At 36.4% G+C, this 48,064-nt stretch carries 38 protein-coding genes and 1 other RNA gene (1 of these 39 running past the window's edge); 26 read left to right on the plus strand and 13 right to left on the minus strand.

The features are described 5' to 3' along the window. The 4 genes from thrC to LOK78_RS10585 form a co-directional block, all read left to right on the plus strand. A protein-coding gene (gene thrC, locus LOK78_RS10570; protein WP_232634876.1) for a threonine synthase crosses the window boundary here: on the plus strand, positions 1-1,004 show its 3' portion. The gene continues 289 nt to the left of window position 1, outside the view; only the last 1,004 of its 1,293 coding nucleotides appear in the window; the start codon falls outside the window, past its left edge; its stop codon occupies positions 1,002-1,004. A 244-nt stretch (positions 1,005-1,248) separates the two neighbouring features. Then, positions 1,249-1,503 (plus strand): autorepressor SdpR family transcription factor, encoded by a 255-nt coding sequence (locus LOK78_RS10575; protein ID WP_166958245.1) that lies wholly within the window; start codon positions 1,249-1,251, stop codon positions 1,501-1,503. Positions 1,504-1,507: 4 nt separating this feature from the next. Beyond that, a complete protein-coding gene (locus tag LOK78_RS10580; protein ID WP_232634877.1) occupies positions 1,508-2,158 on the plus strand; it encodes an SdpI family protein in 651 nt (216 codons plus the stop codon). Between the two features lie 5 nt (positions 2,159-2,163). Beyond that, on the plus strand, positions 2,164-2,559 hold the full coding sequence (locus LOK78_RS10585; protein ID WP_053969725.1) for a DUF2721 domain-containing protein: 396 nt from the start codon (positions 2,164-2,166) through the stop codon (positions 2,557-2,559). On the opposite strand, the gene LOK78_RS10590 is transcribed toward LOK78_RS10585, so the two are convergent. The 3 genes from LOK78_RS10590 to LOK78_RS10600 form a co-directional block, all read right to left on the minus strand. Continuing rightward, positions 2,556-4,349 (minus strand): cytochrome-c peroxidase, encoded by a 1,794-nt coding sequence (locus LOK78_RS10590; protein WP_232634878.1) that lies wholly within the window; start codon positions 4,347-4,349, stop codon positions 2,556-2,558. The genes LOK78_RS10585 and LOK78_RS10590 overlap by 4 nt on opposite strands. Beyond that, complete coding sequence (locus tag LOK78_RS10595) at positions 4,349-5,821, minus strand: alkaline phosphatase PhoX (RefSeq protein ID WP_232634879.1); 1,473 nt, start codon at positions 5,819-5,821, stop codon at positions 4,349-4,351. The genes LOK78_RS10590 and LOK78_RS10595 overlap by 1 nt, the downstream gene beginning before the upstream one ends. A 128-nt stretch (positions 5,822-5,949) precedes the next feature. Further along, positions 5,950-7,581, minus strand: coding sequence for an aminopeptidase P N-terminal domain-containing protein (locus LOK78_RS10600; RefSeq protein WP_232634880.1), 1,632 nt, complete (start codon positions 7,579-7,581; stop codon positions 5,950-5,952). Positions 7,582-7,735: 154 nt separating this feature from the next. Between LOK78_RS10600 and gcvT the strand changes: the two genes are divergently transcribed. From gcvT to LOK78_RS10635, 7 genes are all read left to right on the plus strand, one after another. Further along, positions 7,736-8,818, plus strand: coding sequence for a glycine cleavage system aminomethyltransferase GcvT (gene gcvT, locus LOK78_RS10605; protein WP_232634881.1), 1,083 nt, complete (start codon positions 7,736-7,738; stop codon positions 8,816-8,818). A 103-nt stretch (positions 8,819-8,921) separates the two neighbouring features. Beyond that, entirely contained in the window at positions 8,922-9,749 is an 828-nt protein-coding gene (locus tag LOK78_RS10610) for a sugar nucleotide-binding protein (protein WP_232634882.1), read from the plus strand. 41 nt (positions 9,750-9,790) lie between these two features. Next, positions 9,791-10,081, plus strand: coding sequence for a 4a-hydroxytetrahydrobiopterin dehydratase (locus LOK78_RS10615; RefSeq protein WP_053969719.1), 291 nt, complete (start codon positions 9,791-9,793; stop codon positions 10,079-10,081). A gap of 64 nt (positions 10,082-10,145) precedes the next feature. Then, complete coding sequence (locus tag LOK78_RS10620) at positions 10,146-12,197, plus strand: carboxy terminal-processing peptidase (RefSeq protein ID WP_232634883.1); 2,052 nt, start codon at positions 10,146-10,148, stop codon at positions 12,195-12,197. A gap of 1 nt (position 12,198) precedes the next feature. Further along, positions 12,199-13,233, plus strand: coding sequence for an LIC11966 family surface protein (locus tag LOK78_RS10625; RefSeq protein ID WP_232634884.1), 1,035 nt, complete (start codon positions 12,199-12,201; stop codon positions 13,231-13,233). Positions 13,234-13,281: 48 nt separating this feature from the next. Then, the gene (locus LOK78_RS10630; RefSeq protein WP_053969716.1) at positions 13,282-14,004 is read left to right on the plus strand and encodes a YebC/PmpR family DNA-binding transcriptional regulator; all 723 of its coding nucleotides are present in this window, start codon (positions 13,282-13,284) and stop codon (positions 14,002-14,004) included. Between the two features lie 107 nt (positions 14,005-14,111). After that, the gene (locus LOK78_RS10635) at positions 14,112-15,608 is read left to right on the plus strand and encodes a carboxypeptidase-like regulatory domain-containing protein (protein WP_232634885.1); all 1,497 of its coding nucleotides are present in this window, start codon (positions 14,112-14,114) and stop codon (positions 15,606-15,608) included. Between the two features lie 108 nt (positions 15,609-15,716). Here LOK78_RS10635 and LOK78_RS10640 read toward each other — a convergent pair whose 3' ends face one another. The 6 genes from LOK78_RS10640 to LOK78_RS10665 are packed head-to-tail and all read right to left on the minus strand — an operon-like array spanning position 15,717 to position 20,833. Then, positions 15,717-16,265 (minus strand): 1-acyl-sn-glycerol-3-phosphate acyltransferase, encoded by a 549-nt coding sequence (locus LOK78_RS10640; protein WP_232634886.1) that lies wholly within the window; start codon positions 16,263-16,265, stop codon positions 15,717-15,719. Position 16,266: 1 nt separating this feature from the next. Next, positions 16,267-17,349, minus strand: coding sequence for an iron-containing alcohol dehydrogenase family protein (locus tag LOK78_RS10645; protein WP_053969713.1), 1,083 nt, complete (start codon positions 17,347-17,349; stop codon positions 16,267-16,269). A gap of 11 nt (positions 17,350-17,360) precedes the next feature. Next, complete coding sequence (locus LOK78_RS10650; RefSeq protein WP_166958219.1) at positions 17,361-18,077, minus strand: HAD family hydrolase; 717 nt, start codon at positions 18,075-18,077, stop codon at positions 17,361-17,363. Further along, entirely contained in the window at positions 18,068-18,796 is a 729-nt protein-coding gene (gene kdsB / locus LOK78_RS10655) for a 3-deoxy-manno-octulosonate cytidylyltransferase (protein WP_232634887.1), read from the minus strand. The genes LOK78_RS10650 and kdsB overlap by 10 nt, the downstream gene beginning before the upstream one ends. A gap of 52 nt (positions 18,797-18,848) precedes the next feature. After that, positions 18,849-19,409: a DUF4126 domain-containing protein gene (locus tag LOK78_RS10660; RefSeq protein WP_232634905.1), complete on the minus strand. Its 561-nt coding sequence runs from the start codon at positions 19,407-19,409 to the stop codon at positions 18,849-18,851. Further along, positions 19,409-20,833, minus strand: coding sequence for an ATP-dependent DNA helicase (locus LOK78_RS10665; RefSeq protein ID WP_166958215.1), 1,425 nt, complete (start codon positions 20,831-20,833; stop codon positions 19,409-19,411). Before LOK78_RS10665 ends, LOK78_RS10660 begins: the two co-directional genes overlap by 1 nt. A gap of 122 nt (positions 20,834-20,955) precedes the next feature. Between LOK78_RS10665 and LOK78_RS10670 the strand changes: the two genes are divergently transcribed. The 4 genes from LOK78_RS10670 (at position 20,956) to LOK78_RS10685 (ending at position 23,672) form a co-directional block, all read left to right on the plus strand. Further along, positions 20,956-21,690, plus strand: a complete 735-nt coding sequence (locus LOK78_RS10670) for a hypothetical protein (protein ID WP_166958213.1) — start codon at positions 20,956-20,958, stop codon at positions 21,688-21,690. Beyond that, a complete protein-coding gene (locus LOK78_RS10675) occupies positions 21,674-22,498 on the plus strand; it encodes a DUF3822 family protein (RefSeq protein ID WP_232634888.1) in 825 nt (274 codons plus the stop codon). Before LOK78_RS10670 ends, LOK78_RS10675 begins: the two co-directional genes overlap by 17 nt. Then, positions 22,498-23,046, plus strand: a complete 549-nt coding sequence (locus LOK78_RS10680) for an RsmD family RNA methyltransferase (protein ID WP_232634889.1) — start codon at positions 22,498-22,500, stop codon at positions 23,044-23,046. Before LOK78_RS10675 ends, LOK78_RS10680 begins: the two co-directional genes overlap by 1 nt. Before the next feature lie 92 nt (positions 23,047-23,138). After that, positions 23,139-23,672 carry a lipid-binding SYLF domain-containing protein gene (locus LOK78_RS10685; RefSeq protein ID WP_166958207.1) on the plus strand — a complete coding sequence of 178 codons (534 nt, stop codon included), beginning with the start codon at positions 23,139-23,141 and terminating at the stop codon, positions 23,670-23,672. A gap of 51 nt (positions 23,673-23,723) precedes the next feature. On the opposite strand, the gene rnpB is transcribed toward LOK78_RS10685, so the two are convergent. After that, an RNA gene (gene rnpB / locus LOK78_RS10690) (RNase P RNA component class A) lies at positions 23,724-24,041 on the minus strand. Positions 24,042-24,142: 101 nt separating this feature from the next. Here rnpB and LOK78_RS10695 point away from each other — a divergent pair. From LOK78_RS10695 to LOK78_RS10710, 4 genes are read left to right on the plus strand one after another with little or no spacing between them, the layout of a single operon-like run. Beyond that, complete coding sequence (locus tag LOK78_RS10695) at positions 24,143-25,900, plus strand: DNA polymerase III subunit gamma/tau (protein ID WP_232634890.1); 1,758 nt, start codon at positions 24,143-24,145, stop codon at positions 25,898-25,900. A 3-nt stretch (positions 25,901-25,903) separates the two neighbouring features. Continuing rightward, a complete protein-coding gene (locus LOK78_RS10700) occupies positions 25,904-26,476 on the plus strand; it encodes a hypothetical protein (RefSeq protein WP_232634891.1) in 573 nt (190 codons plus the stop codon). A 1-nt stretch (position 26,477) separates the two neighbouring features. Continuing rightward, positions 26,478-27,059 (plus strand): MiaE family protein, encoded by a 582-nt coding sequence (locus LOK78_RS10705; RefSeq protein ID WP_232634892.1) that lies wholly within the window; start codon positions 26,478-26,480, stop codon positions 27,057-27,059. 44 nt (positions 27,060-27,103) lie between these two features. Continuing rightward, a complete protein-coding gene (locus tag LOK78_RS10710) occupies positions 27,104-28,258 on the plus strand; it encodes a T9SS type A sorting domain-containing protein (protein WP_232634893.1) in 1,155 nt (384 codons plus the stop codon). Positions 28,259-28,317: 59 nt separating this feature from the next. Here the strand turns inward: LOK78_RS10710 and LOK78_RS10715 are convergent, their stop codons facing one another. The 3 genes from LOK78_RS10715 to ppk1 all read right to left on the minus strand — a co-directional run bounded on the left by LOK78_RS10715 (position 28,318) and on the right by ppk1 (position 31,907). Beyond that, on the minus strand, positions 28,318-28,845 hold the full coding sequence (locus LOK78_RS10715; RefSeq protein ID WP_053969701.1) for a porin family protein: 528 nt from the start codon (positions 28,843-28,845) through the stop codon (positions 28,318-28,320). A gap of 88 nt (positions 28,846-28,933) precedes the next feature. Then, positions 28,934-29,845 carry a Ppx/GppA phosphatase family protein gene (locus tag LOK78_RS10720; protein WP_053969700.1) on the minus strand — a complete coding sequence of 304 codons (912 nt, stop codon included), beginning with the start codon at positions 29,843-29,845 and terminating at the stop codon, positions 28,934-28,936. 1 nt (position 29,846) lies between these two features. Beyond that, positions 29,847-31,907: a polyphosphate kinase 1 gene (gene ppk1 / locus LOK78_RS10725; RefSeq protein ID WP_232634894.1), complete on the minus strand. Its 2,061-nt coding sequence runs from the start codon at positions 31,905-31,907 to the stop codon at positions 29,847-29,849. A gap of 181 nt (positions 31,908-32,088) precedes the next feature. On the opposite strand from ppk1, the gene LOK78_RS10730 reads away from it, so the two are divergent. The 7 genes from LOK78_RS10730 to LOK78_RS10760 all read left to right on the plus strand — a co-directional run. Beyond that, a complete protein-coding gene (locus LOK78_RS10730) occupies positions 32,089-32,892 on the plus strand; it encodes an FkbM family methyltransferase (RefSeq protein WP_232634895.1) in 804 nt (267 codons plus the stop codon). A 119-nt stretch (positions 32,893-33,011) separates the two neighbouring features. Next, positions 33,012-33,461: a hypothetical protein gene (locus LOK78_RS10735; protein WP_166958193.1), complete on the plus strand. Its 450-nt coding sequence runs from the start codon at positions 33,012-33,014 to the stop codon at positions 33,459-33,461. Positions 33,462-33,729: 268 nt separating this feature from the next. Beyond that, positions 33,730-35,034 (plus strand): beta-helix domain-containing protein, encoded by a 1,305-nt coding sequence (locus LOK78_RS10740; RefSeq protein WP_232634896.1) that lies wholly within the window; start codon positions 33,730-33,732, stop codon positions 35,032-35,034. A gap of 146 nt (positions 35,035-35,180) precedes the next feature. Then, entirely contained in the window at positions 35,181-36,644 is a 1,464-nt protein-coding gene (locus LOK78_RS10745; RefSeq protein ID WP_232634897.1) for a T9SS type B sorting domain-containing protein, read from the plus strand. Position 36,645: 1 nt separating this feature from the next. Further along, complete coding sequence (locus LOK78_RS10750; protein ID WP_232634898.1) at positions 36,646-39,201, plus strand: PorP/SprF family type IX secretion system membrane protein; 2,556 nt, start codon at positions 36,646-36,648, stop codon at positions 39,199-39,201. A 62-nt stretch (positions 39,202-39,263) separates the two neighbouring features. Continuing rightward, positions 39,264-47,492, plus strand: a complete 8,229-nt coding sequence (locus LOK78_RS10755) for a T9SS type B sorting domain-containing protein (RefSeq protein WP_232634899.1) — start codon at positions 39,264-39,266, stop codon at positions 47,490-47,492. A 43-nt stretch (positions 47,493-47,535) separates the two neighbouring features. Then, on the plus strand, positions 47,536-48,064 hold a 529-nt coding region (locus LOK78_RS10760; protein WP_232634900.1), incomplete at its 3' end, for a PorP/SprF family type IX secretion system membrane protein.

Below are 48,064 nucleotides of genomic sequence, written 5' to 3' on the forward strand. Positions count from 1 at the left end.
AACTTTTTCATGGTCCAACCATGGCCTTTAAAGATGTGGGGGCACGTTTTATGGCTCGTTGTCTCGGGTATTTCAATCAATCAAATGATAAGGAAGTAACGGTACTAGTAGCTACTTCTGGTGATACTGGTGGAGCTGTGGCACATGGATTTTTGGGTGTAGAAGGCGTGAAAGTAGTGATTCTTTATCCCAGTGGAAAGGTGAGTGATATTCAAGAAAAACAATTAACAACCCTTAAAAAAAACATCACTGCCCTTGAAGTACATGGTACTTTTGATGATTGTCAAGCCATGGTTAAGCGTGCCTTTTTAGATGAAGAATTAACAAGTAAAAAGCAATTAACCTCTGCCAACTCAATTAATGTAGCCAGATGGTTGCCACAAATGTTTTATTTTATGTTCGCTTACAAAGCACTTTATAAAACTCATGAAAACCTGACTTTTGTGGTTCCTAGCGGAAATTTTGGAAATATTTGCGCTGGAATGATGACTCAAAAATTGGGTCTGCCTATCAAACATTTTGTAGCAGCCAATAATGCCAACAAAGTAGTAACCGATTACTTGGAAACTAAAAATTACAACCCAAAACCGTCTGTACAAACCATTAGCAATGCTATGGACGTGGGGGATCCTAGTAACTTTGTTCGTATACAAGAACTCCATAACAATAATTATGATACCCTTGCGAAGAATTTAACCGGGTTTAGCTACACAGATGATGAAACCATTGAAGGTATTAAAGAGCTTTATAACGAATATTCTTATGTAGCCGACCCACATGGTGCTGTTGGTTATTTAGCCTGTAAAGATTATTTGAAATCGCACCCAGATGCTCATTGTGTATTTTTAGAAACAGCTCATCCAACTAAGTTTTTAGATGTCGTAGAAGACACCATTAAAGAAAATATTGACCTACCTGAACAGATTTTAAAAGTGATGAGCAAGAAGAAGCGATCTATTGAGATTTCAACTTATGATGATTTGAAAGCATATTTGTTAGGATAGTTCTCTATACACCCCTTTCAAGGTTGGATCACTCGAACGAACAAAAGGACATGTTTCAGTGGGGTTCGAGTGATTTTTGAACAAAGAAAAATAAGATTGTTTCGAATACCTATTGTTTATCTGAAATAACCAGAGCGATATTAACTAGATCATGTTGTTATAGTCATCGAGGTTTTTTAAATTTCTTCGATTCTATTTGTTAAAATAAAATAGTATTTAGATATTTACCTAAATACCTAATTAAATGAATACTCTTTTCAAGGCATTAAATGATGAAACCCGGCGTGGTATATTGGAAATGTTGAAAGAAGGTGATATGAATGCAGGTGAAATTGCAGATCGATTCCACATATCAAAACCCAGTATTTCCCATCATCTAGATATTTTAAAACAAGCAGATCTCATTACAAGTGAAAAGAAAGGACAATTCATAACTTACTCCCTTAACACAACCATACTGGAAGATGTACTCAATTGGATACTAACCTTAAAAAAATAAAAACATGGCTTTTCAACTTAAAAAAGAACTACCACTGATAGGTATCATCCTACTCCCCTTTCTTTATTTGGCATACGTTTGGCCTGACTTACCACAGCGCGTACCCATGCATTATAATATTAAAGGAGAAATAGATCGCTATGGTGATAAATCTGAATTACTTATCATTCCTTTTATCATGCCGGTATTGATATATATTATCTTTCTTGTGGTTCCTAAAATTGATCCTAAAAACAAGCTTCAACAAATGGGTAATAAATTTCAAACCATTAAAGTTCTACTCACCACATTTATGTCGGTTTTGGCTTTATATATCATTTATAGTACTAAAAACGCTTCCCTCTCCAATCCTAATTACGTTTTATTGCTTATTGGTGTCTTATATGTGATTCTTGGAAACTACTTTAAAACCATAAAAGCGAATTATTTCATCGGGATTAAAACACCATGGACACTAGAAAATGAAACTGTTTGGAAAGACACCCATAAATTGGGAGGAAAACTCTGGTTTGCAGGCGGACTGCTAATTATTTTAGGTTGTCTAATTTTAAATCAAAAGACCAATTTCATCTTTTTTATGAGCATTACGGCCATCATAACCATTATTCCTATTGTATATTCGTATCAACGTTTTAAACAAATTTCTGAAGTTTAATAATCATGACAGAATTAACCTTAACTACCCCTGCACTTTTATTTTCAGCCATTTCTTTAATTATGTTAGCTTACACCAATCGGTTTTTGGCCTATGCTGCAGTGGTAAGAAGTTTGCATGCTACCTATTTGAAGGATCCAGACAAGCGTTATATTAAACAGATAGAAAACATTAAAAAACGATTGTACTTGACTAGATCCATGCAAATATTTGGTATTTCCAGTCTACTGTTATGTGTGTTGACCATGTTTTTAATTTACATAGAACTCCACAATTTAGCGGTTTGGATTTTTGGAGTTGCCCTTATTCTTTTAATTGTCTCTCTACTCTTATTAATTATCGAAATTCAAATTTCGGTAAAAGCGCTAGAGCATCACATTAGTGATATCGAGAATCATTAACTTTTGGGTTGATCTTCCAAAGTATTCATAAAAGCAATGATGTCATCCATTTCTTGCTCTGTTAGATTAAGTGGATCTGTAGGTAAAGTTTGATACTCCAACTCCATTCCCAATCCTGCACCTCCACCATCATTGTAAAAGGTCATAACTTGATCTAATGTTTCATATACACCATTATGCATATAAGGACCTGTTTTAGAAATATTTCTGATAGTGGGGGTTTTAAAGAAATGCTTCCTTTCCTCCGTTTGGAAGACATCATACCGACCCAAATCTGTATCCACCAAATTAGAAATGGTATCCTTAGGAACTCCCAGCAATTCGAATTCACTTTCTGTAAAATTAGGCGGGACTGTACCGTTAAAAACAGGAGCAAAATGGCAGGTAGCACATTTGGCCTTACCCATAAAAAGATTAAACCCTCTCACTTCAGAATCAGTTAAATTAGATTCCATACCATTAATGTTCTTGTCAAATTTGGAGCTGAAATCCCCAAGACTTCGTACGAAAACAGCTATGCTATTTCTCACATTGTTTTGAGTCACCCCTTTTTTATAGATACTTATGAATTGTTTGGTATAAATGGAATCATTAGAAACCATTGCTTCTAAATCCACTAAATTGGAGTGGAATTCATTATTGTTATTAACCACATCTACTATTTGACCCTCCAAATTTCCAGTCCTTCCATCATAGAAAAAACTCTGCTGCAATGCTGCATAAGGTAGGGTTGGCGTATTTCTTAATTGTTTGGGAAACACTTTTTTGCCATCAGTAAACGCCTTATCACTATGGTGGCAAGTGGCGCAACTCATCGTATTATCCTTAGATAATCTGGTGTCATTGAACAATTGTTTTCCTAACTGGGTTTTCAAAGCTTTTAAGGAATCAACTTCTTGATAATCTGAATAAAAATCTAAATTGAAGGTATTATTTGAAAACAAGGAAGTCATATCATTTTTAAAAGCCAATTCAAATGGAAATTGTACATCCCAATCCTTTTGAATCTCATAGAGTAATTCCAGTTGTTTATGTGAATGTTCCTTGATAAACTGAAATCTGTCAAAAGTATCGAAGTCTGAAGCTTGTAATTGTTCCATACTTGATTCAATCTCCATTTTAAACTGATTATACAACGCTACAGAAGTGAATTCAGATTGATATAGATTCATAATGTCATTTAAACTACCATAACACAAGACAGCTTCATCTAAAGATGCTTCCAAAACTGGAGAATCAAAACCTGTGATACCAGTTAAAGCAATTCTGGCAATTTCATCTCGAATCATCCATATAAGATGATAATCCTTCAACTTTAAGGAAACATTTGCTCGTATCAATTTTAAGCGGTCTTGAGTTTTATTTGCCACTTCCTGAAGATTTTTGATGTCTAAAGAATCCTCAAAAATCAATTCCTCTATAACCTGAAAACCAAAAGGTTTTTTGATTTTAATATCAGTCGCGTCTTCTTCTTCAACTTTTAAAATATTAGGCGCGTTTAAGGACTTGTAATTTTCCTTATCAGTAAACGCCAAAATAGGCTCTATACGCTTAAAATGGGTTCGAGATTGTTTATAGTGTTTTAAAAATTGCTCTTGAGTACTAGCTTTTTTGAAATTTTCCAACGAAGCTATACAGCTGTCTAATTGATTTTTGTACTTACTCTGAAGCTGTTCTGCTACTGGTACCTGTCTGATTTCCTCTTTCTTTTTACAACCCACTATTATAACGAGGAAAAGACACACCCAAATAAGGTGTGCCTTTTTTATCTTAACCTGGAAAGTGTTCATTATCTATCCAATCCTTCTAGAATGTACAACATACTTCCTTCCTTTCTACTATCAGCAGCAGGATTGGCATTAGGATCTGTAAAAGCTGAACCGTCTGCTGGTTCCCAACCATGATTTTGGGTCATCATTAAGAAAGTATCTTCCTTTCCTACAATATCTGAAATATCAATCATTCCAGTAATTTCCCAAATACTATCAACAGTACCGTAACCTTGAGCTTGAGCCGCCACTTGGTCACACTCTAAAACAACTTTCATTGTACCTGTATTTAAATCATATTGGTATAGTCTAGCAAAGTGAGTTTTATCAGCTGTATCAAAATAACCGTTTGGATCTTCTTGAATGTAAGCGAAATTTTCAGTTACAACAATGTTATCAGGACTTGAAAAATCTTTTGCTATTCCGTCTAATTTATCTCCATCCAATACGCAAGTAATGGTACCGGCACCTGTAGGATCGTTAGGGTTTAAATTAACTTTGTAAACTCGACCATAAACAGAACCTTTACCAATTAAGTCTGGTTTTTGACGTCCAGTTACGCAGAAATAAATTTCTCTATTGTTGGCAGCAGAACCTCTTCTCCAATCGATATCTTCCAATCTAGAAAAACCGATAACTCCTTTATTTTTACATTCGGCATCCAAAAGATCTTTTTGAGTTTCTTCCAACTCAACAAAATCTATCGCATAAGTCTGCCCCTCTTCCATATCCATTTCAAAATTAACATTGGCATCTGTTACTCTCAAACCGTACAATTGTCCGCCGCTAAGATCTCCTGTGTTACCAACATACATTCCCAATTGACCAGAAGGAACTGTATTATCAGAATGATCATCACCAATAAAAACTACTGTTTTACCAGGATATGCATCTTTACCTATAGCAACAGCATTTTCAGTATCCCATTGTCCCATATTATTTAACATGGTGGCCACTGAAGCACTGGATGCATCTTTATATGGATCTGTTGCAAAAACACCTTGAGAGGATCCGCCCCATTCACCTCCAGATAAATATAATGGTCCGAAACCATGTTCTTCTGGAGTAATCATAGAACCTGAGCATTGTGCTGTAGCTGCAGTAGCTTGTGCATTTAAAATATATTCTCCTGCAACTGGTTTAAAGGTTTCGTCTAGAGTAATACGAGCGATAGAATAATCGGCTTCAATATTATTGATTAGGGTAAATGTATTATCTGAATTTCTTAATAATCCAGCTCCATCAGCCATGGAACCATAAACAAAATTTGGTGTGTTTACCAATTGATCTTCAGAAGACAATAAGGTATATACATTAATTCCAGAAAACTCTGGTGCCACATCCAATAATGCTGGAGATTGTGAGTGGGCCTGTAATTGTACCAAATTAGTAGGTTCTGGGTTTGCAGTTGGGGTGTTGTCATCGTCATTGTTACAAGCTCCCAAAGCTAAAAGACCGAAAAGGCCTAAAGAAATTTTGTAGTAATTGTTCATCTTTGTTGATTAATTTTTAAATGATGAAGCAAAACAACAACAACAATGTAAAGTCCTACTAAAGGAAATATTAAATAAAATTCAAGCTTAGGTTAAGACTGTTAATTTAAAGTTATGTAAGAAATTTTTTAATCTAACTTAGGTAATACAAAATCATCGAGAGCACTCGATTCCTTCATTAAGGCTTCAATTTCTGCAGATGATCTTGGTGCTTCTCCCGAAAGGTTAACAGGACCATTCTCTGTAATAAGAATATCGTCTTCAATTCTTACAGCAATTCCCCACCATTTTTCATCACAAGGACTTCCATCTGGTATATAGATACCGGGTTCTACTGTAATAACCATATTAGCTTCAAAATTACCGTAGGTTCCTGGATCATGTACATCAAGGCCTAAATAATGGCTACTTCCATGTGGGTAATAGGAATGAACTTCATCTATGGAACTAATAATACCTAGCTTTAATAAGCCTTCATTCACTACTTGACGTGTAGCAATATTAGGCGACTGAAAACTAGCTCCAACCACAGATGCCTCTATTCCCGCTTCCTGAGCCTCATAAACAATATCATAAATGGCTTTTTGTTCTTTACTGAACTTTCCATTTGCCGGAATTGTTCTGGTCACATCAGCACTATAGCCATGGTATTCGGCACCTAAATCCATTAATACCAATTCATTTTCAACATGCATTTTACTGTTTTCTATGTAATGTAATACACACCCATTGTTTCCAGCACCTACAATGCTTGGGTAGCCTTCATACTCACTGCCATATTTTTTATAAACATACTCATGAATGCCTTGAACTTCAAGCTCAGACATTCCTGGATGCATCGCCTTCATAACCTCCCGTTGTCCCATGGAGGAGATTCTCACAGCTTTGGTTAACAACGTTAATTCTTCTGCAGTCTTAATTTGTCTCAATTGGGCCATAAGTGTTGATAAACCTCTCACATCAATATTGCTTTGGTTTTCTGCCTCAATTTTGATGACTTGCTGTTTTAACTCTCTTCTCAGTTCATCATTATCTGATGCCGCATATTTAGATATAATTTGATCCTCTTTTAAATCGGGATAATATTCTAACACCTTACCTAAAGTTTGGGCCACATTGGCACTGTTTTCAATCTCGGTAGATTTAATCATTTGATAAGCCCGTTCCTGTATTTGAGAAGAAGGTTTGAAAGTTTCAAAATTGATTTGGGATTTGAATGATTGAACCAAATCATGAAGGTCCGCCTTATTTCTAGAAGAATTTCTGTAATCATCATTGAAATTCTCAAACATGATCTTGTCAAATTTCGAAAAATCAATATTGTTTTCTAGAAATTCCTTGCCATTATAAGCATTTTCTATGCCTAATTGATTTTTTGCTCCTTCAATACCTAATCGATGACCTGTCCACATCTCGGCCATAGGGTTTTTCTCCTGCACATACATTAATTCGTTAAAGGTATTCCCTTCCTTGTCAGTTTGATCTGTTGAAAAGACAACTAAAACAGCATGTGGTTCTTTGTATCCTGTTAAATAATAAAAATTGGGATCCTGATGGTAAACATAGTCTACATCATTAGCTCGATTTCTTACGGGATTTGCAAAAAAGACAGCCACACTATTTTCAGGCATTGAGGCCCTTAAAGCTTCGCGTCTATTTCTGTGAAACTCTTTACTTAAATAATCTGTTGGCAAATCTGTTTGCGCAACTATTTCTGAAAAAATAAAAATGGAAAAAATACTTAAAATAAAGGTTTTCATATAACTAAATATTAGAGGATTATCTAAAATACATAAATCTTTGAAAGACCTACTATATCGTCATTAAAATTAACATTTAAATGATAGAGGAACCCTTTATGCCCCCTTATTTCCGTTATATTTTCTTTACATTTGTGCTTTTAAAAACAAACTAATGAAAAACACAGCACTATATGATACCCACGTGGCTTTAGGTGCCAAAATGGTTCCTTTTGCAGGATATAATATGCCCGTTCAATATGAAGGTGTCAACATAGAACATGAAACCGTAAGAAAAGGAGTTGGCGTATTTGACGTGTCCCACATGGGTGAATTTTTAATTGAAGGCCCCAATGCATTGGAACTAATTCAAAAAGTTAGCACCAATGATGCTTCAAAACTTACTATTGGAAAAGCGCAATATAGTTGTATGCCTAATGATAATGGTGGAATCGTTGATGACTTAATTATTTATCGAATTAAGGAAGAGACCTATTTGTTGGTTGTAAATGCAAGCAATATTGAAAAAGATTGGAACTGGATTTCATCAAAAAATGATGTAGGTGCTGAAATGAGAAATCTTAGTGATGACTATTCACTATTGGCAATTCAAGGCCCTAAAGCTGTTGAAGCTATGCAATCTTTAAGTAGTCATGATTTATCGGCTATTACTTTCTATAATTTTATTGTTGGTGATTTTGCTGGTATTGAACATGTAATCATCTCTGCAACTGGTTATACAGGAAGTGGTGGTTTTGAAATTTATTGTAAAAACAGTGAGGTAAAACAAGTATGGGATAAAGTTATGGAGGCTGGTTCAAGCTTTGGAATAAAACCTATTGGATTGGCTGCTAGAGATACTTTAAGATTGGAAATGGGATATTGTCTATATGGAAATGACATTGATGATTCAACCTCTCCTATTGAAGCTGGTTTGGGCTGGATTACAAAATTCACCAAGGATTTTACTAATAGTGAAGCCTTAAAAGCTGAGAAAGAAGCTGGTCCAAAAAGAAAATTAATTGCTTTCGAATTGGATGAAAGAGGAATTCCAAGACATGATTATTCTATTGTTGATGAACAAGGAAATGACATTGGCCATGTAACCTCAGGTACCATGGCACCAAGTCTAGGAAAAGGAATTGGTTTGGGATATGTAGTTACAGAACAAGCTTCCCTTGGCAATAAGATTTTTATTCAAATTAGAAAAAATGCAGTTCCGGCAAGTATTGTAAAATTGCCGTTTTACAAGGGATAATATGCCAAGAAATAAATAAAATCACTGCTCTTTCGTTTTAAGGTAATCATCATGAAAGTCAGTGATTTTTTTTGTTTAAGATTCTGTATTAAAAAAAGTATAAATGCCAAAATCGGACAAACATAGAATACTTATTTTTGGAGCAAGTGGCTTTTTAGGCAACTCGCTTTATAAAGAGCTATGTCCCTATTTTAACACTTTTGGTACTTATAAAACTTCAAAGCATGAGTTTGAAAAAAACAAGCACTTTTTTCAATATGATATAGAAGAAGATGATGTTTTTGAAATCTTAAATGCGGTCAAACCTACCCTTATCATTTCAGCATTACGAGGTGATTTTTCTGCTCAAACCATAGCTCATTCACACATGCTTGAATATATAAAGGATAAGAAAATCAAGTTTATTTTCTTGTCTTCTGCCAATGTATTTGATGCGTATAGTAAATACCCTAGCTATGAAAACGATAAAACCTTAAGCCATAGTGTTTATGGTCATTTTAAGATTAAAATTGAAAACATGCTCATGCGATTACCAAAAAAACAAATAGTAATCGCCAGATTACCAATGGTTTTTGGTTCCCACTCTCCTAGAATCTCAGAATTAAGGCAGGCATTTAAAGAAGTGGAATCTATTGAAGTGTTTCCAAATTTAATCATGAATGTCACCACCGATTCCAAATTAACACAGCAAATTCATTATATCATCAATAGAAATAAATCTGGAGTTTTTCACTTAGGAAGTAATGATCTTGTTCACCATGATGATTTTATCAAAGAAATTTTAAATTCTTTGGGTAGTATGAACCCTGTTTTAAAACGTGTTTATACAACAAATGACGATAGATACTTAGCTGTCCTTCCCCAAGAAAACCTATTACCCAAACACTTACAATTATATAGTCATGAAATTTTAAAAGAGTTAGAGGTTTGATTGAAATTCCTTACCTTTAAAAGAAACTAAAACCTTTAATCATGACTAAACTATCAGACCAAGAAATTGAAGCTAAATTATTAAGATTTCCAGATTGGGAGTATTACGAGAATGCCATTCATGTTGAGTTTGAATTCGACAATTTTAAAGATTGTTTCAGTGCCATGAGTCGGATAGCCTTTGAATGTGAAGCTTTAAATCATCATCCCAACTGGGCTAATGTTTACAATATTTTGACCATTTCTCTTTCTACACATGATGTTGATGGTGTTACTGAAAAGGACTTTAAATTGGCTGAAGCCATAGAAACCATTGTTGAAGTTCAAGAATAAGCACTTATAAAAAATAAGTTTCATTTATTTTTATATTTTAGTCCTGCCTCAAATTTAACAAGCATTGAAATATTTTTATCTTGGATGTTTTCTTCTTTTGAACTACTTGGCAGTAGCTCAATCTAACACCCTATTTAACAGTCAACTCAAATCCCTTCATAATATCTATAAAGAACTTCACTTTGCTGGTAAACCAGTAGATGATTCTTTATCGGTTGGGGTTTATCATTTATTTATCAATAATTTAGATGAAGAACAAAATTTACTTCGAATTGATGACTTCAAAACTTTTTCAAGTGATTCTCTTAACATCGATAATTATTTAGAAGCAAGTAATAGTGATTTCATTGATAAATATGTTGATATTTTAACAAGCCGCATTGAGGAAACAAAAGACTATATTGCTTCACTATCTAAAGTAAAACTTGAATATACAGGAAAGGACACCATCCATTATTCAAGTCATAAAAAGCACTATTACAAGCAAAACAAAAAGGCATCGGAACTTTATTGGAACAAGATTATTAAGTATGAAGTTATTAAGACCATAATAGAAGAAGATAGTACACTTCAACTGATTCAGTCAAATTTTGCCAAAAAAGAAGAAGGCATTAAAAATGTTGTTATTGAGAAGGAACTATGCAAGTTGAATGAAATTATTAACCAAAAAGGGGGAGTTGAATCTTTTGTAAAGGAGTGCTTTCTTAAAGCCTACTGCGCGTATCAAGATCCACATTCTACCTATTTTAACAATGCTGAGCGTGATTTGTTTCATCATTACTTGGGAACAAATCAACTTACCTACGGAATCCTTCCATCAAAGAATAAAGATAATGATTTGGTAGTTGAGCAAATCATTCCAGGAAGTAGTGCTTTTAAAAATGGAGAAATTGAAGAAGATGATGTCATAAAAAGTATCACCTCAGGGCAGATGACTTTAGAAACCTATTGCATTTCCATTAATGAAGTAGATAAATTCCTAAATGATGATTCACATAAAGTGGCCACCTTTAAAATTAAAAAAAGGGACGGAACCATTAAGGAAGTTAAATTAGCCAAAACCATTATGAAATCTGATGATAATTCCATCACGGGTTTTGTTTTAAAGTCAGATGAGGAAGCATTCGGTTACATTAAAATACCTAGTTTTTATACTGATTTTGATTCGCCACGAGGCATTGGACTTTCGCAGGACTTTTCAAAAGAATTATACAAACTGCAAAAGGAAAATATTAAAGGTCTCATTATTGATCTAAGATTCAATGGTGGAGGCTCCATTCATGAAGCCACTAATCTCTCGGGAATGTTTATAGACAAAGGGCCAATAGCCATTGAAAGTGATAGATATTCCAATCAATTTACTATAAGAGACCCTAATAGAGGTTCCTTATTTACAAAGCCCGTGGTAATAATGATTAATGAATCCAGTGCTTCGGCCTCCGAATTTTTCTCTGGGGCAATGCAAGATTACAACCGAGCCCTGATTGTTGGATCAAACTCTTTTGGCAAGGGAACAGCGCAAGTCATTCTGCCATTAGATACGTTAGATTTAACCCAAGGCTATACTAAAATTACTTTCGAAAAATTCTACAGGGCAACAGGAAAAGGGGTTCAACAAAAAGGAATTGCCCCAGATATTCAACTGCCCTCTTTGTATGAAAACTTTAATATGGACGAGAAATCAAATGATTTCAGTATTCCTAATGATGATATTACCCCAACCCTAGCACTGAGACCACTTAAAAAATTACCCATTGAACATCTTATCGGGTTAAGTAAAAATCGCGTTGAACATTCAGAAGATTTCAAGAAGATTAAAGAATTGAATCAAGTGCTTCTCAGGGAAATTATCAATAAGAATAAGACTTATGCCCTTACGATTGATAATGTTTTTGAGGATATTGAACAATTAAACAATCTCTACAAGTCGTTCCAAGATATGGATACAACTGATGTTGAACTAGAAGTTGAAAATACCAAATCAACCATTGAAGTTTTGCAGTATAGTGAAGACATGCAACTCATCAATGAAGACATAATGAATAATATATCTCATGATATTTATATAAGCGAATCATTTAACATCTTAAAAGACTTAATCAACAAACTAAACTAACATGAAAAACAACTTAAAATTTGCCTTGACATTACTCCTAATGTTTGAGGTTTTTAATGCTTCATCACAAAGCTTTAAAACTGCCGTGTCCTACCTAGATTTTGTAGGTAAAGAACAAGAGGGTATTACAAAAAACATGTGGAAGTACACGCAAGCTATAGCTCATAGAGGTGAACGTGCTGTAGGAAATCGAAGAAAAATTTTAATCAAATCAGTAGAAAGCTCCATTGAAAAAATTGACAAGGCTGAAGGCTATAATGGTGATGAATTTAAAAACCAGGTACTGGAGCACCTCAGATTTAATGAAAGTCTTTTAAAGAATGATTATGCTAAAATAATCGACATGAAGGCTATTGCAGAACAATCCTACGATGCCATGGAAGCCTTTATTATGGCTCAAGAAATGGCTGATCAAAAAATGAAGGAATCCCAAGAACTTTATGAAACACATTTTTATGCCTTTGCTAACAAAAACAATGTAAACATCATTGAAGACGAATCAGACCTGAGCAAAAAAATGGCTATATCTGGTCAGGTATTCAAACATTACAATACTTTATATCTCATTTTTTTCAAGGTTTACATGAATGAAGTTTATTTAATGAATTCCCTTGGTAATAATGACATTAACGGTATGCAACAAAATGCCAACGCTTTAAGTCAAAGTGCCCGTGAAGGATTGGAACAATTAAATTCAGTAGAACTTTACAATAATGACGATTCTATTGTTAAGGCTACCAAAAAAGCTTTTGAATTTTACATAGATGAAGCAGAGAATAAAATCCCTAAAATGGTTGAATTTTTGGTGCTAAATCAAGATTTTGAAACCATCAAAAATAATATTGAAAAAACACCAGAAAAGAAAAGAACCAAAGAACAAATTGATGCCTATAATGATAAAGTAAAGGCATTAAATAAGGGAGGGAAAGAGTATAATCAGCTAAATGCAGAGTTAAACAACGAGCGTAGTCATGTTATTGAGAATCTAAATAATTCAAACAATGCATTTTTGGCTAAGCAAATTCCTAATGACTAATTAGTTTTTTCATAATTTTGTTACTTTAAAATTTAAACGCGTTAATTAATGGGAAGAGCTTTTGAATTCAGGAAAGCAAGAAAAATGAAACGTTGGGCCGCAATGAGTAAGGCCTTCACACGTATCGGTAAGGATATTGTAATGGCAGTAAAGGAAGGTGGACCCGACCCTGATGGCAATTCCAGATTGCGAGCTGTTATACAAAATGCCAAGGCAGTCAATATGCCTAAAGACAATATTGAACGTGCTATTAAAAGAGCATCAGACAAAAGCCAAGGAGATTATAAGGAAGTACTTTTTGAAGGTTATGCACCACACGGGATTGCCGTTTTGGTGGAAACAGCCACAGATAATAATACTAGAACTGTAGCCAACATTAGAAGTTATTTCAATAAATGTGACGGTAGTTTAGGCACCTCTGGTTCGGTATCATTTATGTTTGACCATACATGTAATTTCAGGATTAACGCTGAAGGCTTGGATGCTGAGGAATTGGAACTTGAACTAATTGACTTTGGTGCTGAAGAGGTTTTTGTTGATGACGATGGAATTTTAATATATGCCCCCTTTGAAAGTTTTGGAGCTATTCAATCGGAATTGGAAGGTCGTGGTATTGAAATTCTATCCTCTGGCTTCGAAAGAATTCCGCAGGTTACAAAACAATTGACTCCTGAACAAATGGAAGATGTAGAAAAACTTTTGGAGAAAATTGAAGAAGATGATGACGTACAAAATGTCTACCATACCATGGAAGAAAGTGCTGAAGAATAAGCACAAAACGTTAAAAATATATAAAGACCTGAACTTTTCGTTCAGGTTTTTTTTATTTTAACAGTAACAAAATCAATTGGTTTTTCGTCTTTTAACAAAAAACGTCTATGACATTTACTACCATCAAGTCCCTTCTTATTTATTTTATTCTATTGTTTGGAGCCACTTCATTCGCTCAAAGCATTTCTGGGAAAGTCTTATCTGATAAAGAAGAGCCCATTTCTTATGCCACCGTACAAATTGGTGAACACTTTGGGGTTATTACCAATGAAGAAGGCAGCTTCTCGATCAATACCTCAGGCTTTGAACCTACAGACTCTGTAAAAATTTCTTGTATGGGTTATGAGAAAATAGGCATGCTATTAAATGAATTTGAATCACAAGACTATCATTTGATTGAAAAAGTTAATGAACTTTCTGAAGTTTATTTAACCAATAGGATGCTCACTTTAGACTCCATATTATATTACATGGATAAAAATTTGGACAAGAACTATAAAACCAAAATGGTTAATTATAATCTGTTTAGAAGGACCACCCAATATATTCAGGGTAAAAATGTCAATTTAGAAATAGATAAATCCACTGGATTTAAGAAAAAACAACTTGAAGCCTTTAATAAAGAGTTTCAAGAATTAGGTAATTCCTTATTGAACAACAGGTCCAAACAATACACAGAATTTGTGGCTGATTTAAGTGTTTTAGATGAGAAAAACTCTAAAATGACTATTGACAAAGCCATGAGATTATTGGATGAAAGAAATGATCAAACCATTGAAAGATTGGCAGAAAGAGGGAAAGATATTGTCACCAAACATTTAGACACCAATAAAGTCTACACGGTTAAAACAGGATGGTTTAAAATTTCAGATTCAGTCAAATTAGGAGAAAGTAGTAGAGAAAACAATAAAATGGAAGACACTATTAATTCGGTAGGTTTAATCAGAAAATTAACCTATGAAATGCTCAAAGAGCATAACTTCAAAAGTGGTTCCATATTTAATTTTGTAACAGATCAAAGGAAATATGATTATGAGTTAAAGGGTATTTCGTTTCTAGATTCCGAATTGGTTTATGTGGTAGATTTTAAACCAAGAAGAGGATCTGCTGATTTTGAAGGAACCCTTTACATTTCCAATCAAACATTTGCCGTTTTAAAAACGGATTACAAATATTTTAAAGGACGCGTTGGCGAGAAACTCAATATGAAATTCCTTTTAGGAATTAAATATGCTGAAAACGGAAAATCGGGATCAGTTATTTATAAAAAAGGTCCAGACAATTATTATTATCCCAAATTTATAACCGAAGAAATTGACCGATATTTTTACATTGATAGGCCTTTTAAGTTCAAAGAAAATGACGGAAACAATAAAGTTTCATTTGAATTCTTGGTTGAAGGGACCTTTAAAGAACGAAATGAATTATTAATCATGGGCACTAAGGACATTACTAATAGCGACTATGAGGCCATAAAGGAGAAAAAGGATATTGATTATGAAACACCTAAACAATATGATCCCAATTTCTGGAAGGATTACAATGTACTTCAACCATTACAGGAAATGAAAGATTTTAAAGTTGATGAAACCTATACCCCATAAAAGGAAAAAGCTACCCAAAAAGGTAGCTTTCTTTTTAGGGACTTACTAGTTTACTTTATGTTTCATTCACTATGGAAACAATATTACAAATACCATGCCTGTAACGACCTATGAGTACTTAGGCACCTTCCCTTTTACATCTTTAAAAAAGTCTTTCATGAATTGAAAGTCAGCTTCTTTATCATTTGTTGGATAAAATGGTTCCGAAATTTTGTTTTGTTTTTTACCAAAATCTAGCGTAAACATAATAATGGGAACCTTGGCTGCTTTGGCTATATAATAGAAACCTGTACGCCACTCTTCTACTTTTTTTCTAGTGCCTTCAGGTGCCAAAGCCAATCGAAACTCTTCTTTTTCCTGAAATATTTTAGCAATAGCTTCTACCTTATTTTCTTTATTTCCTCTGTCAATGGGAGCACCCCCTACTCGCTTAAGATACCAACCTAATGGACCTACAAACAATTCCTTTTTGGCTATAAAGTTTGCTTTAATACCTAAAATCTTCCTAAGGAGGATCCCGATATAAAAATCATGCCAACTGGTATGTGGAACCGCGATTAATACAGCCTTTTTAATATCATGCTTAGACATATTGGTGTTGCCAACAATTTTCCATCCTAAAAGCCGGAAGTAAATAAATTTAGCTAACCACCGCATCTTACATTTTTTCGTAAAGTTCTCTTAACTTTTCTCGGGTAATCGTTTTATTCCATGATTTCCCTAAAGCATTTTCCCATAACGGAACCATACCAAGCGATACATCAATCATGATATCAAATTCTTTATCTGTTAAGTTTTTACATAAACCTTGAGGTAAATCAACACCATGAAAGTCTTTCATTTCTTTGAAGAGTTTGACGCCTTCTGGGTAAAATTCTTCCAAATGGTCAAATACAATACAATTACCTACTCCATGTTTTGTTCCTAGAAGAAACCCTAACCCATAACTCATGGCATGAGCCACCCCTACTTGTGAATAGGCTATACTCATACCTCCGTGCCAGGAGGCCATCATCAATTTGTCTTGAATGTCCTCTTCGGATAATGAATTTTCCAAGAATATTTCTTTACAAAGATCAAATGCTTTTTCACCATAACTTTGACTAAAAGCGTTTAAATAAGTACCATTTAAGGATTCGATACAATGGATGTAACAATCCATTCCTGTGTAAAACCATTGATTTTTTGGAACATCTTTAGTAAGCTCAGGATCTAAAACGACTTGATCAAACGGTGTATAATCACTATTTATTCCTAGTTTTTTATCAGGTCCTGTTAATACCGTTGTTCTCGAAACCTCTGCTCCAGTTCCTGAAATAGTTGGGATACCAACGTGATAAAGCGCCGGATTTTTAACCAAATCCCAGCCTTGATAATCCTTAGACTCACCATCATTAGTTAACATGATAGCTACAGCCTTGGCCAGATCCATAATGGTTCCTCCTCCTATTCCTATAATTCCCGAAGGTCTTTCTTTGAATTGGAGAATGATTTCTTCTACCAATTCATCTACTTGAGATGTCTTAGGTTCTTCGTCAGAAGATATGTAGTAAATTTTATCTTCGTATGCCAAAGGAATTCTCCCCGTTATCCAGGAGTTTCCTTGAAATACGTCATCGATTAAATAAATAAAAGGTGCATGGGCATTGAGTCTTTTTGGCATTAACACATCTTGCAATTGATTAAAGCTGCCACGACCAAAAACCACTTTGGACACCATTGGGAAATTTTTAAAATTCATTTATTGAATCATCAATTTGTTTGGTTCTTTAATAAAGGTAGCAAATCCAATAAACTTCCTATTGTTAAATAAGACTTGCCATTTGTTTCACTTTCATGGACTTCCTCGTGCGCCCAAGTTGTATGAAAAGGCACGTGAACTGCCTTTGCTTTAATATTGATTAACGGTAAAACATCTGATTTTAGTGAATTGCCTACCATTAAAAATTCGGAAGGGTCAATATCCAAATGCCCCAAAAGTTTTGAGTAATTAGACTCTTGTTTATCACTAACCACTTCAATATGATGAAAATAATTGGTCAAACCTGATTTTTCTAACTTCCTCTCTTGATCTAGCAAATCTCCTTTGGTGACCAGTATCAGTCGGTATTGCTTAGATAAACTTTTTAAAACCTCTTCTACACCAGGTAACAGTTCAACCGGTTTATTAAGCATATCTTTCCCAATATCTAAAATTTTAGAAATAGTCTGATTTGAAACTTGGTTGTTAGACAACTCCAAAGCCATTTCAACCATAGAAAGCACAAAACCTTTTATGCCATACCCATATAACGGAAGATTTTTCATCTCCATCATAAAAAGCTCCTGATCGATCTTATTCATGGTTTCATACGGAGAAAGCAATTGGGCAAAGGCTTCTTCTGCCTCCCTAAAATAAGTTTCGTTTACCCATAAGGTATCATCGGCGTCAAATCCAATAACTTTTATGTTACTGTAATCTATTTCCAAAGTTTCTTCGCTTTTTCAAGATCCTCAGGGGTATCAATTTCAACTCCCAAAACATCTGTTTCTACCATTTTTATTTTCTTACCATACTCCAAATATCTGATACATTCTATCTTTTCGGAGGCTTCCAAAGGCAACATGGGCAGTCTGTAAAAATCCATCAATGCCTCTTTTCTAAAAGCATAGACGCCTTTGTGTTTAAAATACTTAACAGCAACCTCTTTATCTCTAGGATATGGAATAGGACTCCTTGAAAAGTACAAAGCAAACCCACTTTGATCGGTAATGACTTTAACGGTATTAGGATTATTGATTTCTTCCCAATCGGTGATATGAACTTTTAAAGAAGCCAAATCAACCTCCCGATTGGCATCATTTTTAAAGACTTCTATCAATTTACTTAAAGAGGCTACTTCAGTAAAAGGTTCATCTCCTTGAACATTAACCACAATATCTACATCCATATTTTCAACAGCCTCAGCAATGCGGTCACTTCCACATTCATGTTCCTTTTGGCTCATAATGGCTTTTCCTCCTTGTTTAACAATGTCATTGTAAATGATGTCACTATCGGTAACCACATAAACATCATCAAACAATTGAGTATTAACGGTAGCCTCATAAGTTCTGAAAATAACAGACTTACCACCTAAATCTTGCATTAATTTACCAGGAAATCTGGAAGCACTGTATCGTGCTGGTATCATTGAGATTATCTTCATAAAGGAGGAAAATTCAGATTCAAAAATACTATTTTTTACGACAATTGTATGGTCACCCTTTCTTAATCTTTCGATAAAATCGAATGATAATGAAAAGAACAAATATGGTTAGTAATATGCCTATGATAGGTATAAAAACTGACACAATAGATAATGTCGCGGCAGCGCCTGTTTCAACCGTCGAAACAATAGGATTTCCTATACCAACCGTTGTTGCCGTGGAAACTGCTCTCGTAGCAGAAGTACTGCTGGATATTGCCGCGGCAGTTCCCCCACCCGCTATAATAGCCAAAGACCAAGTAAAAAGGGGATCTAAGTCAACTAAAGTAGAAACCATGACAGCTGTTCCTGCTATGGCAGCTAATGGAACGGCAATGGTATCTAAAAGGTTATCGATAAAAGGGATATAATAGGCAAAGACTTCAAATAACATGGCTACGCCAAAGGTGATCAACGCTGGTATGCTTGCTAACCATTGCCATTTTTCATTGACATCTAAAACATCAAAATAGGCTGCTAAACTTAATACAAACAGTGGTAAAAACACCCTAAATCCCACGGACGCGGCCAAACCTATTCCTAGAAAAATACTTATGAGCGTTTCAGAATTTATCATACTTTAAAAAAGTCATCTTTGAAACCAATAAGATACAACTTTTCTTTGGCTCGAGTGACTGCTGTATACAACCAACGTAAATAATCTTTAGAAATACCATCGGGTAAATAAGGTTGCTCTACAAACACCGTATGCCATTGCCCTCCCTGGGATTTATGGCACGTCATAGCATATGAAAACTTAACTTGAAGCGCATTGAAATGCTTATTGTTCTTGATTTTTAGAAACTTCCGGTAATTACTTGTTTCATTTTGGTAATCTTTCATGACTTCTTGATAAAGCCTGTTATTATCATCATAGGATAACGATGGGGTTTCAGAAGTGATGGTATCCAATAAAAGAACCGTTTCAAATGGTTTCATTTTAGGATAATCGACCATTTTAATTTTTACCTCTGCGAAACGAAATCCATAAAGTTCTTCGATTTTAAAAATCTCCAAAACCTCAATAATGTCACCATTGGCAATAAATCCTGCTTCGGTTGTGGGTTTAATCCAAAAGTAGTTGTTCTTGACTACCATCAAATAATCACCGGCAGTCAACTCATTTTCATTAAATAGAATCCTATTTCTAATTTGTTGATTATATAAATTAGCACGCTTGTTACTACGCACTACTATAGCCGTTTCCTCATATCCCAAATTACTGTAGGATTCATTTATGGCATCCATAATTTCATAACCATCAACCAACCGTACAATATCCTTAAAACCATTTAAATCAAACTTAAAGTCGTCAGTAGCTCCATCATTCAATTGCTCTCTAAGATTTGTTGCATTAAAGAGTATTCCTGAGTCGCTTTCTTGCCTTACGACTTCATCCAACTCAATATTTTTTACCTCCTTATTGTAATTTAGATTTAGGACGTTTGGATTCAATGCCGGACTCATATCTAATTTAACTGGAGGCAATTGGGCAGTGTCTCCAACCAACATCAGTTTGCAATTAAAACCCGAATAAACATATTGCATCAAATCATCGAGAAGTGAGCCATTTTCAAAAAATTTTGATTCTCCAGGAGTATCAGGAATCATTGATGCCTCATCTACAATAAAAATGGTGTTTTTATGCTTATTAGGTTGTAACACAAACTTAACCCCGCCACCTTTTTCTTTTTTGGGGAAATAAATCTTTTTATGAATTGTAAAGGCCTCCTTTCCTGAGTAATTGGAAATCACTTTGGCCGCTCTACCTGTTGGAGCCAAAAGGACGGCACTTTTTTTAGCCTTCCATAAATTGGAGACCAGAGTTCCAATAATAGTTGTTTTACCGGTTCCCGCATATCCCTTCATTAAGTACAGACTTTTAGCATCTGTAGAAAAAATAAATTCTGATAATTGCAATAAAACGACCTCTTGTTTTTTTGTAGGAGTAAATGGAAATTGCTGTTTTATAAGTGTATAGAATTCTGAGGCGTTCATAGAGTCCGTTATCATTTTAATTCTCTCCAAATATAGAAAGGATTTTTAGCCCCTTGGGTTTTCACCATTAAAAAAAAATTGTAGATTTGCCTAAGACCTAATTTAATTTTAATATACACACTATGCTTACCATTATCATTGTGATTGTTGCTGTTATCTTACTGACCATAGGTTTAGTATGGCTTATAGACAAATTTATACCAGCAAAAGTAAAACCTATTTTAACGTTGGTTTTATGGGTGTTAATTATCTATCTAGGATATTTGACATTCAATTCTGTTTATGAACCTATTAAATTCAATCAAGAAAAGAACAAGCGTTATGCTAAAGTGATTGAAAAATTAATCGATATTAGAGACGCTCAGCTAGCTCACCGTGAGATTACTGGTAAATTTGCAGGTGATTTTAACGAATTAATTAGTTTTATTGATACTTCTAAGTTTGTGATCACTCAAAGAAGAGATACAACTGTTGTTGATGAAGAGTTGACAAGAAGATATGGTGGTGTTGAGACATTAAAGGAAATTACTTTAATCGATACTTTAGGATACGTACCAGTAAAAGATTCGTTATTTAAAGATTCTGATCGTTACAAAAGAATGATGAACGTTCCTGGAACAGATGCTAAATTTGAAATGCAAGCTGGCTTGTTAGAGCAAGGAACTTCTAAAATCCCTGTATTTGAAGCAAGCGTTAAGAAAAGCGTCATATTAGCTGATCAAAATAAAGACTTAGTGGCACAAGAAAATGAAGTTGTGTCTGTAGATGGTGTTAACGGAAATGCCTTAAAAGTAGGATCTATGGATGAGGTCAAAACCATTGGAAACTGGCCAAAAAACTATGGGGCTAACGAATAAGACCAAACATAACTTAACTAATCAAGATTTGTCCATTCAAATAAGTTTGAATGGACTTTCTTTTTGTATTCTAAACAATGTTTCAAATACCATTACCTATTTAAAACATTTTGAATATGAGAAACGCTTTTCCCCTTTTCAAATATTAGAGAAACTGGAACAAATCTTTGATTCTGAAGAAGTTTTAAAAATGGACTTCATGAATATCAAAGCTATTTTTGTAAATGATCTTTCCACTTTAGTTCCTGCCTCTTTATTTGATGAAAATAACCTAGCGGACTATTTAAAGTTTAATTCAAAAATTTTAAAGTCAGATTATATTGCTTATGACCATTTAAGTGTCAATGATAGCTACAATGTTTATGTACCCTATGTAAATATCACCAATTTTCTATTTGAAAAATTTGGGGATTTCTCATACACTCATTTTTCAACTATTCTTCTAGAACATGTTTTAAAAAAGGAGAAGAATACCATGGAACCTAAGGTCTATATTCATGTGGGGAGGTCTCATTTTGAAATTATAGCTATGGACCATCAAGGTTTAAAATTGTATAATTCCTATGACTATCACTCCAAGGAAGATTTCATTTATTACATTCTATTTGCTTTAGAACAATTAGACCTCAATCCCGAAAAGATTCAATTATACGTCATTGGAAGGATTAAAAAAGATGATGACCTATACCAGATGGTTTTTAAATATGTAAGGCATGTAGATTTTCCAGACCCTCCAATAAATCATCGGTTTGGAGAAGGTGTAACTGCTTCCAACCATTCCAATTTTGTTTTAACAAATAGTTTTTAATGCGCATTATATCTGGACAATTCAAAGGAAGAAAAATTGTAGCTCCCAAAAAGCTCCCTGTAAGACCAACTACTGATATGGCCAAGGAGTCCTTATTCAACATCTTAAATAATTATTATTATTTTGATGAGATTTCTGTTTTGGATTTGTTTTCAGGAACAGGAAATATCAGCTATGAATTCGCTTCTAGAGGCACGGAAAACATCACAGCAATAGATGGAGACTTTGGATGTGTAAGATTCATTAAACAAACAGCAGAACAATTTAAAATGCCCATTGAAGCCATTAAAGCTGATGTCTTCAAATATTTAGAAAATGCAAGAGGCCAATATACCGTCATATTTGCAGATCCACCTTATAATTTACCCATTGAAGAGTTTTCAAAAATTCCTACTTACATATTTGAAAAGGACTTATTAGAAAAAGAGGGGCTTTTGATTGTAGAACATTCCAAACATACTAGCCTGGATGATATAGACTATTTTTCATTTAAAAAATCTTATGGGGGCAACACTTTTAGCTTTTTTGAATGGCCAAAAGCCGAATAGATAAATTATAACATTTTTTTATCGATTCTTAATAGGACTTCTCACCTACTTTTTTTGTATTTTTAGATTTAATAAGCTAAATATCAATCATTATGAAAAGAATTAAAAGTATTTTGGTAGTCCTATCCGTGTGCTTTTTCACGCTATCTGGGTATACCCAATCAGAAAAAGACAAAAAAGTAATTAAAGATGCCGATGAGGCGGTTTCAGAATTATTGAAATACAACCCAAGTCTTAGGACCTATTTTGACAAGGCTGCCGGTTGCGTTATTTTTCCAAATGTTGGGAAAGGAGGTTTAATTATTGGCGGCGCCTCTGGAAATGGTGTGGTTTATTCCTACGGACAAAAAATAGGTATGGCCAGTTTAAAGGAACTTAATGTTGGTTTCCAAGCAGGTGGACAGGCATTAATAGAAGTTATCTTTTTTGAAAAAAAGGAAGATTTAGAGAAATTTAAAGAAGGTAATTTTGAATTTGATGCTGGTATCTCTGCCACGGCTCTAAAATCAAGTGTTTCTCTTGATGCCAAATATACTGATGGTGTGGCTGTATTTACCCACACTAAAGGTGGTCTGATGGCGGAAGTCTCTGTAGGAGGTCAAAAATTTAAATATGAACCCTTTTAAAAGGTAACTGAATAAAATATAAAACGAGCGTTGATACAACGCTCGTTTTTAGTTTCAAGCAAATCTGTAAGCCGAATTCTGTCACATATCATAAGAAATCTTATGAAAGTGCCTTATCATTTATCTGAATCTATTGTTACCAATAAACTTTAGCTGCCTACCCTCCAACATTGAACGTGCCGCCCTCAAACGATGGTATACATGGCATTGCACCACATAGAGTTTACCTGATTTCACTACAGCATGACCTGTACATTCTTTCTGTTGCACTTTTCCTAACCTCTCGGCCGGTGGCTATTAACCACTATGTTTGCACTACGGTGTTCGGACTTTCCTCCCAGAAAACTGAGCGATAAGGCGATTTACTTGCGGCAAAAGTACATAAATTGTTAATAACTAAAAGTAAATTTAAAAGACACATTGAGGAAATTTAAACCGTTTGTGTAAATTTGTTTATCTAAGATTTTTCAATGGAACATTTTGTTGTATCGGCTAGAAAATATAGGCCTCAAACCTTTAAGGATGTTGTGGGGCAACAAGCTATTACCAATACATTATTGAATGCCATTGAAAACCACCATTTGGCTCAAGCTCTTTTGTTCTGTGGTCCACGAGGTGTAGGAAAGACTAGTTGTGCTCGTATTCTAGCCAAAATGATTAACAGTGATGGGACAGAACAAGAAGGTGAAGATTTTTCATTTAATATTTTTGAGCTGGATGCTGCTTCCAATAACTCGGTAGATGATATTAGAAATCTTACTGACCAAGTACGAATACCACCGCAAGTTGGAAAGTATAAAGTCTATATCATTGATGAGGTCCATATGTTGTCTCAAGCTGCATTTAATGCTTTTTTGAAAACTTTGGAAGAACCTCCAAAGCATTGCATCTTTATTTTAGCAACCACAGAAAAGCATAAAATTATACCTACCATCCTATCCAGATGTCAGATTTTTGACTTTAAACGAATTACTGTAAAGGATGCTAAAGAATACCTGAAGTATATTGCCGAAGAACAAGGAATAGAAGCTGAAGATGACGCTTTACATATCATTGCTCAAAAAGCAGATGGGGCCATGAGAGATGCGCTTTCTATTTTTGATCGTGTGGTTAGTTTTTCTGGAAAACGCTTAACACGTCAAGCGGTAACAGAGAATTTAAATGTCCTAGATTATGAGACTTACTTTAAAAGTACAGACCTAATCCTAGAAAACAATATACCTGAATTGTTGATTCATTTTAATCAAATTCTATCGAAAGGATTTGAAGGACAACATTTCATTACCGGATTGGCTAGCCACTTTAGGGATTTAATGGTTTGTAAAAATCAATCAACTGTTGAGCTTTTGGAAGTTGGGGACGAAACTAAGGAAAAATATCTCTTACAGGCTCAAAAGGCCTCCATGGACTTCCTCATCAAGGCCATTGATTTGGCCAATGACTGTGATCTCAAATACAAGAACAGTAAAAATCAAAGACTGCTTGTAGAATTATGTTTAATGCAACTTGCCTCCATCACTTTTGATGGAGAAAAAAAAAATAGCAAAAACTACATAATTCCGGCCAGCTATTTTAAAGCTAAGGGAATTGAACCTATCAAAGTTCAGAGACCTTCTTCCATTTCCAGTCCCAAAACAGTTCCTGCTTCATCTCCTCAACAAGTGGAAGAAACAGAACAAGAGGAATTACAAAATCTTTCTACCTCTTCTTTAGGTAAAGAGGAAGAACCGAAAACACCTTTACCTAAAGTCAATATAAACATCCCGAAAAAAGAAACATCCGGACTATCCTTAAAGAGTATAAGAGCTCAAAAGGAACATAGTCTTAAACAAATTGAAGTTGAACCAAGTATCGATGACCAGCCAAAGGATGATTTCACCGAGGAACAATTATTAACGGTTTGGAATGAATTTGTCGAAGACTTACAAAAGAAGGGGAAATTTAATTTGGCGTCCATCTTGTCTATAGACACTCCTAAATTGAAAGATCAAACCATTCATTTGGCTTATCCTAATGAAACCAATAAAGTAGAAGTTGAAAGAAGCCAATATCCACTTATGAGCTTCATTAGAAAACGATTAAATAATTTTTCTATTAACTTAGCCATTGAGGTAAATGAGGAAATAGAAAAACAGTATGCGTTTACCACAAGGGAAAAGTTTGAAAAATTAAATGAGAAAAACCCCATGTTGGATGTATTGAGAAAAACCTTTGATTTAGATATCTAGATTATGAAATATGTGTTTCAATTAGCCATTCTCTGTCTTGCCATTCTTTTTTTTAATTGTGATGGAAGGGAGCGCATGAAAAAAACTCCCAAAGAAGTATTACAAGAACACAAACTACTTGACTCTTTTTCAGAAAACATTAAATACTTTCCTGAAAGTTATAACCAAGTTGAAACAGATACAACTATGGCTTCTGGATTTCGAGTTCATATTTTAAATTACACAGATATGAATTCTGCAGTTTTAAACGAATTTGAAACAGATTCAATTGTAAACAAACACTACTATAGAGATCAAATCACCCACATAGAAGTTGCTAAAAATGATGAGCTAATTTTTGAAAAAGCTTTGGATAAATTAGAACTTATAGCACTTTTTCCTGATAACAAACCCGAAATATTAGCCAGTCAATTATCAGGATCATGGCTCAATCAAGAACATTCTACCGATCAAAAGGTCATTTTGGAATTGAATTTATGTCGACCAGAATCTGATATTTGTTTGTTCTATAATTTGATTGTTGAAGAAAATGGATCCTATCAAATTATTGAAGTAGAACCAGAAGAAATTATTTAAAATGTTAGGCCTTAAACTTCCCACAGACCCTCGCTGGGTCAATATCGTAGAAAAGAATATTGAAGAGATCTTGACAGATCACGCTTACTGCGAGCAAAAAGCAACAAGTACAGCCATTTCGCTTATTGTTAGTTTTCCTGAATACACTGAATTGGTTCAAGAAATGACTGCTTTGGTCAAAGAGGAAATAAGCCATTTTAAAATGGTTCATGATAAAATCATTGATAGAGGTTGGAAACTGGGTCGCGACCGTAAAGATGATTACGTGATTGCCTTACTTAAGTTTTTCCCTAAAGGCGGCAGCAGAACCGATCAATTGGTACACAGACTGCTTTATGCCGCATTAATTGAGGCAAGAAGTTGTGAGCGCTTCAGACTTTTGTCCGAAGAATTAAAAGACAAGGAATTGGCAGAGTTTTATAGAAGACTTATGGTTAGCGAAGCAAATCATTACACCATGTTTTTAGGATTTGCTAGACAATATGGTGACCGAGAAGCGGTTGATAAAAAATGGCAGGACCTCTTAGATTATGAAGCCAATATCATGAAAGATCTCGGAAAAAAGGAAACGATTCATGGATAAGTAGAGATTTTTAGTATATTCACTTTGAACCAAATTCTAAACCTATGAAATCAAGCTACTTATTCCTTCTTCTTATACCCTTTAATATGTTCTCCCAAAACTTGGTTGGAGATTGGTATCTAGATCATATAATTTTTGAAGGCGAAACTCGCTATAGTACCATACCTAATGCTATTAACACCATACAGTTCTTTGAGAATGGAACTTTTCAGGGCGAAACTTGTGATAATGGGTTCAATGGAAGTTATAATATTAGTAGTGATTATTTTATTTCCGAGTTTAGTGCTTTAGCAGGAATTTGCAATTTCACCTTGGAAACTGATTTTTTTTTACATCCCTTATTTTGGAATTGTCTCAGCCCCAATAACCTCGAAACTGGCACACTTTTAAGCAGCTCGTTTGATATTTCAGGCCTAGGGGAAGAAAGCATTTTATACCTTATCAGAGAAGATGGTAATCAAGCCGTTTATACAAAAACACTACCTGAAACCAATGAGCTACCAGGAGTTTGGTATATTAATCAAATCACCTATAACAATGAAGTCTATACGAATTCTTATAATTCATCCTCATTCATAGAATTTACACTAGATGGTGAATCTGAATACGGAATAAATTTTATTGGTGAAGGAGTTTGTAATACGTTTGGAGGTGTTTACAGAATGACAAATAACACAAATTTTTTAGATTTAGATAGTTATTATAATAATTCGGGAGAGCTAAATTCTTGTGAAACTGTTGAACAAAATTTATTTGAGGACTATTTATTCGACATTCTTTCTTTAGATAATGATGGTATTGCTTATGAAAGTTATCAATTTCAAGTTTCAGGAGAAGGTGATTCTCAAGAATTGATTATAACTAAAACATCAGGAGACTCTACAGGAGGTAAATCTACAACACCCACTGATGTATTTAGTATTGTTTTGTCGAGGCAACCATTGTCAATTAGTGATGAAAATAAGGATGTTAGTGTTTCCTTAATTCAAAATCCAGTAAGCGATTTACTTTTTGTAAAGGGTGTTTCTTTAAAAAAATTAGGTTATGAAATCTTTAATATAAATGGTCAAAAACTACTCTCATCAAATGAGCTTAAAAGTAACACAATAGAGCTACAAGCCATTTCTTCTGGCATGTATTTTATAAGGTTTTATAATAATACTGGGGTTCAAAAAGTCATAAAGTTCATAAAGAAATAAAAAACCTCCTTTAAAATATAAAGGAGGCCTAATCGTAAATATTTGTGTTGTTAGTTAAGTTAAATTTTAATTCCTACACCAAATTGAAAGCTGGCATTTTTGGCTTCCATAGGTAAATCGTCATCTAAAACATTTAAAATACCATAATGGTAGCGGGCATCAATAAAGAACATTTCTGTTACTTTAAATTCAAGACCACCTGCTGCTGAAAACGCCATATTTTTGAATCCATCTTCATATTCATGTACCTTAAGGCCGACCATAGGACCAGCACTAATTGCAAATCTGTCTGCTAAAAAGAATTTAAATAAAATAGGTGCTTGAATGTAATCAATTCTTAAATCTCTGGATTTAGCTCCTTCTGCTGAAAATTGAATTTCAGGTGCTAATGCTATAGCATCTCCTAATAGGTATTCACCAAAAAATCCAATAGCAAAACCATTTCTATGTTGATTGGAAAAGGTAGCATCTGGTTCAAAATCCATATTAGACACATTAATACCTGCTCTAACACCATACATTCCTATTTGGGAAAAGGACAAAGTCACACAAAAAATGAAACCTAAAAAAAGTAGTTGTTTCTTCATAATCATTTATTTTTCAAAGTAGTTGGGTTTATCTACACGAATATATATGAATTCCTGAAAGCGAAAATAATTAAAAAGATGAATGGTATTATTTTAACTGTGTATGGCTTGAAACCGTATCAAAATAGATACTTTTCACGATACCATCAGCCAAACCAATCTTTGGAACATAGATATCTTTAGCCCCACTCCATTTCATTGCCGATAGGTAAATTCTTGTAGCGGGAATAATCACATCGGCCCGGTCTTGATTTAAGTCCAACTCTGTTATACGCTGCTCATAAGAATAAGTGTGAAGCATATTATAGAAAGATGTCAAATAGAAATAGGTCAATGGTTTACCCATTCGCTTTCCAGAAAGTTTGAATATTTTATTGATGTTCCCTCCAGAACCTACCAAATCCACCTTTTCATATTCCTTGGTGTTTTCTTTAATCCAAAGTTGAAGTTCATCCCAGGTTTCCTTGTTGACAATATCATTTAAAAGTCTCACAGTTCCTACCTTAAAAGATCTTGATGCCACATTTTTACCCAGGTGAATAACTGTGAATTCCGTACTTCCTCCACCAACATCTACATAAAGGTAAGTTTTAGTGTCATCCAAAAAGGAATGTAAGTCAGTTGCCGCAATAATTGCCGCCTCTTCTTCCCCATCTATGATATCAATTTGAACACCTGAATTCTTAAGGACTAAATCGACCACTTCCTCGCCATTATTGGCTTCCCTCATAGCAGAAGTAGCACAGGCTTTATACTTGACCACATTATGGGACTTCATAATAAGATTAAAAGCCAACATCGTATCGGCCATCCGATTCTTGTTATACTCTGAAATCTCCTGATTTAGAAATACATCAGCTCCCAAACGAATAGGCACCCTTACCAAAGAACTCTTTCTAAACCTAGGTTCTTTATCCTTTTCTTCAATGATATTGGCAATGAGCAGCCGTACGGCATTTGATCCGATATCAATAGCTGCATATTTTTTGATCGATAACATCCTAACCGTTTAATTTGTTATAGTAGTATTCATAAGTTGCAAACTGGGCCCTTACTTTTGGCAGATTATTTCTCTTGTATTCATTTTTCTGCTCTATATTAAGTAATCTGGCCTTCACATTATCGCTCCAACAGATATCAAAAGTTTCAATCAATTCTTTTTTAATTGATTCATCATAAATAGGACAAGTAACTTCTACCCTATTTTCAATATTTCTAGTCATCCAATCTGCAGAGGAAATATAAACTTTCGGTTCATTATTATTGCAAAACATATACAATCTGGAGTGCTCCAAAAATTTGTCTACAATACTAATAACTTCAATATTTTCACTCATTCCTTCAATTCCAGGAATCAAACAACAAATGCCTCTTACTATCATTTGTATTTTTACTCCAGCCCTACTTGCGTCATAAAGTTTATCAACCATTTTATAGCTTGACAAACTGTTGATTTTGACTCGTATGTATGCTGGTTTCCCTTCTTTTACATTCTTAATTTCATTATCAATGAGTTTGTAAAATGCTTTCTCGGTATAATGTGGTGAGGTTATAATATGCTTATATCTGTAGATTTTATAATTAATCTCAAAAAAGTTAAACACCTTATTAATATCCTTTAAAACCTTTTGATTGGCTGTAAACAAAGTAAAATCTGTATAAATCTTAGCAGTAGATTCATTAAAGTTTCCTGTACTTATAAAACCGTAACGCACCAATTTTTCATTTTCTTCGCGCTCTATAACACACATTTTACTGTGAACTTTCAATCCTTGAACACCAAAAATAAGATTCACACCTTCATTTTCCATTTGTTCGGCATAATCAATGTTGTTCTGTTCATCAAAACGGGCTTGAATTTCAATAGAAACAGTCACCTTCTTTCCATTTTTAGCAGCATTGATTAAAGAACTGGCAACGTGAGATATTTGGGCTAATCTATATATAGTGATTTTAATAGTCTTTACAGTGGGATCTAAAGCAGCTTCCCGTAAAAATTTCACCACATAAGAAAAGGTGTGATAAGGAGTGTAAACCAAATAATCTTTTTGAGCGATACTTTTAAAAATACTTTCCTCCAAGCTTAATTTTTTTACTCTTAAAGGTTCAATTTTATTGTATAAAAGATCATTTCTTCCCAAACTAGGAAATCCCATGTAATCCCTCCTGTTATGATATCGTCCACCAGGAATAATACTATCGTGATTATCAATACCCATTTTATTTAATAAAAACTGAAGCGTATCCTGCTCTATGGTCTTATCATAAACAAATCTTACAGGATCGCCAATGGAGCGATGTTTAACACTATCGGAAATTTTCTCAATGAAGCTTTTACTCAAATCACTATCCAAATCCAACTCTCCATCCCTCGTGATTTTAATCATATGAGCTGTTATTTCCTCATAACTAAAAATATTGAATATATCATCTAGGAAAAATCGCAATAGGTCATCGACCATGATAATGAAATTTTTTCCTTCCTTCTTGGGAAGGACCACAAAACGATCCATTTGTTTTGAAATTTCAATAAGACCAAATCGGTTACTTTTATCTTTATAGGTCATTTTAACTGCTAAATAAGCAGCACTATCCTTTAAATTTGGTAAGCCCACGTCCTCACTTAAAATAATGGTTACAAGTGCCGGACTCACTTTTTCTAAAAAATAGTTTCTTAAAAACTCTATTTGATCTGGAAGAATTTGAGTTTCATTAATCAGAAAAATATTTTCCTTTTCCAGGTCTAATCTTATTTTACTTAAAATTTCAAGACTTTCACTCTGCTGATCTATAACTACTTGAGTTATTTCTTCTAATAGTTGGGTAGCTCTAATTCCTCCCAACTCACTTTTACCAGTCTTTCCAGCTTCTACGATACGCTTAACCGTTGCATATCTAACTTTAAAAAATTCATCCAAATTATTGGAGAATATTCCTAAAAAACGAAGGCGTTCTATTAATGGAACAGATTCATCATTTGCTTCTTGAAGGACTCTGGCATTAAACTGCAGCCAACTTATTTCTCGATTTATGTATTGGTTTTGTTTTTCGTTCTTAGTCATGAAGTTTTCCTTGTCCTACAAATATATTTTATTAAGATTAAATGGCATCACCGCAATTAAAGATTTAAAAATTTATTAAATAATAGTCAATTAAACCATAATCTATTACACTTCAACGAAACTAATTCCTGTTATCAACTAAAAATCAATACATTAAAAACCTCTTTAAGAATAAGTAGTCATGAATAAAGAACTTTATATCTATAAATCTCTAGGAAATAGCTTGCCTAATATTCCCTCAGTAACCGGAATTGTAAACCGAGGTTTTAAAAAAATGTATTTTAGAACTAGCAATAGAAAAAAAGAAAAATATCTTCAAAAAGTAAATGGTTTTAAAATGCTATTGGAGCCTTACGAGAATGTTGATGGTGCTTTGTTTTTTTATCCTCAATTATATGAAAGGAAAGAATTCAATTTCCTAAAAGAAATACTTCAAACCGGAGACTGCTTTATTGATATAGGAGCCAATATTGGAGCTTACTCCTTGATAGCCTCTAATTTAATTGGTAATGAAGGTAAGGTCGTTGCCATTGAAGCAGAACCTTACAATTTCAAAAAACTGAAGAAAAACATTTCATTAAATGAAATAAACAATATTGATGCTATTAATTTAGGCGTTAGCGATAAAAGTGAAACATTATCATTAAGTATTAATACTACAGGTAATAGATCTGGTTGCTCATTTGCTTATGAAGGAGAAAATACCGTTAAAATAAAATGTAAGAGTTTGATAGATATTCTTGATCAATCAAAAATCACCAAAATTTCATGCATGAAAATAGACATCGAAGGCTTTGAGTATAAAGTTTTAAAGCACTTTTATGATTCCGCTGATAGAAACCTATTTCCAAAATACATCATTATGGAGCATCTTCATTCTTCAGACAATTTAAGTCCGATAGAATTGCTTTTAAAAAATGATTATGAAATAATCGATAAAAATTACTACAATCTTTTTTTACGACTAAAACCAAACAAGAATTGATATTTTGTAATATTAAACCTACTTATATAAATTTTCATGCATTTTATCGGATTATTTTGTTGTTTCTTCGAATTATTTATTTAGATTTGCTTCATAAGTATGAATCTGAAATTAAGGATATGAAAACAAAACTGACCCTAATCTGCGTTTTATTAATCTTAACCACGACCGTTGGATTTGCCCAAAAGGACAAAGATCAAACGATTATCAATCAAAATGTTTCCATTGCGAAATATCATGATAAAGAAGAATTGCAACAATTTAATAAAGGAAAATTGTTGGAACTGTACATTGAACGTATAGAAGTCATTGTAAAAGTATTACCTAATATCGCTTTTACAAATAAGCCAGGAGTAACTATTGAGGCTTTGGGAATCCCAAATACCAAGGATCATAGAAAAGCACTTGAAGACAATATCAAAGCGGCCAATGATTATTTTGAAAACACGATTGAATTTCAAACTAAAATTTTGCCATATTCAGATAAGAGTAATTTAATTGCTGCAATTTTATATTATGAGCAAACATTAAAATCATTACATACCTACAGTGAATTTAACAGATTTTAGAATAATATTATTACATCAATAGATATCTAAAAAATCCCTAATTCTAGGGATTTTTTAGTTTACCACTAATAAGCTTTTTGCAGTTCGAATAAAAAAATCAAATTTCTATCCAGTAATTTCTCTTCCTTAACCGAATATTTTAGAAGTACTTTTCTTACATTTAATTATTTTTATTACATTTCATCGATTTTTTTTTGCATTTCAAGGATTAAATTAATAAGTTTGACTTGTTTTTAACATGCCCTATTAATCTATAAATTATGCAACTATGAAAAACTTTACTTTAGTGTTATGCATATTCCTCACAACACTTCCTAAAGTATTTGCACAACAGGAGAAAGGAATAACCGGATTTAACAACTGGTTAAATTCATGGACAGAGTTCCAACCGAGCAACGTTTCCTACAGGGAACCAAACCAAATTTTAAGTGGTAATATTTCAGAAGACACAAAACTTCTTAAAAAAAATACCTATTTGTTATTAGGTAGTGTATTTGTAACTGACAGCACTACACTGACAATTGAACCAGGTACAGTTATTTTAGGAGACTTTAAAACCAACGGATCTTTAATAATCAGCAATGGTTCAAAGATTGTTGCCGAAGGATCAGAAACTGACCCCATTATTTTCACTTCCAATCGCAGCGTTAAAAAGCAAGGTGATTGGGGAGGTATCTTCTTATTAGGTGATGCTTCAATCAATCAATTTGGAAATGTAGCAGCCATTGAATACGGCTTAAAACCTACTGACTATAAGAATATAGCCTACGGTGGAGGAAATCAAGAAAGTAATTCTGGAATTCTTCGATACGTTAGAATTGAATTTGCTGGTAAAAGAACAGTAGATTATGGTTACTACAATGCTTTAACATTGGCAGGTGTAGGTAATCAAACAGTGATTGAAAATGTCATGGTCAGTAATTCAAATGGTAATGCATTTAGTATTATTGGTGGAGATTTAAAACTTACCAAACTTGTTTCTTATAAATCAAGTGGAACTGATTATGTATTCAATAATGGTACACAGTGTAAGATTTCTAACTCCTTAGCAATAAGAGATCCTTTTGTCTCTGGTGCTAATAGACCTAAATGTCTTCATGTTGCATCTTATGATGATGAAACCAAAGTTAACTTCTCAAAGCCTGGAACTTTGGTAGAAGGTGAGAATTTAAGTTTGATCAATATAAGTAATGACTTGGATTCTCATGTCAAAATGGGACTTGTGAAAGAAGGTATCTATATTGAACCTAATGCCTCTTTATCTTTGAACCAATCTGTGATTTCTGGATTTAATCCTGCTGTGATACTTGATGGTAAAATTAAGATCAACGGTGAGAATTTAGCAAACATCCAATTCAGAAAAATGTATTTCAACAATTGTAATGGTAATATTTTCACTAAAGGAAATCCAAATAATGATGACCTAGAAGATTGGTATGGAAATAGCAGTTTCTTCAATGTATATTCAAAAGGTGACGATGACGAAACCTTTATTGATGCCAAAAATCCAAGACTTCCAGATTTTAGACTGAAGATCAATAAAATTTTAGCCTCTAAATATGAAGATGATTAGACTTTAGGTATTCACTCCTTATAAGAGTCCCCTATTTGTCATATTTAGCAAATTGAAACAATTTAACCCTAAAGGGATTTGGGACATGAAACAAATCCCTTGGGTTTTAAGCCCCAAAATCTTAACCAACAACTAACCTAAGCGTCATGCTAAAAATTACCAAACTAACCACTATCCTTGTAGCTTTTGGTATGCTGTCTTTTCTTTCTTTAGAGAAGGCAAACGCCCAAATTGTTATTGGTTCCCCAAACTTAGGTTTCAGTCAGGCTTGCGCAAGTGCTTCTTTTAACACTTATAACACGACTTTTGTTTTCTCACCTGAAAACGGATTAGGAGCCAGCAACCAATTCATCATTGAATTATCTGATTCAGAAGGTAGTTTCTCAGACCCAACCGTGGTCTATACTTCAAATGCAGGTGAAGTTACTACATCACCCGCTACTTTAAGTTTTTCTTTACCAACTACTACGTCTGGTGAAAATTATAGAATTAGAATCAAAAGCACTGCTCCAGCAGCAACCAGCTCTGGTTCTAGCTATTTTGCAGCTTATTACAAATTACAGGATAGCCCATTTACCATTAATAATCTGGTTTCTACCGGTGCATACTGTTCTGGTGGAAGTTACCTGTTAACTATTGATAATCCGGGTACTGGGTTAAACGATTCTCCTTTAAATTATCCTTCTTTAACTTTTAATTGGTATAGAGAAACAAGTCCTACAACTTCTGTCTTTGTTGCCGAAGGGAACACTTTGGAAGTATCCCAAGAAGGAACCTATTTTGTCGAAACCAACTATGGAACTTGTACTTCCAATTCCTATTCAAATAGGGTAACTATTAGTGCAGTGGCATCTGGTGAGGCAAGTGCTACTATTGTTTCCAGTTTAGGAAACCCATTTTGTCCAGATCAAGGACCAACCACTCTTAGCACCATTAATGGTGAGAGTTACCAATGGTATAAAGACGGCTCCATAATTTCTGGAGCTACAGGTCAAATGTATACTACTGAAGAATCTGGAATTTATTCAGTACAAGTAGACCTAGGAAGTTGTCAAGCTTCTGGTTCTATCAATTTGGAAAGTGAATTATTTTCTGCTTCCATCAATATTCCAGAAGAAAATACAATGGAACCAGGTGAATCAATTGATGTTTGGGTAGATGCTACAGCCTCAAACCCTACCTATACCTGGTACTACAATAACAATATTATCTCAGGGGAAACTACTGATTCCTTTGAAGCAACAGAATTTGGAAATTATAAGGTAGTTATTACCGAAAATTCGGGTTGTACAGGAAGTATCGAGTTTTTGTTCACGATTTCTGAACCTATCGATCCTTTTCCAGAAGTAGAAAATATACCGAACATAGTGAGTCCTAATGGAGATGGCATTAACGATACATGGACCATTCCTCAAGCCTTTGTTATGGGCACCAATACGGAGGTCACTATTTTAGACAACCAAGGTAAAGTTGTCCTTAAAACGAATGATTATCAAAACAATTGGCCAGATACTAATTATGATTTAGGCAGCGTCAATCAAGTTTTTTATTACATAATTAAATCACAAAACAACGGAACAAAAAAGGGATCTATTACCCTTATTAAATGATATGAAAACGCATTGGGTAGTCATAATGTTATTGATACTAAGTACTCTTTCAACTTTTGCACAAGAAGATGATGGGGTGGTGTCACTTGCATTTCCAGTGCGAAATTCTTTAACCTTTAATCAATACACGGTAAACCCTACTTTTAGTTTTGTAAGACAACAATACAAATACATTAGCTTTTATAACAAACGTCAATGGGTGTCTTTTGAGGATGCTCCTCTCACCTATCTTGGTAGCTATTCCGGTAGATTCAGAGAAAATATCGGACTTGGAGTTGGCGTGTTTCAACAAAATTATGGAGTCCTAACAACTTTTGGAGGCGTTCTAAACTTTGCTTACAATGCTAGAATGAGTGCAGACAACAATTTAACATTTGGTTTAAATGTTGGTGCCTACCAAAGTGGACTTAACAGCGGAAAAGTTGTTAGTAACTTTCCAGACCCTTCTTTAGATAATATTCCTTCAAACTTTTTAGTAAGTGTTACGCCAGGGATTAATTATGGTACTGCCTTTTTAGATTTTGGAGTCGCTCTAAACAACCTTGTTCTTTATAATGTGAATACATCTGAAATGATTAAAAACAATCCAGATCAAAGTATTTTAGCACATATAATGTATACAGGTTATATGGATACCAGAGGATTTTTTGACCAAACAAAATTCTCGGGAATTATTAAATCAGAATTTAGAGAAGATCAAACCATTCTATCGGGAACTGCCATGTTAACAGTTCCAGCGGGTATATGGGGACAAATAGGTTACAATACATTATATGGTGTTCACGGTGGTTTAGGTTTAAACATAACTAATAATATCCTAATAGAATATAACTACGAAAAATCAATGGGAGATTATTCCGAATTTGGTTCCTCCCATGCCATCACCTTAGCTTATAAATTTGAAAATAAGGAACGCTACGATTACAGTCGTGAAGACCGTGTAAGCGCTCTTATCTCTACCGATAAGAAAAGAAAACCAGCTACCAAATCAAACAAACCTAGAAAAAAACCAACAACAGCAGTTGTTACTACGGGTGCTGAAGCCAAAGCTAAAGCCGATGAAGAAGCCAAGTTAGCTGCAGAGGCACTAGCAAAAGCTGAAGCCGAAGAACAAGCCAGATTAGCTGCAGAGGCACTGGCAAAAGCTGAAGCCGAAGAACAAGCCAGATTGGCTGCAGAAGCTCAAGCCGAAGAACAAGCCAGATTGGCTGCAGAAGCCCAAGCTCAAGCTGAAGCTGAAGAACAAGCCAGATTGGCTGCAGAAGCCCAAGCTCAAGCTGAAGCCGAAGAACAAGCCAGATTAGCGGCAGAAGCCCAAGCTCAAGCTCAAGCTGAAGAACAAGCCAGATTAGCGGCAGAAGCCCAAGCTCAAGCTCAAGCTGAAGAACAAGCCAGATTAGCCGCAGAGGCTCAAGCCCAGGCTGAAGCTGAAGAACAAGCGAGATTAGCAGCAGAAGCCCAAGCTCAAGCTCAAGCTGAAGAACAAGCTAGATTAGCTGCAGAAGCCCTAGCTCAAGCTCAAGCCGAAGAACAAGCGAGATTAGCTGCAGAGGCTCAAGCCCAAGCTGAAGCTGAAGAACAAGCCAGATTAGCTGCAGAAGCCCTAGCTCAAGCTGAAGCTGAAGAACAAGCCAGATTAGCTGCAGAAGCTCAAAATGAGAAGGAATTAACTCCTCCAGCTATTAATCATCAGTTAGGTGATGCCATGGAAGCAGCAAGGAAAAACACAGAAGCTTCTAAGAAAGAACAGGACGAATTATTGAATAAACTACGTGAGGCAGTAGCAGTTAAAGATCAAGATCTTAAAGACTTAAAGCGTGAGAATGATTTAAGTGAGCAAGGAATTTATCAAGATCCTAAACCATTTAAGAGTGCTACTGAGGAAAACAGAAAAATTGAAGGAATTAAAGCTGATTTGAATAGACAAATAACAGCCAGAAATGAGGAAATTAGAAGATTAGAAACCTTATACGATCAAATTCAAGAAACGGATACAATTCAACTTGATGAAATGGTCTTATTTTATAAAAAAGAAATCAAAAAATTAAAATCTGAGCAAATGGTTGCTGTACAAGCCAAAGCAGATCTAGAATCCCAATTGGAAACCATTAAAATTGCTACAGACTATGAGAAAAAACGACGAATTAAAAGAGCTGTTTATAATAATGATGAAGATAGATACCAACAAGACAGAGCAGCCTTGAAGAGAATAAGAGAAAATACAGCAATGAGTGATTCTGAGTTAAAACCTGAAGATTTGGATTTTGGTGAGGAAAGAAGCTCAAACATTCAAATACTCAAAAATATTAAAGGAGTTGATAATGGATACTACGCTATTCTAGCAGTTCATGACGATGTAGCAAAACGTGATGAGTTCTTAAGAAAAGTGGTAGCCTACGGAAGAGATGATATTGATTTCTTCTTTGATGTCAACACTAATAAATATTATATCTATTATCAAAAGTTTGATGATATTCAATCTGCAAATAAAGCAGTAAGTTCAAAAGGTAGCCAACCCTATAATAATAAAATATCGCTAGTGAAAATAGAAAATTAATGTAACCCCCATTTCTCACTTTTCAACGCCCCTTGAAAAGTCAGAAACAAACAACGTTAACCATGAAAAAGCCTACTTATTACAAACAGGTGCTATTCCCTCTCTTTGTGCTTTTCCTTTTCGCGAAAGGAATGGCCCAAACATATGAGCCTTTTACAATAAGGGAACAAATTGAAACCAAAGGTAGCATGCTGGTTATTGGAAATAACATTCTGGGTGTTGATAACCAACCCGGAAATAACAATTCCATAGATAACCAAGATGTCGATATGCAATATATAGATATCGATTCTGATGCTTCAACCTTCAGTTCCAGTAGTGCAGATATCGTTTTACCCGTACATGAAGATGGCTCAGCTACAGAGTGTTACTCGGTTGCTTATGCCGGTTTATACTGGGGAGCTATGCTCCAAGCTGGAGATAGATCAAATATTCATACAGTTAAATTTAAAACACCGGGAAGCTCTACATATACAGACATAACAGGAGAACTCATCTACGATGCCATAGTGGAACCTATTATTTCCGAAGATGATGAACCAGGAAACACACCCTATGCTTGTTATGCTGATGTAACAGATCTTTTGAATTCGTTGACAGACATTGAAGGATCTTATACAGTTGCTAATGTCATTTCAAGTGAAGGATTTAATAATTCTACAGGATTATCGGCTGGTTGGACTTTGTTTGTAATTTATGAAGATCAAGCTTTACATATGAAATCCTTCACCACTTTTGATGGATTTAGCCATATCTATGATGACCACTATGAAGAAATTCCTGTGTCAGGTTTTACAACACCTCCTGCAGGACATATCGATTTACAATTTGCCTATGCCGTTTTAGATGGCGACAAAACAAAAAGAGCTACAAAACTGGAAATCAACAATAAAGAGGTTACAACTCCTTTAAGATCAGCTAATAAGTTTTTTGGAGCGGTAATTGAAAATGATAATGGTGTAGTTCTTCCTCGAAATCCTTCTGGGACTAATACCCTAGGTTACGATACAGGATATTTAACTGTATTGAACTCTGAGCCAGAATACATTAACCATAGTGATACGTCTGCTTCTTTTACTTTACAAGTTGCACAAGGACAAGCCGATCCATTATTTTCATTTTTTAGTGCCTTTGCCGTAGATATTATTTCACCAGAAATCACTTTAATTAAAACAGTCGAAGATGAATTTGGTACTGAAATCAACGGAGATAATGTGATTCTAGGTCAAAATTTATTTTACGAAATAACATACCAGAATACGGGTAATGAAGATGTAACAAACTTTACTATTACAGATGTTTTACCTGATAACATCATTTTTGATCCAGCTACAGATCTAGATTTAAGTAATGCAGGGGGTGCAACACTTCAATCTTATGATCCTGTGACAAATACCATTGTTTTCTCCATCCCAGATGAATCAGTAGAATTCGGTGACCCTGTATTTGTTATTCGTATTGCAGTTCAAGTAGTACCTAATTGTTATGATTTAAGTCAGGCATGCTCCAATGAAATTTCTAATCAAGCATTTGGAGATTATACAGGTGCTATAAGTGGTATTTCTGTAAGTGATGAAGGAAGTTATACAGAAGAAGAATGTTTTGGCGTTCCTCAGCCAACCAACTTTTTAGTGGACATTTCAAACTGTAACTTCGAAAGACAAGAAGTCCTTTGTGGGGACAGTGTCAATCTAGTTGCTGCTGATGGTTATGACACCTATTCTTGGTCTACAAGTCCTTCTGGCTCCCCAGTTATTGGTACGGGTCAAACATATACAGCCACTGAAACAGGAACTTATTATGTAACCAATACAACTGATGCTACTTGTTTATCAATTGAAGAAGTGATAACAGTGGTATTATACGGTGAAACCCAAACAAATCCCGTTATTCCTTATGCAGACGAAGTAGTCACCTGTCCAAACGATGGAAAACTTTTGCCAAATATTTTCTTATGTGGTGCCAATGATACCAGAGAAATTTTAACTGGAATTAGTGATGCCGCCTCAATTATTTGGGAACAGTTAGATGAGTCTAGTTGTGCTGCTGTAGAAAATGAAGATTGCGCCAATGAAAATGACGCTTGTACCTGGAACCAAGTAGGAACAGGACCAAACTATACAGCAAATACGGCTGGTCAATTTAGACTTATTATTAACTATCCTGGAGGTTGTTATAGTATCTTCTACTTTAATGTTTACCAAAACTTATTAAATCCAACAGCTGTTGCTCAAGATATAATATGTGAAACTCCAGGGTCCATTACTGTTAATGGTGTTCCAAGTGGATATGAATACAGTATTGATGGCGTAAACTATCAATCAAGTAATATGTTCACCGTGACATCACCAGGTTATTATACAATCTACATTCAACAGGTAGGTGTGGAAACAAACCCTTGTATTTTTGAAACGCCAAGTGTTCACATTCAAGAAAGAGATTTTAATGTCACTTCCCAAATAACGCAACCAGATTGTTATGGAGAATTTGGAAGTATTCATTTAGCAGTTAATAATGCCCTTCCTCAATATTATTTCAATGTTTATCAAGGAAGTACATTAATAGATAACGTTGGACCAACCAATAATAGTGATTATAATTTCACATCATTAAATGCTGGTACATATACCGTAACTGCAAGTACAGATGATGGATGTTTTTATACAGAAGATATTGAAATCATTCAGCCTCCTCTATTAACCGCTACAGTTGCTTTAACACAACCTTTAACTTGTACTGAAGGAGAATTAACAGTTTATCCTGAAGGAGGAACGCCTCCATATTATTACTATGTAAATAGTACAACAGATTTTCAAACCTATCCAGAAATTACGGTAACGAGCCCTGGAACATATAACATTTTGGTTATCGATTCTAACAATTGTGAGGCAGAAACATCTATAGTGGTTGATGCTATTGAGGCTCCAGAATTCACAATCAATTCTACCGATATTGCTTGTGCTGGTAATGATACGGGTAGTATTACCATAGAAGTAACCAATGCTAATGGCAATACACTTCAATATAGCATCGATGGAGGCGACACATTCTTTGATGCACCTGTATTCAATAACCTTCCTGAAGGAAATTATGAAGTCGTAGTTCAATATTCCATAGAAGATTCTGTGTGTCTTACAGAGCCTCAAACTGTTATTATCTCAGCTAGTGAACCACTTACAGGTAGTTTAGAACTCACCTCTCCTTACACATGTAACGGTAGTGGGACCATTACAGTGACGGGTGTAACGGGTGGTACGCCTCCCTATTCATACAGTATCGACGGGACCAACTTCCAGTCCGGCAATACCTTTACGGGCCTTACGGCCGGAACCTACACCATCACCGTACAGGATGCCAGTGGATGTTCCCTGGCCGTGGGAAGCATCACCATCGATGCCCTGGACCCTCCTACCGATATGGAGTTTGATATGACGGCCATTACCTGTCCTGCAAATTCATCCGATGTGACCATTACAAGTGTCACCGGAGGAAGCGGCGAGCTGCAGTACCAGATCATAGCTCCTGCTTCGGCAGCTACCCCGTACCAGACATCCAATACGTTCCCAGACCTGGCTCCGGGAACCTACACCTTCCAGGTGATGGATGCCAATGAGTGTACATACAGCGAGACCATGACCATCGATCCCCTACCTACCATTTCCTTGAGCACCGTGCTTACCAAGGACCTGGACTGTACGGCCAACCCAGATGCCATCATTACGGGTACCATAACAGGTAGCTCAGCGCCCTACACCTATGCCGTGTCCATTAACGGTGGTGCCTTTACGGATCTTGGCGCAACGGGAACGACCTTTACCTATAGTGCATCTACAGCAGGGACCTACCAGTTCCAGATCACCGATGCCAACGGTTGTACCGCTACCTCGCCAGAACATACCATCAACCCCATTACGCCTCCGGCCATCAGCCTGATAGCACAGACAGCCCCAATACTTTGTAACGGGGATACCAATGGCGCCATGGAGATCACCATTGATGATACCGTGGGAACCCCGCCATTTACAATCAACGTATTCAACGATACCACCGGAACCGATTACGGAACACAAACCTCCAGCTTGCCAGCCGGATCCTATACCGTGACCGTGACCGATGCCAACTCATGTACCGGTACCGATACATTTGTGATCGATCAGCCGGACCCTATTGACGTGACCTATCATGCCGTGGACATTACATGTACAAGTACCGGAGTATCACAGGGATCTATTATTGTAGATGGTGTTACCGGTGGAACCGCTCCCTACAACTATTTCGTAACTGGTACCAACGGTTATGAAAACTCCGAGCTTAATGCCACGGGATCCACTTCCGTGAGCTTTGATGTGGTGGACTTCGGACTTTACCAGATCAACGTCATCGATGCCAACGGATGTTCCGTTCTGGTCCAGGACGTATTGGTAGCATCACCTCCTACCGATCTTGACATTACCGTAGCATCTACCGTGGACTGTTCCACTGGTGGGACTGCCGTGGTAAGTGTGGGATCTACCCTAAGTAGTGCCGGACCTTTTTACTTCAGTATCTACCAGGGACCTATATCAGAATATCCAAACCCTGCCGGGTCATGGATACCTGAAGATGCGCCCGGTAGCCAGTCGGCAACCTTTACGGGATTGACCCCAGGGGTAAGCTATACCTTTATTGTCTATGACGAATCGACCAACTGTAGCTACTTCGAGCCTGCTACGACTCCCATACCTACCAACTCATCCTTAACGGCCACGGCTGTTACGGCAAACAACATTACGTGTTCCGGTAGTGACGATGGGAACGTAACCTTTACCATCAACAGTGTCTATGGTACTGGTATCGATATATCCTATGAGGTGTTCGATACCCTGTCACTGGAATCTACCGGTGTGACCGGTTCTGGATCTGTTCCTTCAAACGGGTCTACCACCATCACCGATCTGGGACCACTGCCTTTTGGCAACTACTATGTCCTGATCACCGAGAATACCGGACCAAACGCAGGATGTAGCATTGTTACCATTCCTTTCAATATCACACAATCAGAGATCCCGTTGACCCTAACGGCCTCTGTGGACCAAAATGCCAACTGTAACCCCAATTCGGGGGTGATCAGTGCCATTGCACATGATGGAACGGCACCATACCTATACCAGATAACCACCACCCCTGCGGCCCCTGATGCTTCGGACAGTGCTTGGGCTTCCACCAGTACCTTTAACGTGGATGCCGGAACATATTACGTGCACACCATGGATGCCTATGGATGTATCGTTACCGTTCCTGTTGATATGATCTCTGATCCAGCCCCGATAGTCGATGCCGTGGCCACCAATCCGTGTACCGCTGCCGAAGGTGGGTTTGAAATTGAGGTCACCATGCCTACTGCGGGCGTAGCGCCATACAGTTTCAGTATCAACGGTGGGGCCTTCCAGACACAAAGTACGCCGTTTACCATTTCCAACCTATATTCTGGAACCCATACCGTGGAGGTACAGGATGCCAACGGCTGTGGAAACTTAGTGTCCGTGACCATCGAGGCGCCTCTAGGTATCACTCCTGAGGCTACTGCCCTACCATCATGTAACGACGATGACGGTGTGATTACCGTAACCGGTACTGGAGGTTCTGGCAACTATACCTATACCATGAACCCCAACCCTGCTTCGGTCAATTTATCTGGAAATGTGTTTTCTGGAGTTCCTGCAGGAATGTATACCATCACCATTACCGATACCGATACAGGATGTTCTGAGGAAGTGGGCATCTCATTACCGGCCGCTACGCCTCCGTCATTTACGACCGTACCTACTGCCGTGACCTGTTACGGGGACAGTTCAGGTGCATTTGACATCAATGTAAGCGGATACTCGGGAAGCTATACCTATGAGGTATTCGATAACAACGGTGTCTCTGTGACCGGTGCAGTGGCAGCCAACACATCCACCAACCCGATAACGGTTACCGGAATGGCAGCAGGAACCTTTACCGTGGAGATCATCGAGACCGAAAGTCCGTTCTGTAGTACCACATCAACCGTGGTCATCAGCTCGCCTACCGAGGCCCTGGACCTTGTGGCAGATATCACTTCGGATGTGACCTGTGACAATACAAACGGAACCATTAACGTAATGGCCAATGGCGGTTGGGGAGATTACCAATATGAACTTACCGGGGATGCAACTGTTGCATACTCGACCAACAATAACTTTACGGAACTATCTGCGGGAAGCTACACCGTGAACGTCATGGATGCCGGAGGGTGTATCGCATCGGTGGATGTGGTGCTATCTGAACCAGAGCCCATTGCAGCTACCATGACCCCAAGTGCCACCATGCTGGATTGTTTTGGTGACCAAAATGCTTCCATAACAGTGGAGAACGTAACGGGAGGACAGGGATCAAACTATACCTATACCTTGAACATGACCGCTCCAACGGCAAGTTCTTCGGGACCGCAGACTTCCAATGTGTTTGCAAACCTAGGGGCAGGTACCTACACCGTGACCGTAACCGATGGATACAACTGTGAGTTCGTATCCGGGCAGATCGTCATTGACCAACCAGAGATCCTGGATGCTGCCCTGGTAACGGAAAGTACGGCAACTTGTTTGAATGATGCGCAGCTGACCTTGAGTGCTACCGGTGGAACGCCGCCATACACTTATAGCTCGACTCCGAACGGGACCTCCATGGGAACCTTTAACACATCGGTAACCTTCTCTGTGTCTCCTGGAACACACCAGTTCTATGTACAGGATGCCAACGGGTGTACCACTGGGGTGACCAATGAGATTACCATTGAAGAACTACCAGATCTAGTTGTCAACCTGGAATCAACAAACCCGACCATCAACTGTGCCGGTGACAATACCGGAGCCATCGTGGCAAGTGCACAGGGCGGTCTGGGCGACTATGTGTACACCTTACAGGATACCTCTGGGAACACCATCAACGCGGTACAGAACACCCCGGGAGTATTTACCGAACTTTTGGCTGGCACTTATGTGGTACAGGTAGAAAGTGGTGACTGTCTGGCAACCACTGCCAATATCACGATTACGGAACCCCAGAATCCGTTGGAGGCCACTTTTGAGGTCAACGATGTCACATGTTTTGGAAGCAGTGACGGTTCCATTGTCATCAATGCCACGGGTGGTACGGGCATCATCATGTATGCCATATCACCACAGATGAACCAGTTCTTCCAGACCAATGTCTTTGAAGACTTGGCCCCTGGGGATTACGAAGTGATCGTTCAGGATGAATTGGGATGTTATTTGACATTTGAGTTCTCCATAGCAGAACCAGAACCAGTGATTATTGGTATCGTACCGGATTCCATGTACCCTGAGGTATGTGCCGGAGACCAGGACGGTGAGTTCAGCATTGAGGTTTCTGGTGGTACCGCGCCATACAGCGTGAGCTTGGACAGCTATGACGGTCCTTATACTCAAGGTGCCCCTGGACAAACCCAATTTGAGTTTACCGGATTGGGTGGTGGAGACCATATCGTATATGTGCGAGACAGCGAGGGATGTGAATCTGAGTGGAACATCACCTTCCCTGAGGCGGCCAACATACAGGCTGTGGTAACGGTTGAGTACCTATGTGTAAACAACTTATCCAGCAATACGGTAACCGTGACCGTGGACGAGACACTGACCGATATCTCACAACTGGACTATTCACTTGACGGTGGACCATACCAGATGAGCAACGTATTCAACGACGTGCCTCCGGGAGTGGGACACTATATCGAGGTAAGACATACCAATGGATGTATCGTGGTTACCGACCTGTTCGACATTGAAGGATACGACCCGCTGGCACTTGTGCTGGTCGAGGGGGACATGAACGAGATCATCGCACAGGCCACAGGTGGAAACGGTGAGTATGAATTTACTTTTAACGGTGAAGACTATGGCCAGGAAAATTCCTTTATGATCACCCAGACCGGTACACATACCGTAACGGTGACAGACAGTGCGGGATGTACCGCCATGGCAACCATCTACCTCGAGTTCATAGACCCATGTATACCGAACTACTTTACACCCAACGGGGACGGAGTTGCCGATACCTGGGGACCTGACTGTGTGGACAACTACCCGGACCTCGAGTTCTCGATTTTCGACAGGTACGGAAGAAAGATCGTCACACTTAAGGTCGGACAGAAATGGGACGGTAAGTACGACGGAAAGGAACTCCCTACCGGGGATTACTGGTACGTGGTTAACCTGAACAGCGCACAGGTGGACAAGGATTTTGTCGGACACTTTACTCTATATAGATAATGATAAACATGTAGCCCCACTACCCTAACAAAAACTGATGATTATGAAAAACCTACTTATATTCCTCATGCTAGCCTGTACCACGGGGAGCTTTGCCCAAGAGCTCAACCTGCCGGTATGGACACAGTACCTGGCAGATAATGACTTTGTCCTATCCCCAACATATGCGGGGATAGGTGACAACCTAAGGGTCAGACTCAACGGGCTCACACAGTGGGTCGGGATCAAGGACGCACCGGACAACCAGTCCCTGTACGTCGATGCAAGGGTCACAAACAAAAACGGAGTGGGGCTCTCACTCTACAACGACAGCAACGGGAACACAAGACAGAAAGGACTCAAGGTCTCTTTCTCTCACCACCTGACACTGGACTACCCGTCAAGGCAGTTCCTATCATTCGGGATTTCATACAACCTGAACCATTTCAGGATCAACATTGAAGACTTTCAGACAACATACAACGATCCGGTAATTGACCCCTACGTCACAGATGATAGGGCCACTTCAAACAATAATTTCGACGTGGGGGCTCTGTACCGTTGGGGAGGATATTACTTCAGCTTCAACGTAA

Source organism: Mangrovimonas futianensis (assembly GCF_021245805.1).
Classification (GTDB): domain Bacteria; phylum Bacteroidota; class Bacteroidia; order Flavobacteriales; family Flavobacteriaceae; genus Mangrovimonas; species Mangrovimonas futianensis.

What these genes read in the sequence shown, in the direction of transcription:
- LOK78_RS10625 (WP_232634884.1), top strand. Translation starts at nt 12,199, where the DNA reads ATGAAAAACAACTTAAAATTTGCCTTGACATTACTCCTAATGTTTGAG.
- LOK78_RS10630 (WP_053969716.1), top strand. Translation starts at nt 13,282, where the DNA reads ATGGGAAGAGCTTTTGAATTCAGGAAAGCAAGAAAAATGAAACGTTGG.
- LOK78_RS10710 (WP_232634893.1), top strand. Translation starts at nt 27,104, where the DNA reads ATGAAATCAAGCTACTTATTCCTTCTTCTTATACCCTTTAATATGTTC.
- LOK78_RS10645 (WP_053969713.1), bottom strand. Translation starts at nt 17,349, where the DNA reads ATGAATTTTAAAAATTTCCCAATGGTGTCCAAAGTGGTTTTTGGTCGT.
- LOK78_RS10720 (WP_053969700.1), bottom strand. Translation starts at nt 29,845, where the DNA reads ATGTTATCGATCAAAAAATATGCAGCTATTGATATCGGATCAAATGCC.
- gcvT (WP_232634881.1), top strand. Translation starts at nt 7,736, where the DNA reads ATGAAAAACACAGCACTATATGATACCCACGTGGCTTTAGGTGCCAAA.
- LOK78_RS10575 (WP_166958245.1), top strand. Translation starts at nt 1,249, where the DNA reads ATGAATACTCTTTTCAAGGCATTAAATGATGAAACCCGGCGTGGTATA.
- LOK78_RS10580 (WP_232634877.1), top strand. Translation starts at nt 1,508, where the DNA reads ATGGCTTTTCAACTTAAAAAAGAACTACCACTGATAGGTATCATCCTA.
- LOK78_RS10600 (WP_232634880.1), bottom strand. Translation starts at nt 7,581, where the DNA reads ATGAAAACCTTTATTTTAAGTATTTTTTCCATTTTTATTTTTTCAGAA.
- LOK78_RS10590 (WP_232634878.1), bottom strand. Translation starts at nt 4,349, where the DNA reads ATGAACACTTTCCAGGTTAAGATAAAAAAGGCACACCTTATTTGGGTG.
- LOK78_RS10685 (WP_166958207.1), top strand. Translation starts at nt 23,139, where the DNA reads ATGAAAAGAATTAAAAGTATTTTGGTAGTCCTATCCGTGTGCTTTTTC.
- LOK78_RS10695 (WP_232634890.1), top strand. Translation starts at nt 24,143, where the DNA reads ATGGAACATTTTGTTGTATCGGCTAGAAAATATAGGCCTCAAACCTTT.
- LOK78_RS10665 (WP_166958215.1), bottom strand. Translation starts at nt 20,833, where the DNA reads ATGAACGCCTCAGAATTCTATACACTTATAAAACAGCAATTTCCATTT.
- LOK78_RS10745 (WP_232634897.1), top strand. Translation starts at nt 35,181, where the DNA reads ATGCTAAAAATTACCAAACTAACCACTATCCTTGTAGCTTTTGGTATG.
- LOK78_RS10610 (WP_232634882.1), top strand. Translation starts at nt 8,922, where the DNA reads ATGCCAAAATCGGACAAACATAGAATACTTATTTTTGGAGCAAGTGGC.
- LOK78_RS10670 (WP_166958213.1), top strand. Translation starts at nt 20,956, where the DNA reads ATGCTTACCATTATCATTGTGATTGTTGCTGTTATCTTACTGACCATA.
- LOK78_RS10680 (WP_232634889.1), top strand. Translation starts at nt 22,498, where the DNA reads ATGCGCATTATATCTGGACAATTCAAAGGAAGAAAAATTGTAGCTCCC.
- LOK78_RS10635 (WP_232634885.1), top strand. Translation starts at nt 14,112, where the DNA reads ATGACATTTACTACCATCAAGTCCCTTCTTATTTATTTTATTCTATTG.
- LOK78_RS10585 (WP_053969725.1), top strand. Translation starts at nt 2,164, where the DNA reads ATGACAGAATTAACCTTAACTACCCCTGCACTTTTATTTTCAGCCATT.
- LOK78_RS10595 (WP_232634879.1), bottom strand. Translation starts at nt 5,821, where the DNA reads ATGAACAATTACTACAAAATTTCTTTAGGCCTTTTCGGTCTTTTAGCT.
- LOK78_RS10640 (WP_232634886.1), bottom strand. Translation starts at nt 16,265, where the DNA reads ATGCGGTGGTTAGCTAAATTTATTTACTTCCGGCTTTTAGGATGGAAA.
- LOK78_RS10730 (WP_232634895.1), top strand. Translation starts at nt 32,089, where the DNA reads ATGAATAAAGAACTTTATATCTATAAATCTCTAGGAAATAGCTTGCCT.
- LOK78_RS10755 (WP_232634899.1), top strand. Translation starts at nt 39,264, where the DNA reads ATGAAAAAGCCTACTTATTACAAACAGGTGCTATTCCCTCTCTTTGTG.
- LOK78_RS10735 (WP_166958193.1), top strand. Translation starts at nt 33,012, where the DNA reads ATGAAAACAAAACTGACCCTAATCTGCGTTTTATTAATCTTAACCACG.
- LOK78_RS10700 (WP_232634891.1), top strand. Translation starts at nt 25,904, where the DNA reads ATGAAATATGTGTTTCAATTAGCCATTCTCTGTCTTGCCATTCTTTTT.
- ppk1 (WP_232634894.1), bottom strand. Translation starts at nt 31,907, where the DNA reads ATGACTAAGAACGAAAAACAAAACCAATACATAAATCGAGAAATAAGT.
- kdsB (WP_232634887.1), bottom strand. Translation starts at nt 18,796, where the DNA reads ATGAAGATAATCTCAATGATACCAGCACGATACAGTGCTTCCAGATTT.
- LOK78_RS10715 (WP_053969701.1), bottom strand. Translation starts at nt 28,845, where the DNA reads ATGAAGAAACAACTACTTTTTTTAGGTTTCATTTTTTGTGTGACTTTG.
- LOK78_RS10675 (WP_232634888.1), top strand. Translation starts at nt 21,674, where the DNA reads ATGGGGCTAACGAATAAGACCAAACATAACTTAACTAATCAAGATTTG.
- LOK78_RS10750 (WP_232634898.1), top strand. Translation starts at nt 36,646, where the DNA reads ATGAAAACGCATTGGGTAGTCATAATGTTATTGATACTAAGTACTCTT.
- LOK78_RS10705 (WP_232634892.1), top strand. Translation starts at nt 26,478, where the DNA reads ATGTTAGGCCTTAAACTTCCCACAGACCCTCGCTGGGTCAATATCGTA.
- LOK78_RS10740 (WP_232634896.1), top strand. Translation starts at nt 33,730, where the DNA reads ATGAAAAACTTTACTTTAGTGTTATGCATATTCCTCACAACACTTCCT.
- LOK78_RS10615 (WP_053969719.1), top strand. Translation starts at nt 9,791, where the DNA reads ATGACTAAACTATCAGACCAAGAAATTGAAGCTAAATTATTAAGATTT.